Below are 57,671 nucleotides of genomic sequence, written 5' to 3' on the forward strand. Positions count from 1 at the left end.
CATGCAAGCAGAAGGCTCATTTCGACGATCAACTACGGAGGCGGGTGGTCGGTTCAGATCCGAGACTTGGATGGACGCCCCAGATAGCTGCCGTGCGGGAGGCATGCCGTCGCTCAGACCTCAGATCGCTTGATGAGCTCACTCACAGCCTCGGCAAGCGCACCAACGTCTTCGACTATCGTCTTGGAGAACTCTTTCGGGTCCGAGGCTTCGTCGACTTGGAAGTTCCGCGTGCGGGCAATTATGTCCTGCACCTGTAAGAGATGTCCCCTGAGTTCGCTCATGGGGTCAACTATAGAGCTCATCGCAGCTCCTGCACTGGGCCCGGCGGGGCCGGAAATCTCACGGCTCCGGTGTCGACGTAGCCGCACGGGACGCCCTTTTGCGCTGGTACTCGATATTGATCTCGCGAGGTTGTTCCCGGGAGAATTGACGTCACCGGCTCCACCGGCTCGACCCTAACGACGATATCCCTCGAGGCGATAGCCTCTCTCCGGCAATGCACGCAACAATTGTCGCAGGGCCAGATACGGCCCTTACGCAATTACGCCCGTCACCCAAACGCTATGAAAGCAGTCATCGGCGCGCTGCAGGTGTTCGCGGCCGCTCTCTAGTACATCGTCACCAGACTAACTAATTGAGTTGCACGGTCGTATTTAAGGGCAAGCAGGCGGCGCGTCAATCCGCCGGTAGGCTTTTCAAACTCGGCCGTTACAGCAAAGAGCGGCGTCCCATCGACCGCAAATCGGAGGTCATAGATGTAACTCTGCAATAACCTATTTTTCACAAGAGAGGCGAGTTCGTTCGGAGTTACATCTCGCAAACCAATGCTTGTCATCAGTCGAAGTTTGTTTTCTTCCCGAAGTAGATACTTGTCTAGCTTGTCGGGGTGAACGAAAACTTGAGAGGCCCGGAGGTCGATAAGTTCACCGGTGACTGCGGCAAGATTCAGGATGCGGTCGTCACCAGCCTGCGGCGCACTTGTCGCCTCAATCTTGTATGAAAAGAAACCAGTGAAGTAGGAGTCCATAAGACTCACCACTTCGTATCCATACTTAGGCAGAGCGAATCCTACTGGGTCGTCTTGGCCAACGAACGGGTCATCGGCACCATGGCTAAGGATGATCTTTGACCCGCATATGACCCACTGTGAGGCAAGTGTGTGCGCGAGAAAGTTGCGGACTGCCCCTGCAAAGGTGACGTCGATGTAGCCCACGTATCGCGGCTCATGCGAGAGTTCCTCGTGAAGGCTGGCAACGTCACTCTTCTTGAGATTGTTGAAGTAAACCGCATATTGGGTTTGCCAATTGATTGTTCGTGGGCGGTGACTGACAAGGGCAGCTTCAAGTGCCTCAACGGGCATAGTACCTCGCATGTCATGCAGATCGCCATGAAGCATACTCGTTCGCAAGTTCTTTCGAAGCACAGGCAAGTATTTATTGGCGAAGGCGACTGCATAGTTCCATGATTCATCGCCCCACCAGTCATAAAGGAAGACGGCCTGGATACCGTCATCAGTGGGCACTAGGGACGACTTTAAGTCCTCATAGCGAATGCCACGTGAACTAAGAAGCTCACGGATTAGTTTCGCTTCTGCCTGCATGGACTGTTGGAAGAGGCGCGGGTCCGACTTTGCGACTTTGAAAAAGATCCAGTGCATTAGCGCGTTGTCACGGGCATCGACTACATGGAATCCAAGCATAAGGCCCATGATAAAGCTTGCGGCGATGCCGAACACTGATCATGAGACTGTGTTGTTCGCCTTACGCCGACCCCATGGCATCCGCCCTCATGGTCTTATCTCGTGGACCTGTGGTCGGGTTCCGTCTGCCGTCCAGTCGCTATTCTCATACTTGGCTGCCAGCGATACGAAATACGACACAGCTGCACCTTTCGAAGAGCACGCTGGTAGCTTGGGCTCCCATCTGCCCCTTTGTATGTGCGACGGCGGCAACCTGACTCGCATGTCACATCCACCTTCCAAGGCTATGAGTGAAAAAACTACCCTCCGGTGTCAGTGGGAATGCCGATCAACCACCAGCATATAAATCCGACCGCGTCACTACCATGTCGATATCGTAATCGTCTTCGCTGGTCTTCCTTGCGGTTTTTCGTCGATCATTCCAAGTCAACATGTCGTTGAAACCTGAGCAAGGACCAAGGCATCCGTCACAGTTCAATGAAGCGTTCCGGGCCGCGGTGCGGATTCGTGGGTCATCGCCCAATGATCCTAAATCGATCGATTTCTCTATCATCCTCGCCAGCGGATATCGGGGGCGGGCGACAATGGAACCCTCCTCCAAAATCATGTTGCGGGCAATTGCGTTTGCGACACTCGGGTAAGCCTTTCCGACACGGTGCTCGCAATCAAACGACTCGCAAACGGAGCACTTCCCGTCATCGTCCCGCGAAACAACCTTGTCGTACACCTCACCTACGGTGTGGTCACAGTCTTCGACCATCTGCGCACAAATAGAGCATTCGAAGTCGCCGGTAAGACCCGCGGACATCCCTGCTCGCAAGTGTGAAATGTCGACAGAACAATCCGTCCAAAACTCGTCGTCATCGCGCAAGACTATAGGACAGCCGAACAAGCCACGTCTCATGAATGCCACCCGATGGATAGCCATATGGGCCACCTCCGCAAGCTCATGATCCTCGAGGTAGTTAAGTGCGGCTACGGCTGCAGATTCAGACCGCCGGATATTGGGCGCGACAACATCAAGCGTCTCCCGGTCAAGTGTGGCGCGAAAGGCTGACCACTCGGCCCGTTTCGTGCGCTGCACTTCTCGACGAAGAAAGTCGTCATCCGACACTAGAGGCAGGCGAAGCTCAGGCATCTCCACAATGCCTTCACCGAGGGCCGCCAGAGCTGCCGCGTATGACGCGTTGGCAATCCGGAGGGACTCTGTACCTTTTTGGTAGAGATACTTCTCGCGGAGTGGTCCCCCCGATGGTGGGACCGTCCCCCACTGCATTACTAGTGCTTTGAAGCTTCGCCCTTTATTCCCGGCCACTCTAAAGGTCCTCTCCTTTGTCCAGGGACGGCTGCCCAAAGCGTCTTAGAGCTTCGAGGACGTCGGCACCGCTGCCCTCCACTTGGATGTTCCGTGATGTGCTGGTCTCGGAGATAGAGACCTTGAGAGGTAACTCGCGTGCCTCTTGTTGAGTCCAGCCCTGGGCTTTTGCTCGGGTACTGATGAACTGTTCGACTGCGAACACTAGCCAGTCACTGGTAATTGTCAGGACCGCGAGGCCAAGTGCCCACATTTCCGGGTCGATGCTGAACTCGTGTAGGTACTTCCGTGTACCCGTGGGGGTTGCGAATTCCACCGGGAGGCCAGCAGCGCGTGCCTCCTTAGGCAGATACCGCACGATTTCCGTATAGCGCGGAGCGTCCTGCTCGTCTTCCTTGTCCACTGGTTTTCGCGTCGGAAGGACGTAGATCGTGTCCGGCTGTACATCCGCTGGAAGCGCGCCGGGTAGAGGAGTCCATCCACCTACGGTGATTAATGCTGTCATGCCCCGGAGCCTACCCGTTTCCGCCGACAACAAAATATCAAGCCCCTGTTCCTGCCCGAACAGATCCAAAAACGCTAGTCATAGGACGTAGGGCCCTGAATCTGGTTGGGTGCGGTTGGCACTGGTTGTCTAAACGTTTCCAGGCTTACTCCCGGACCAGGCATTTCTCTCCAACAGTAATGCGGCGCGGCATACCCTCGACGCGCGTGCCATCACCGAGAATCTATATGTGAAAATGCGCAGTCTGAGTATCAGGAATTTTAGAGGGATCCGCGAATGTGATTGGCACACCTCTGCGGATCTTGTTGCGTTGGTTGGTCCCGGTGATTCAACGAAAACGACGCTTATTGACGCGCTCGGGGCCGTTCTCTCACCGACATACACACTCCGCTTCACTGATGCCGACTTTTTCGGCGGGAACACCGACGAACCGATCCTTATCACTGCCGTAATCACCGCCCTGCCAGACTCTCTCATCCAAGAAAATCAGTTTGGCAAGGATCAGTCAGGTATTTGTCCGGACGGCAGCCTGCTCCATGATCCGGTAGCCGGAACGGATCCTTGTCTCGTAGTCCGATTGACCGTTGAAAAAGATCTTGAGCCGGTCTGGGAGGTTATACGTCCAGGCGTGGAGGAGACGCGAACTATAAGTGGCAACCAACGTCAACGGTTGGGATTCTTTCGCATCGATGACCAGGCGGACAACCATCTGCGGTGGACGCGCACTTCCGCGCTCAGCGGACTGACTGAGCAGCGCCAGGGCGCTGCCGTGATCCTAGATGCACACCGGCAGGCACGTGATGCCGTATTCGACGCACAACCGGAAGCCCTCACCGTGGCTGCCTCGCTGGCTCAGACTAACGCTCGGGAGGTAGGAAGCGCACCCTTTACTAAACTCCAGCCTGGACTGGAGCCCAGCTCAGCGTCCTCGACCCATGCTTTGATGCTTCACGACGGACAGATCCCCTTGACACAATTTGGGCTGGGCACGAGGCGATTGACAAGCTTCGGCATACAATCGGCCGCAGCAATTGGCGGATCTATCATTGCCATTGATGAGGTGGAGCATGGACTTGAGCCCCACCGACTCTCGCACTTGCTCAACACGCTCCGGCTGAAGGCCGAGGCCACATCGGTCCAAGTCATTATCACAACCCACTCGCCGATGGCCGTTGAGAGCCTCGGCGTCAAAGACCTCGCTGTCGTTCGATCCGTTGAAGGCATAACGACGGTCCTACCAGTTCCGTTCAAATTGGAGAACGCCCAAGGAGTTTTTCGTTCGGCACCATCGGCTTTACTCGCCCGCAAAATCGTTGTCGGCGAGGGGGCCACTGAGGTTGGCCTGCTTCGAGGGCTGTTCAGAGCATGGGACGCCGCTCGCCTTAACCAAGGACAAGCAAGCAGCGTGTCTCTGGGCGTGGCCGTCGTGGATGGCAAAGGAGGCACCAGCGCTCCAGACCGGGCGCACCTGTTCAAGTCCCTGGGATACCCCTCCATGGTTCTCATGGACGGCGACGACCCCCAGGCGGAACCCAATGTTGCGACCGCCGAGGCATCCGGAGTCTGTTTCGCCCGGTGGCAAGAAGGCAGAGCACTTGAAGACGAGCTGGCATATGGTCTCGATGCGGACGGATTGCGCGAGCTGGTGGCGCAAGCCGCGACGCACATGAGCGAGGAGGCGGTACGCTCGGCCGTCGCCGCAAAACTCTCCGTGAACAAGCTGGAAGGCATCGATCCTGATTTGTGGACCGAAGCGTGCGGAAAAACACCTGATGAAGTCCGCAACGCAGTCGGGCTCGCGGCGAAAGGGAAAAGCTCCTGGTTCAAGACCGTTGATGGCGGAGAGGCGCTGGCAGCGATCCTGATCACGCACTGGGAAAGCATCAAGGCAAAAACTCTCGGTACAACCCTTGAGCGAGTATCGCGCTTCGTCTACGGCGACACCCTAAATGACTGACGGGCACCCGCTTAGCACCTCCGCAGACCGAATTCTCGGGGCCCTGCCGGGTTCCATAACCCTGCCGGCCGGCGCGGGAAAAACCGAGCTCGTCGCCGCAGTTGTGTCCGCGGTTGCAGCTGGCGGAGGTCACGTTCTGGTTCTGACGCATACCCACGCCGGCGTCGATGCGCTCCGGCGGCGGATGGCCAAGTTCTCTGTTCCCAAAGGGCAAGTCAGCGTCCGCACGATTGACGCATGGTCCTTCGATCTCATCCAGCATTATCCAATGCTGGCAGGGCTAGCCGTGGCAGCGGACCCGGACTGGGCTCTGTCCCAGGAGTATCATAGGGCAGCCGCGCGGGCGGTCTCCAGCGAACCGGTCCAACGCATGCTGAGAGTGAGCTATGACGTCATAGTCGTCGACGAGTATCAGGACTGCCTTATCGACCAACACCATCTGGTCGTCGCGATCTCGGCCACTTTACCAACGCTGGTGTTGGGGGACCCACTGCAAGGGCTTTTCAACTTCGGGGGTCAGCAACCCGTCAAATGGCATAGAGATGTACTTAACCATTTTCCCGAGGTAAAACTTGAGGCCTATCCTTGGCGGTGGCACGCTCATAATCCAGAACTTGGACACTGGCTCCTTTCAATCCGGGACCCACTTTCCCGAGGCAACGCGATCAACCTAAGTGGTTCACCGGTCAAGTGGCTAGAGATGCCAAGCGATCAACGATTCAAGACAAAGGAACAAGCCAGGGCCTGCTTCCGGTCTCCGCAGGCTGGCACCACCGTCGCCCTGGGCCGCTTCCGCCACGACATCATTCGGCCCGCTTTGCTACTGAACGGATCGTATTCCGTCATGGAGGCCCTTGACTCACAGGTGACCGAGAAGTTCTGCCACTTGATCGACAACGGTAGCGCGCAGGAGATAGCCGCCGGTGCAATCGAGTTCGCAGTAAGCTGCGCGACTGGAGTGGCGGCACATCTGGATACCTCCAAGAGGCGCCAGCTGGCCGCGGGCAAGTCCATCCTCACACGAACGGCAGAGCGGCAGGTCGCCTACTCCGCCATCAACCAAATGCTCGCCCAGCCATCACCAACTTCCGTCCTTGCAGCCTTGGACGCAGTATTAGCTCTTCCGGATATCAACGTCTACTGCCGTGAAGCTTGGACGGAGGCTACTAATGCCCTTAAGTTTGCCGGATTGGACGCTACCCTGACCACCTCCCAGGCGCTCACCCAAGTCCGCAACGGCGTGAGAGCTCGTGGCCGACGCCCAGCCCGACGCGTACTGTCGCGGCCGCTTTTGGTGAAGGGACTCGAGTACGACCACGCGATTCTGCTTGATGCCGACCAGTACACGGCTCAAGAGTTGTACGTGGCCCTGACCCGCGGAGCCAAATCAATAACAGTCGTAAGCAAGAGTCCCGTGCTGAGCCCCGCAACTCCCTGACAAGCAATGTTTCGAGTCATTCCGTCACGCATCCGAACGCCTCACCCGAATAGAAGACACAGCGCACCTCGTGTATTGATTCGGCTACCGGGCTTTCGTGCGCATTCGTCGGAGCCTAACCTCAGCCTGACCAGCCAGCTTGCCGATAACGGCGCATATGTCGCGTCTTCGACCAGCACTTCTTCCTGAAGATCCCTAAATAACGGGATCCACGAGACTCGGACCCCTCGGTTGCCGACTTTGCATCGGAGGCCCGTTCGCACTTGGCCACCCATCACCGCCGGACCACTGTCCGTCGCCTGGAGCTTTCGCCGTGCCTTGAAGCTTCGACCCTTCACGAACATGTTGCGGCAACCATCGATCCCCATGAAATACCAGATGCGAATCCGCCGCTCAGCTTTCTGGATAACCCCACGCTGTCCAGGGCCCACAGCTGGCACCACGATCGTCGGATTCGAGGAGCCACCATTCCGAATCACGTGAGACAACAGACAAAGCAAGAGGAGACAGGACAATGAGCGCGTTGACTATTAAGGACCCCGCCGATCTACTCAGCTTCATCGGCCACACCCTCGGGTTCTGGCCACAGGAAAGCCTCGTCTGCATCACCCTCAACAAAGACAAAGTCGGCGCCACCCTCCGCATCGACCTACCCAAACAACGAGGCTACGCCGTCCGCTTCGCCCAAACTGTCGCCGCCTACCTCACCTCGGACGAACGAGCCACCGGAATCGTCTTTGCCCTCTACTCCACCGAGACTCCAGAGCCAGGCGAGGCAAGGCCGCACCGGGCCACCATCGCAGCCCTCACCGGAGTCCTCGCTCAAGAAGGCGTCACCATTCGGGACGGCATCTACGTCACGGATAGCACCTACTCCCCGTACGACACCCCACCCGGGCCGGACATCGCCGTACCCATCAGCAGCACCGAATACTCCCAAATTAACGCTGAATTCATCTACCGCGGTAGCACCATCGAACCTTCGAACCAAGTTTCCCTGCCGGCGGCAACTGACAAGGCAGAGCACGCGACCGCCGTCGAACGCCACATGCAAGCCGTCCTCAGCGCACCCCCTGCCGCAGCCCTCAAGGACGCGCACCGACTCTGGATAAGCATGCTGAACACCAAGAACTACCCAACCGACCAGGACGTCCTGAAGCTCATCGCGTACTACCAGTTCCCGCACATCCGCGATCGGCTCATGGCTGATATCCCCGACATCGACGAACCACACGACCACATCCTCTTCGCCCAAACCACTCAGGCTCCGAACTGGTCACGCATCGAATGGGCCAAACAACTCCTCACGCACGCCTACACCCTCACCGGCCCGGAGCACGCAGCACCCATCCTCACCACCATCGGCTACATCAACTGGTGGGAAGGCAGAGGATCCAAAGCACACCAATACCTCCAACTCGCCCTCGAAACCGACCCCGGCTACCGCTTCGCCAGGCTCACGGACCACATGCTCGGCGCCGGCATCATCGCAGGCTGGAACACCAACAAAAACACCGCCTACCGGAACAACCCGGATATTCTGTGACCCTGAAACGCATGCGCCAGGCCTGGTGTTCAGCCATTCCGCCCGCGAATCTAGGGGTAGATCACGGGCAGCAACAGTTTTACGGAACGTCGGTTATCGGCGTTCAAGTGTGCCGAGTGGAAGCAGTTGCGAGAAGTCGGAGATCGGCCCCCCTATGGCCCCCGGCCATCCAGGCGATGTCGGGTTTGCCCGGTGCGGATGTAGTCATACCCGTTCGCCCGGGTGGAGCGAAGGTCCTGCTCACCGGGACCGAAACGGCGGAACGGCGGAACGCGGCAGTTAAGTTGTGAGTGTGTCCTGCCTCGCGACTGGGTCATCCAGGACCGTGGAGTCCAACGCCCGCCGACGCGTGCCCGTCAGGACCACGGTATCGGCGCTGACCTCCGCGATCCCTCCATGTCCGGCGCGGGTTCCTTGAGACAGCCAAACGCCGCCGCCAATGGACGAATGCGGCAACGGGGCTGGCTTCTGGGGCACGTTACCCGTAACGACTACCGGGCTCATGCTGTCTCGATCCATTCGCGCAGGCGTTCGAGGCCTTCTTGGATGTCGGGTACTTCGATGCCTGAGTAGGCGAGCCGGATATACTGCCGTTCCTCGCCGGGGAGGCGGCGGCCGAAGTGCTCACGGGTGCAGAAGGACATGCCGGTCTTATAGAGGGCGTCGGAGGCGAAGTCGCCTACAGCCGTATAGCCTCTGCGCTGCATTGCCTCGGTGACGTCGGGGAACAGATAGAACGTCGACTGCGGTACGGCCACACTCATTCCGGGGATGGCGTTCACGAGTTCACACGCCGCGTCGCGGCGCGTCTGCAAAGTGGTGAGCATCTGTTGCACAGAATCCTGGGGGCCACGGAGCGCTTCGATGCCGGCCCACTGCACATAGTGGGTGGTGCACGACTCGTCGTTCGTATTGAGGGTGCTGAGCACTTGGGCTATCTCACGCGGGACGACGGCGCAGCCGAGGCGTGAGCCGGTCATGGCGAACTTCTTGCTGAACGTGTAGAGGATGACCGTACGCTCAGCCATGCCGGGAATCGATGTGATGGAGCTTGAAACGCCCTCATAGCGGGTCTCAAAGTAGGCCTCGTCGGAGAGCACCCACAGGTCGTGTTCGATCGCGAGCTGTGCGATGGCCTCGCGCTCAGCGGCCGTTGACTCGGCAGAGATGGGGTTCTGCAGATCGTTGTAGATGATGGCGACCGTGTTCGGGGTGATCGAGGAGCGGATCTGCTCGAGGTCGATCGCAAAGCCCGTGCTCGTGGGCACATAGCCGTACGGCAGGGCGGTTCCGCTGAGGTATTCGATCTGCGATTCATAGATCGGGAAGCCGGGGGTGGGGTAGAGCACCTCCTGGCCGGGGTTCATCACGGCCTGCAGGAACTTGGTGATCACGGGCTTGCCGCCGGTCATCACCACCACGTTCTCCGGGGAAAAACTGATGCCGCGTCGCGAACCGATATCGTCCGCCAGGGCTTCACGGAGCTGCGGAATTCCGGGGCCAGGGCAGTAGCCGGTGTACCCGTCGGCGATCGCCCGGTTCATCGCCTCCACGATGTTCGAGGCGGTCGGGATATTGATGTCACCCAAGTGGAACGGGTACACCAGGTTCCCCTTGGCCTTCCAAGCGGCAGCGGCCTGCGCGACGCTGAAAGCCCTTTCAGTGCCCAGGCGCTCGAGCCTGTGTGCGAGTTTCTGCATGCTTATTCCTTCTCTCGTATGAGTTGATGTGACGGCTTTCCAGCCGCATTGGGCGAGGCTGTGCGGCTGCGGGATTTCGTCGACGTTGATGCGCACCATCGCCTCACCCCTTACGTTCTCAGTTGATAGCCCTTAGGCAACCAGACACTGATGTTGTCATCATCGAAAACCGCTAGCCTGCCCAAGCCCCGTTCCAGCCATACCCAGAAGACCGTGGCATCGTCGGTTGCTTCATCGACTTCTCCGGCCAGTATTGGCCCATTATCCAGCTGGACCAGAACAAGGCGTCCTTCCTCAAGGCGCCGCCATTCCATGGGCGGAAGCTCCTCGCCTTTCTCATACGCGAACGGGGCCAGGAGCGCCAACTTCGTCGTGTCAGTCATTTCCGCACTTTCATTGCGCCGCGAGTCAGGGACGCCATGAACTGGCTCCATTACCAGTCCGAACGGTCCGCTCGTAAAGAGACCCGAACTCAGTGGTGTACTTCTCCCACCGGTCTGCCACCGGAAGTGGCGCTAAGGACTCACTCAGAAGGATGCAACTTCGGTCAACCCAAAGGTGTTTGATCACGGGCCGACGGGAGGTTGAAGTGTTAGTTGGCGATCCGACCGCCATCGACGTGGATGACGTATTGGACGCCGATGAATTGGCGGGGTCAGCAAGGACCAGACCCCCGCAACAGCATGATCGATGTCGTCGTCATGGTGGCGACCACGGTCATGTCCTGCCGCAGCGTTTCCAAGAAAAATGTGAGAACCCCCCGATCAGGCTTGCTGCGCGATACCCTCTTCGACTGAACCGTGCAGCGCAGACTCAACATATCCCCCGGCCGCACCGGTTCAAGGAACCTTAATTCCTCGATGCCCGCGCCTCCCAGACCGGCGCGCTCATTGTAGAAGTTTCCGATGAATAGTCGCATGGTCAATCCCGCAGTCAACCATCCTGACGCGATAAGACCGCCAAATGGTCCGTTAGCGGCAGCAACTGGATCGACGTGGATGAACTGCGGGTCGTAACGTTCAGCGAAGGAGATGATTTCCTGTTCAGTAACTTCTTCCACGCCGAATTCGTATGCCGTCCCGACGGTATAGTCCTCGAAATATCGATTCCTATGTGGAACCTCAAACAACGTTTTATTGGGCACTCTTCACTCCATCCCTCTAGATCTCTCACGCACCCTGTGGTGCCGTCAAGTCAGACTGACGGAAGGGTGACCGAACGCTGTCGGCCAGATCGCGGACATTCAAGGTTTCTTCGCGGCCGGTGTCCAGCGTGATCAAGTCTCGTCACGAGGCTGCAAGCGGTTCGTCAAAATCAGGGTCGTGAACGCGAGAACCAGGTCGTATTCATGAGATGACTGAGACAAGCAACCTGCTTCCCGATCGGCGACAAGTCCGACTGCTGACGCAGTGAATCTGCCTCAGCACTCGATATGAGCGAAATAAGCCCCGTATGGAGAGACGCTAACCTAGAAGCGTTAGGCCACGCGCCTGTACCAATTCCGAATTGTGGCTTTCGTCACTAGAGTATTTCCATCTCCGCCATTTGGTCTTTCGTCAAGCCAGGGGCTGCCGGTCGCGGGACACGACCCTATGCTTTACGAGCAGGAACGGTGAAATCGGTAGAAATGTTGGGTCTACGAAAGGCCGATGAGCAGAACGTTGGATTCAGGTCCGGGTGTTGAACGGCGCGTTAGGATGTGAACCGGTTCCCATCGAATGTCCTGTCACGACGACGCGGGGGTGGCCATCTTTCGGGGTGTGGTGGCGATAACGGCGCCTAGTTGTACTGCCCAGGGAGGTTGGTTAGCCCGCTGACGGGTAGGTTGTTCCCGGATGCGAACAAATGGTGTCAGGAGGGCGTTTTCTGTGGCGATCTCCGCATAACTGAGTAGCTTGACGAACTTCGGCCACACCATGCAGCCAGCGTGGTCAGGATGGTCGGGGTCAGCGAGGGCGAGCTCCGGCAATGCCCTCCCGGCAGGCTGCCCCATCCGGGATCGTGTTGGAATACGTCGCCAGTAGATGGGGACAGCCCATCAAGAACTGCACAGCCTGTGCGGAAAGGTCCGTACTCAATACAGAACCTCTCCGCAACACTCCCTGATCTTGAAAATGCAGGACCCGAGCTGATTTAGCGTTATGGCCCTTGGTCGGTGCCCGTCGAACCGCACCGGCCGCATTCCCGCACGTTGTGTCCCGGGATCCTGGCAGGGAGAGCCGGAGCCCCGCTGACAGCGGCCCATCCGCCTTGCCAATACCGGGGCTCGGCATCCGTTTCTCCTCCCCCGGGGCAGAGCCCAGATCCGCCGCAGGCCTGGAAATCTTCACTCCCGCGATGGTCCTCCTAGCAATAGGCCAAGGATCCATCGGGCCGGACTGGAAGCTGCCGCTCCCAATGGACATAGTCATCAGTGCCCAGTGCAGCTTCATCGATTTCGATTCCCCAGCCGGGACGGTCAGGGCGCAGTTCGAGGTGCCCGTCAACTGGGAGGTAGGGATCTGGGCACCAGGTGGTTTCTTCGAGTTTGTATTCCAGGATGGAGAAGTTGCTACAGGCTGCGGCGAAGTGGAGGTTGTGGGCGACTGCGAGCGGGCCCATGGGGTTGTGGGGTGCCACGGTGGTGAAGTGCGCTTCGGCGATAGTGGCGATTCTCCGCATCTGCGATATTCCACCGACAACGCAGATGTCCGGCTGAATGATGTCCGCTCCCGCGCCCGTGAGCAGGCTCAGGAACTCGTTTGCTGAGTAGAGGCTCTCGCCCGTGGCGAGGGGGATCTGAAGTTCGGCGCGGAGCCTGTGCCACGCGGGGAAGTATTCGGGCCGAATGGGCTCTTCGAAGAAGAGAGGTTGGTATGGCGCGAGGGCATTGCCGAGTTGGATTGCCTGGTAAGGCTCGAAAATCTTGGCGTGGGCATCAAAGGCGAAATCCCATGCTTCGGAGCAGGCTTCCCTTACACCGGCGAAGTAGTCAGCCGTTTCCCTAACTATCAGCCCCCAGCGTCGGCCGTGCAGGTCTCCGCGGAAGGGGCTCAGTTTGAAAGCTGTAAAGCCGTATTGTTCGTTGAGTTCTTGTGTGATGTCCCGGCAGTGGGCGGGTTCGGGGGCTGAGTAGACGCCGGCGTAGACGGAGATGCGGTCACGCACTGATCCGCCGAGCAGGGCGTAGACCGGAACGCCGAGGGCTTTCGCCGCGATGTCCCACAGGGCATGGTCCACGGCGGAGATTGCGGCCAGGCCGATGGCTCCTTGTGGGAACCGGGCTTTGCGGATGAGTTTTTGTGTCACGTACTCCACGCGCCGGGGATCATCGCCCTTGACCTGCTCAAATAGGTAGTCCAGGACCGGCACCAAGGCCCAGTCGGGGCCGTGGTTGTACGCCTCGCCCCATCCGGAAATCCCTTCATCGGTGTCTATCCGCAGGAGCAGTCGTGGGCGGTTTCCGACCCGCTGCATGAAGGTCTTGAAGCCGGTGATTTTCATGCGACCACTGCCGTTTCCGAGGGACGACGCTGTGCGGGGAGGAGGTTGTGCGTGGTGGCCCAGTCGGCGAGGATGCCGGCGATTTCGTTTCTTTCGGAATCGTTCACTTCGCGGCTCGGTGGCCGGATGGACCGGTCACACAGACCCAGCTGCGCGAGGGCTTCCTTGACCACGCTGACATTGTTGGCGGACCGGTGCTCGGCCCGCAGTTCCTCAAATCTGGATATCCTGGCCAGCAACGAACCAGCTAATGCATAGTCCCCATCGCGCAGGGCGTCACGAAGGGCAAGTGACAGCTCCGGGTTTACATTGACGAGTCCCGAGGTGAATCCTGCCGCCCCGTGTGCGGCGTAGGACAGAGCATAGGGTTCAGCCAAGCCGGCAACCCAGACGAAACGGTTAGCGCCTGCAAGATCCCGAATTCTTGCGAACTGCGTAGGGTCCGGTACTGCGTATTTGATCCCGATGATGTTCGGGCATCGATCGGACAACTCCACCAGCATGGACGCAGTCACCCACTCATTGCGTATATAGAGGACGAAGCCCATATCGGGGACAGCTGAGGCAATCTGGGCATGGTATTCAACCCAGCCTGCAGTGGAGATGTGTGGGTGCGTGGGCTGGTGGATCATGGCCATCGGGATGCCCATCCCCCTGCCGAGCCGTGCGTCTGTCGTGGCTGTCTGAATGTCATGCCCGATGCCCAGGAGCAGGAAAGCGTCATCACCCGTCGCGTCGGCCGACGCCTGAATAAGGGCATGGCGTTCCGCCGTTGTCAGAGCGTAGAACTCACTTGTATTCCCGTTCGGGGTGATGGTCGTGACACCGCTGTCGATCAGCCGACGCAGGAGCATCTTGAACGTTGAGATGTCCAGGGCCCCATCCTTGTAAGGCGTCACAGGGATGGCAATGACGTCGGCCAGTGCTGTCCGGAGTTTGGTGAAAGTCATGATCGCCCCTTGGTAATCTGTGCGACAGCGCGGGCGGCGAAGCTGTTGATGTGGTTGAGGACGAGTTCGGCGGCCACACCGCCGTCTCCGCTCCGTGCCGCTGCGAGGATTTCCGCGTGCTCGGCTGCCTCTTCCTCCCAGGAGTGCTGCTTAATCCAGGCGTTCGCCGAAATGAGGGCCGTCTGTTCCCGGAGCCCATCGAGCATCTGAGTCAGAACAGTATTGCCGCAGTTGGAGTAGAGAAGTTGATGGAAATCCCTGTTGGCCAGGCTTCGCTCAGCTTCGTCTGCTGCTCCGGCCGCACGGTCAAGCGCCGCCTGTGCCCGGTCCACGTCGAAACCCCTCCCGACCGTTCGTGCAACAGCGACGGGCTCCAAAAGGGAACGAACGTCGAAGACGCTCCTGGCCATCTCCTCATCGACTACACGGACAGTAGCGCCCTTATATTCGCTCATCGTCACCAGACCGGCGCCAGCCAACGTTTTCAAGGCCTCCCTGACCGGCGTCTTCGATATTCCAAACCGGCGCGCCAGCTCAGTCTCAACCAGAGCCTGCCCAGCGGGTAGCTCACCGGTCAGGATCGAGCGCCGGAGTGCCTCCACAACGAGGTGCGTCCGCGACGATGCCGGCAATAGAGCGCCAGAAACGACTTCCATACTCACAATAAATTCCTTTCGACAAAATAATCATATCAGGAAGATCGTATGTAGTATACGATGTATGAGTAGCGGCACATTGAGGCCTGCTCTTCGACAACATTCCATCGAGAGGAACGCAATGATGCGTAAGAACAAGGGGCCATCGCTCGCCAAGACCCGTAGCTCTGGGCCTGCCCTGGCAGTGGCATTCCTGCTCGCGGGCGTACTGGGACTGACGGCTTGCGGTTCCGGCAGCGGCGCGGAGAAGTCGGCAGAGGACAGTGGTCCTGTCACGCTCGAACTTTGGGATACCGATACCCGCCCCGAGCGCACCGAAAACCTCAAAAAACTGATCAGCATGTTCGAGGAGAAGAATCCGTCCATCAAGGTCAATTACCTTGGCCTGCCGACGGACTCCTACATGCAGAAGATCAGCACCGCCATCGCCACGAAGGCGACACCGGACATCATTACCCCTAAGGCATCCGACATCTCTGCGCTGGTGGCACAGAAGGCACTGGCACCGCTGGACGAGAAGTTCCAAAGTGGCGGATGGAACGACAAGATCTCCCCGGCAATGACGCAGTCCTCCAAAGCTGCAGCGCCAGACGGAAAGCTGTACCTGACCCCGGCCACGAGCTTGGCGGACGTCATCTACTACCGCTCAGACTTCTACAAGAACGCCGGATTGTCCGCCCCCACCTCCTGGGACGACTTCTATGGCGCAGCGGACAAAATGACCGACAAGTCCGCCGGCAAATTCGGCTACACCTTGCGCGGCGGCAACGGCTTCTTCTCCCAGTTCGTAGAGATGGTCTATCCGCAAGCGGGTGTCGACAAATTCTTCCGGGAAGACGGAACCTCCACCCTTGACGATCCCGCAGTCATCGCCGCTGCGCAGGACTACGTTGACCTGTACGGCAAGGACACCGCTGAGAGTGACCTGACCGCTGACTTCAAAACGATGGTCGCCCAATTCGGTGCCGGCGGAGCTGCCATGCTCAGCCACAGCATCGGCTCCTACCCCACCCACGTCACAGCCCTGGGAGCGGACAAAGTCGCAGCTGTTGCGCCCTTCCCTTCCAAGTCCGGCAAGTCCGTCCTGACGGGACGGATGACCACAGGATTCGCGATGTTCGAGGCCAGCAAACACAAGGAAGCCGCCTGGAAATTCCTCGAGTACACCATGAGCACTGAAGGCAACAGCTTCTGGGCCCAGAAATCCGGATACCTCCCCGGAAACCTCGAAGTCGCCAAGGAAGCATGGGTAACCGACAACCCCGCGATGCAGACGTCCATTAAGGCCGTCGAAAATAAAGACGCCGTTGTCCTTGAACAGCCCTTCTACCTGCCGGAGTTCAACTCGATCACCACCACGGAGATGCTTCCTGAATGGCAGCGCGTGCTTCAGGGGCAGCTCTCAGTCAAGGACTTCCTAACCCAATCGGCCATGAAGCTGACGAAGGCCCAACAGAAGTACATGAAGAAGTGACGCCATGACTGTCATAACCCCCAACCGGCCTGGACGTCTGACCCGACCAAAAGCGAACGCTCGGCTGCGACGCTTCTACCCCTACTTCCTGATCGGCCCAGCAGCGATCTTGACACTGGTGTTCCTCGTGTACCCGGTCGGCAGCGTCTTCTATTACAGCCTCCAGAACTCGAACGTCACCCAGCCGTGGAACGACGGCTTCGCTGGTATGGACAACTTCGTGGCCTTGAGCCAAGATCCCCTCTTCTGGCGAAGCCTGATCTTCACCCTCCAGTGGGTGGCGGTAGAGGTCGGACTACAGTTCATTTTTGGTCTGGCGTTGGCGCTCCTTATCAACAAGACCTTCGTAGGACGAGCCATTGCACGTTCATTGGTCTTCTCACCCTGGGCTGTTTCCGGCATCCTCACCACCACCATCTGGATACTGATCTACAACCCCTCCACCGGGGTCGGCCGCTACCTCGCAGACATCGGAATCGGGGAATACGGCGTCTCCCTCCTCTCAGGCAGCGGGACAACGTTTTGGGCTGTCGTGCTCGCCGAAATGTGGAAAGGGATCCCCTTCTTCGCCATTCTGATTCTGGCCGACCTCCAATCCGTGTCCTTGGAACTCTACGAATCGGCTGAAGTCGACGGGGCAGGCACCTGGAGGAAATTTCTCTCCATCACCTGGCCCCATATCCGGCAGGCAGTGGTCGTCGCAGGTTTACTTCGGGCTGTGTGGGAGTTCAACAACGTTGACCTGCTGTATACGCTGACTGGTGGTGGCCCCGCAGGAGCTACCACAACTCTGCCCCTCTATGTCGCGCAGACGGCTATCCATGACCGCGACTTCGGCTACGGTTCTGCACTCACGGTGGTGGCCTTCCTGATCCTGACCTTCTTTTCGCTGGTCTATCTGCGTATTACCAAGTCCAAAGAGGATGACAAATGACCTCCTTGCTTCCCCAAACTGCACCGCCCCGCCTCCAGGCGGGTGACCACGGCGCCTACCGGCCACTGAGCCCCCTGAAGAAGCGCGCCCGGCGCATCGACCGGATCCTGACCTACGTGCCGCTGGCGTTGTTCCTCATCTTCACGCTCGTACCGTTCTATTGGATGCTGCTTTTCGCATTCCGGCCTACAGGATCAACGTCCCTGGTCCCGTGGCCAATCACGTTCGAACACTTCGAGACGGTATGGAACGGGTCCGGGTTCGGGATCTACTTCAAGAACAGCCTCTTCGTTGCCGTCATGAGCCTGCTGACCTCCACCGTCGTCGCCCTCCTAGGCGGCTACGCGCTTGCCCGATTCAAGTTCCGCGGCAAAACATTCTTCCTGGTAGCCATGCTCTGCACCCAGTTCGTACCGGGGGCGATGATGCTCATCCCACTCTTCGAGATCTTCAACGGGGTCGGGCTCACCAACAGCCTCTGGAGCCTCATCATCTCGGACACCGTCTTCCACCTTCCACTGTCCCTGATCCTGATGTCAGGATTCATTAGGAACGTCCCCGTGGAACTGGAAGAAGCTGCCTGGGTAGACGGCTGCACCCGCATCCAGGCCTTCCGGCTGGTCGTCTTGCCCCTCCTGAAACCCGGAATCGTTGCTGTTGGTTCCTTCGCCTTCATCAGCGCCTGGAACAACTTCCTCTTCGCGATCATGTTCATCAGCAGCCAAGACCAATTCACCGTCCCCGTCGGCCTCAGCTACCTTTTGGGCGAATTCGGCGCCGACTTCGGAGCCCTTGCCGCAGGCGGCGTCATCGCCATCATCCCCGTAGTGCTCCTCTTCGCCTACGTCCAGAAATTCCTGGTCCAGGGACTGAGCGCCGGAGCAGTCAAGGGGTAAACGGCAGCGGCAACCGCCGCTGCCGTTTACCCGGCACCTCCCCCTGGCCGCCACCAACCTCCGAGGAACCACCGTGACCCTTACAGGACATTCACTTATCGCCGGACAGCCCGTTGCGGGTGCCGGCAAGACCACAAACGGTCTCAATCCCGCCACGAACGAGCCGCTGGAACCGGCATACATGCTGCTCACGGAAGACCAGCTGAAGACCGCCACGGCCGCTGCGAAGGAGGCCTTCCCGTCCTTCAGCAGCCTGGTCCCGGAGGCCCACGCGTCCTTCCTCGAAGCTATCGCGGACAATATCGAGGCCATCGGTGACGAACTCATCACCCGCGCCTGCCAGGAAACCGGGCTCCCGGCGGCCCGCCTGCAGGGCGAGCGGACCCGCACCACCGGGCAGCTCCGACTCTTCGCCGGTCTGGTCCGGCAAGGCGACTTCCGCGGCGTGCGCATCGACCCCGCCCTCCCAGACCGAGCCCCGCTGCCCCGCGTCGACATCCGTCAGCGCCAGATCCCTCTGGGTCCCGTGGCCGTGTTCGGTGCCAGCAACTTTCCGCTCGCGTTCTCCACCGCAGGCGGTGATACAGCCTCCGCACTCGCCGCCGGCTGCCCTGTGGTCTTCAAAGCCCACAACGCCCATCCCGGCACCAGTGAACTCGTAGGCCATGCGGTCACTAAAGCCGTCAGGGACGCAGGGCTGCACCCGGGCGTGTTCTCCCTGATCTACGGTCCCGGCGCCAGCATCGGCCAGGCCCTCGCGGCCGACCCCGCCATCAAGGCCGTCGGCTTCACCGGCTCCCAATCGGCCGGCATCGCCCTGATGAAGACAGCGGCTGCACGCCCCGAACCCATCCCGGTCTACGCCGAAATGTCCTCCCTTAACCCCGTCTTCGTCTTCCAAGGCACCCTCGAGGGATCCGCTGAAGACATCGACGCCCTCGCCCGGCGATACGTCGCGTCCGTCACCGACAGCTCCGGGCAGCTCTGCACCTCCCCCGGTCTGCTCTTCGCCCCCGCAGGCGAGGCCGGAGACAAACTCGCCGCCGCCGTCGGCCGCGCCGTTTCCGCGTGCGCGGGGCAAACCATGCTGACCGAAGGGATCTCCAACTCTTGGAACACCGGAACCGCAAACCTCAGCTCCGCCGCCGGCGTCGAACTGATCGGCCAAGGCACACCCGGCAACACCAAGAACGCCCCGGCACCCGCCATCTTCGGCACCGGCGTGGACCAGTTCGCCAGCAACCACGTCCTGCACAAGGAAATCTTCGGCGCCGCCTCACTCGTAATCCGCTACAACAGCATCGATGACCTGCTCCAGGCCGCCGCCCGGATTGAAGGCCAGCTCACCGCCTCGCTGCAGCTGACCGAAGAGGACTATCCGACGGCGGCACGCCTCCTGCCCGTCCTTGAACAGAAGGTGGGCCGCATCATTGTGAACGGCTGGCCCACCGGCGTCGAAGTAGGCCACGCGATGGTCCACGGCGGTCCCTTCCCCGCCACGTCCGATACCCGCACCACCTCCGTGGGAACCCTCGCCATCAACCGGTTCCTCCGCCCCGTCGCCTACCAAGACCTGCCCCAGGAACTCCTCCCTCAACCCCTCCGTGACACCAACCCCTGGCATCTCAACCGCCGCATCGACGGTGAAGTTGTGCCCGCCGTAGAAAGGGAAGAGGCAGTCGGCGCGACGAAACACTACTAGGCGACCCGCAGATCAACGTAAGAAGACGCGGCGAAAGATTGTCAGCGTGGACGACACCCCAAACCGGAGCCCTATGCGAACGAGTGTTCACCGATATCCCGGTGCAGGTCGTCTTCGAGTGGTACTCACCGCGGGTTCGGGCCATTTCGCGGGCCTCTGTCAACGGCTCCGCTCCCGGATTTACGGGAAAGATGAGCAGCAACGGTGTCCCCTACGGCGGGTTCCTCCTTACCGATATCATTACGCTTCTCAGCGTCGGGTTGGGCGCAGCATTCCCGTCCCAGGCTTCAAAACCGTGCTGGAGATCTCGGCTCTGGGCATCATCGGCGGATAGGCCACCATCATGCTCTGCCAGATGAAGCTGCAGGCATAGGCAAAACAAGGGAAAATCGAACGGCTCGGGTTCAGGCTCTTCGGCGCCCCCTCCACCTCACAACTGACCCTCGTATTCCTGCTCTTCGTTCTGGTGTGCATGGGTTTCTCGGACGCGGGACGCTTGCGTCTTCGAGGGTGAAGGGCGACCTGGGAAGAATGTCGTCGTTCTCGCCGTCACTCGAGTAGATGAACACCGATCCCGTGCTCTTCCATCAAATGGCGGGAGGGGTACGGGGTCGCTTTTCGTCCAGGAGCAGGTTCTGGTCAGGCTTTCTCGATGGTCATGGTGAAGGGATCACCGCCAGCGGCGATCAGGTCCAGGCCTGTGGTGATGGTGCCCAGGTGAACGATGCCCGGCTCCGGGATTGAGAGATCCCCGGTGTCGGCGTAGAAGAAGACGATGTCCTGGCTCGGGGCCCAGTAGGCGATCTGGCCGACGGTGTACGCCCCGATGGGGTCGGTGACGTTCGCGAGGGCCACGGGCAAGGGGCCCATCTTCTCGCGCTCGAAGAGGTCTCCCAGAGTGAGCGTGAGTGGGAGCGCGCTGAGGAGTTCGCGGCCAGCGGGTGAGTCGATGATCTCGCCCGTCGCTTCGCCGTTGGGGAGGGTGATGCGGATGTTCATGGTGGCACTCCTTTGTCGGTGTTTGTTGATGTCGGCGAAGTTATCGTCGCCTGAGCATTTGCTGTGATGGAGCGCGCCTGTGGTTTTTGGGCGTCGTCAAGCGGGTTACTGCCATTCGGCGCTCATGCCGGCGGGGAATCGGGAGCCGAAGCCACCGCTGGGGAGGATCTCCTTCACGCGGTTGAGATCTGCCGGAGTGAGGGTGAGGTCTGCGGCGCCGACGTTCTCCTGGACGCGAGTGGCGCTGCGGGTGCCGGGGATCGGGACGATGTGCTCGCCCTGCGCAAGCAGCCAGGCAAGTGCCAGCTGCGCAACTGTCGCGCCCTTGGAGGCGGCCAGTTCGCTCAGCTGGCGGGTGGCGTCGAGGTTCTTCTCGAAGTTGCCGGGCTGCCAACGGGCTGCACTATGGCGCATATCGCTCTGGTCGTACTCGGCTCCCGGTTTCGCGGTGCCGGTGAGGAAACCGCGTCCTAAGGGGGAGTATGGCACGAAGCCGATACCGAGCTCGTCAAGGACCGGGAACAGGACCTCGACTTCGCGATCGAAGAGGGAGTACTCGGTCTGCAGGACCGAGACCGGCTGCACCGCGTGGGCGCGGCGCATCGTGTCGGGGCCGGCTTCGCTCAGGCCGAAGTACTTAACCTTGCCGGCGTCGATGAACTCCTTCACGGCACCGGCGACCTCCTCGATGGGGACGTTGGGGTCGGGGCGGTGCTGGTAGAGGACGTCGATGTGATCCATGCCGAGGTAGCGGAGGCTGTTCTCGACGACTTCGCGGAGATGCTCGGGGCGGCTGTCGAGACCAAATTCGGGTGTGAAGCCGAACTTGGTCGCGATGACCACGTCGTCGCGGAAGCTCTTGACGGCACGGCCGACGATCTTCTCGTTCTCACCCCAGCCATACATCTCGGCAGTGTCGAAGAACGTGACGCCGAGCTCGTACGCTTTCTGGATCGCCGCGATGCCCTCGTGCTCCTCGCCAGGTCCGTAGAACGAGGAGATTCCCATCGAGCCGTAGCCGAGCGCGGAGGTCGTGAGGCCTTGCTGGCCGAGTGTGCGTGTCTTCATGGTGTGTCTTTCTTCTCGTAGTGATGCATAGCGCGACCACATCGCTGGGGGCGCCGTATTGGCAGTCTAGGTCTGAAACGTCAGATCCTGACAGATTATTCCCTGGTAGTTGGTTTCGGCGGATAGTGGAGAGTGTTGGAAAAGCCGGTGCTACGCGGGGTGTTTGTGGCGCCGGGTTCTGCTGTCGTGACCCATGAGGTTCAGGTTTAGACATGGGCTCCATGGGGTGCGATCCGCTCGATCTGCGCGAGGTCGTCCGGTGTCAGGATGAGCTCGGAGGCAACCGAGTTTTCGGTCACGCGCTCGGGGTTCCGTGAGCCGGGGATGGGGACAATGTAGGGCTTAAGGGTGAGCAACCAAGCGAGAGACAGCTGCGACAAGGTCACTCCCCGCTCGTCCGCGAGAACCTGCAGCTCGTCGGCGATCGCGAGATTCGCTTCGAAGTTGCCAGGCGCCCACCAGGGGTTGTTGCGGCGGAAGTCACCGGCCGGGTATCCCTCGAGGGGCTTTACGGCGCCGGTGAGAAACCCTCTGGCCAGGGGGCGGTAGGCGATCAGGCCGATCCCGAGCTCCTCAAGCACTTCGAACAGCGCCTCGGACTGTCGGTCGAAGATCGAGTAAGAGGTTTGCACGACGCTGATCGGATGGACGGCGTGGGCCTTCCGGATGTTCTCGGCGCTGGTGTTGGACAGGCCCAAGTACTTGACCTTCCCGGCGTCCACGAACTGCGCCATCAGCCCCACAACGTCCTCGATGGGAACTGCCGGGTCGTGGATGTGCTGGTAGAGCACGTCGATGGTATCGACGCCGAGGCGTCCGAGGCTATTGTCCACAACGTCCCGCACGTGGTCCAGGCGCGAGTTCGGGGTGAACGCCGGCGTGAAGCCGAATTTAGTCGCGATCGTCACCTCGTCACGGATCGGGGCGAGGGCCTGGCCGAGCACCCGCTCACCCTTGCCCCAACCGTAGAGCTCGGCGGTATCGAAATGCGTGACGCCAGCTTCGTGAGCGCGGCGTATCGCCGAAATCGATGCGGTGTCGTAATCCGCGCCGTTCCCGAGGGCAGTATCCATCGAGCCTTAGCCAATGGCAGAGGTGGCCAGTCCTTGCTGGCCGAGCGTGCGTCTCTTCATGTGAATCCCTTTCGCCAAGTAGATAAGTCATATCATGCCATATATGTCAGAATCTGACACGCATGTCAGATGTAGGATGTTCGTATGAGCCAACAAGATGCCCCACGCGGAGGACTCCGCGCCGTTACTCGCGACGTGGTCAGGCAACGACTTTCCGATGTGGCAATCGACCTTTTCGCGGAGCGTGGTTTTGAGGGGGTTACCGTCGAGCAGGTCGCGGCCGCGGCGGGTGTGTCCACGAGGAGTGTGCACCGGTACTTCCCGGCGAAAGAGGACATGGTTGTTGGTACCCTCACCGATTACGGGGAGCGCGTGGCTGAAGCGTTCGCGGCGCGCACGACTGACGAGCGCGCTATCAAGTCGCTGCATGCCGCGTACTCCACGATGCTCGGCACCCGCGCGCAGACCGATCGTGACAAGATCGCGATCCGGCTGCTTTCCAGCACACCCTCACTCCGTGCGCGCAACTTCGAGAAGCACCTGCAGTGGGCCGAGCTCCTGACCCCCGTTGTCGCTCACAGGCTCAACGGTGACCACGCTCTCATCCGAGCGAAGGTCATCGTCCAGGCCAGTCTCTGCGCCTTCGATGTTGCCCTGGCAACCTGGGCCGAGACCGACGAGATGCAGGGCCTCCAGGAGATCCTCAGCACCACCTTTGGGGCGCTCGAGTCCTAAACATCAGCCCTGCAACTCGCCGCAGGGTGTGCCACTTCGATCCCATGCCAGATTGGGCTGAGTGCCGGGACCCCGCCCCATGCAGAGCATCTTGGAGACAAGGTGTTCGACGGCGACTGGCGCACCATTGATGTCTGCTACCGCCGGATCGAGAGGTTCTTGAGGAACCTTGAGGGTACGTACCTCGGCGATGAGGACGCGGTGATCCATTCCGCCCGGATCCAAAGCACACCAATACCTCGAACTCGCCCTCGAAACCGACCCCGGCTACCGCTTCGCCATGACTCCGTGGCGTTCCAGAGCCAGATTTACAAATATCGCTCATCGGCGTTCGAGTCCATGACGCCGCTGGACGAGTGGTTCGTTATCCGACCCAACGCTTTCCGCCGTATTTGGGGTTCAGCCAAGTTTGGACCCAAAAGGCAGTTTGTAGGAGAAGGAACGCCAGAAGCCCGACGTTTCACTTCAGCCGCTCCGCAACGTCGAGTTCGCACCTGGTTCGACGAGTTCACCCTATGGAAACAACACTCCGCAGCCCGTGACATCTGCGATCACGGCATCAGAGTGCTGCCTATGGACTCTGGAAATCCCAACTCACAAATGTCGCGACGCATTCGAAACGCTCAGCGGCTGCACCGCGACACGCGGGTAGTGGACCGGGTGTTTAACCGAAAAAATGAGTGGTCACAATCCATATCAAAGGTTTCCTTGACAGAGCCTCCTTACGGCCCTAGATTTATTGCAACCGATCTCAGCAACCGATCTCACTGCTAATTTCGTCAATGCAACCGATCTCAAAGGAGAGACTCGATGATTTACCATCTCCTGCCCGACCGTCGGCCGCCCCTAGTCAGTCGGCATCGTTTGAGCACGGCATGCTTTCGCATCAGCAACCCAGTCCACAGGAGAAATTCATGATCAACAAGCGATGGGGCTTGGCGCTCGTCACAGCCGTTGTAGCCGGCCTTACCCTTAGCGGCTGCTCCCCCTCACCTTCGGAACCGCAAGGGCCCGTGACGCTCAGCTACTGGGATTTCCTCGACCCCAGCCAAGCTAATCCGCGCTCCAAAGCCTTAAAGGAAAACATTGCCAACTTCGAAGCGGCGAACCCGGACATCAAGATTAACCTCTCTGTTGTTTCACTGGGCGATATGTTGAACAGACTGCCGCAAGCAGCGGCAGCTGGTCAGGCTCCAGACGTTTTCAAGATGTACACCCCAATCGTTCCTCAGATGGCATCTGCCGGCGTTTACTCCCCGCTGCCTGACGCGGCCTCCAAGGTCACTGACTGGCTGCGGCCAACCGACACTCTTGCCGGCCCGGACGGCAAGCAGGTCGCCGTGCCCTATGAATACCGGACCTGCGCCCTTTACTACAACCAGAAGATCCTTTCCCAGATCGGTGCGACCATTCCCACCACTTACGATCAGGTCGTCGACGTTGCTCGAAAGGCTGCCGCGGCCGGTTTCACCGGCTTTGGAACCGGCTTCTCGGACACCGACAACTCAGCGATTATCAGCACCTTCTTTAACTGCTTCATGTCCCAGGTCGATCAAGAAATGTGGAACAAAGACGGGCAAGCAGATTTCGCTACATCCAAGGGCGAGGAGTTTGGTAACTTCCTGGCCAAGCTCAGGGATGCAAAGGCCTTGGGAAGCAATGTCGTTTCGGATACGTACGGCACCGTGGCTGACGGGATGGCAAGCGGTACGGTGGCCATGGCAGTTATGGGCACGGAACGGGTAGTTTCGTTTGCCTCGCAAAACCCGGACCTCAAGTGGACAGCCTTGCCGAAAGCCAGCACCGGAGACACCACGGGCACCACCATCGGGTGGACCTTGGGCATAGGCAATGGCAGCAAACACACGGAGGCCGCTTGGAAGTTCATCGAGTACATGACCGGTCCGGAAGCCGGTGCTCTCATGGCGACGGGTGGTGAGGTACCCACGCGTGCCGCCACCTACCAGCAACCGTTCTTCTCCTCGCCTGAGGCAAAGACCGTCAATGACATCTCCGCCTACGTCAAGAGCAACAGTGAACCACGCACTTATGCCAATACATGGACCGCGCTTGCCACTGGTCTTTCCCAAGCCGGGCAGAAACTGACCCTTAACGGTTCGTCGGGCAGCGACTTTATCCATTCCGCGCAGGATGCGGCCAACAAGAAATAGCCGCCCGATATCCGGGGAGCCTGAGACATCAGGCTCCCCTCGGAAGGGACAGATAATGTCAACAAAAAGCTCGCCCCGCATCTCACGCCGTCCCGTTGCTTCCCCCTTAGGCACCCAAACCGTTCGCCGGGCGCGTAGGGATCGAATGGTATGGCTCTACGTCGTCCCTGTCACCGCTGTGTTCCTCTTTGTCTTCGTGGGGCCGCTCATCTACACAGCATGGACAGCTCTCCACGAGACCACTTATTACCAGATCGGAAAATTCTCGGGTCTTAATTCCTTTGTCCGGCTCTTCTCGGACTCCGACCTCCCCAGTCGCATCGGGACAACCTTGGTGTTCTCCCTCGGTGCCTTGGTCATCGCTTTGCCGGCAGGGCTTCTGTCCGCGATCGTGCTAAACAACCTCCATCGCTTCAAGCGCTCCGTCCGGAGCCTCTTCCTGCTGCCCTGGCTGATGTCGCAGGCCACTGCAGGAACAATCTGGCTGTGGTTCCTCAACCCCAACTATGGTCCGGCTTCTGCCATCACTAAATCCCTTGGGTTCGGTCCCACCGATGTTTTCTCATCACCGACCAGCGCCCTGGTTGCAGTGACCCTGATGACCGCCTGGTGGTCCTACCCGCAAGCCATGCTCCTCTTTCTGGGTGCCCTACAAACGATTCCGGAGGAACTCCGTGAAAGCCTGAAGGTGGACGGCGGCGGAGCTTGGCACGGGTTTGTGAACATCACGCTCCCTTATCTACGCAACACCATCGTCTCCGTCGTGGTCGTTCTTCTCATGCTCTATGTACAGATGGTCACGATCATTCTTGTCACCACAAGAGGAGGCCCGATCGGTTCCACGGAGACGCTGTCCATGCGGGTATACAACCAGATGTTCGACAAGTTCGATCTCTCTGGAGCCTCAGCAACGGCTCTCCTGCTTTTTGCCGTCAACATCGTCCTGACACTCGTCGCCATTCGCTTCCGACGGAAGGAAAGCCTGTGAGCACCACAACCTCGAGCCGCCAGCGCCGCCTCGGCGCCTTCATCCGAGGGGTTCCGGCCTGGGCTTTCGTCATCCTGTCCGCCGCGGTGGTACTTCCGCCTGTTGCATGGATCGTGTCCACATCGCTGAAAACCGCCCAGGACACCCTCGAGTTCCCGCCGCGGTGGATACCGGACCCGATCTCTTCCGAGGGCTTTGTCGGCCTGTTGACCTCGACCAACATCCGCTTCTTCGCGAACTCGCTCATCTACGCTGGCGGCTCCATCGTGCTTGCTCTGGTCATTTGCATCCCCGCAGCGTACGTGGCCACGAGGCACCGGAGCCGTCGCATGGAAACTCTGATGACAGGTATCCTGGTCCTGTCCATGGTCCCGGCGATCGTGGTCTTTATCGCGCTGTACTCCATGTTCGTCAAGACCGCATTGATCAACACTTATCCGATGATGATCATCGTCTACACGGCCATCATTTGTGGACAAACCATCCTGTTTCTACGCAATTTCATCGAGAACATACCCGTCGAAATCGAGGAAGCGGCCGCAATCGATGGCTGCTCGCGACTGCAGATCTTATGGCGCATCATCCTTCCGCTCATCCGGCCTGGTATCGCTGCCGTGGCCATCTTCATCTTCGTCTTCGTCTGGAACGACTTCCTGGTCGGTACCGTCCTCGCCACCACAGAGGACATGAAGACCGTTCAGAACGGCATTGTGCGATACATAACCACCGGGTTCGGTAGCTTCTGGGGACTCTTCGCCGCATTCATCGTCGTTGCTTTCATCCCCGTTCTCTCAATCTTCCTGGCGTTCCAGCGCTGGTTTGTTGCCGGCATGACGTCCGGCGGAGTCAAGGGGTAGCTCAGGCAACCGTTAAGCCGCACCGTTCGGCCATACAGTAGGCAGGCCCCGTGACCGTTTCCAACGGCTCACGGGGCCTGCTTTGTTGTTGTTGATGATGGCTGGTGCGGAAACGGAGGGGTGTCTCTTCCCTTTGCTTGACGGTTGAATTGGCGGGTGCGAAACCACACGAGGAACCAGGCACCACAGGCTGGCGCCGAGTCAAACATGTTGCTTCATCTACTCTGAGTGCATAATTCCTAACCAGTGACTTACGAGGCCTGGCTTGGACGCCAGTCGGGCGACTGAATCAGCTCTACACGATTTCCGTCTGGATCAAGGAGGTAAACCAACCACCCGCCTGCAATGGGGCCTGAGGTCGGGGCAATAGGTTCTGATACCGCGCTGTAACCAAGCGCTGTCATCTTGGCGTATACCTGTCGCACGTCAATATCTGTAAAGGCCAGGTGAGCCGTGCCCGGCTGCGCCTCTGAAGGATTGACGGCCGGCAGTAGCGGCTCGGCATGGGCGAGTTCCAGCCGAAAGGATCCGTCGCTGGTAGCGAGAAGCATGGCTCTGACCTTAACGTCGGGACGGCCGTAGAGTTCTCCGATGTATGGTCCCGACGTCCACGCATCCACACGTGTTAGTCCGAGGCCATCCACGTAGAAACGCTCGCTGCGCTCCATATCCGTTACGTGCAGGGCCGTGTGATGATGTCGCATTATGTTTGTCTCCTTGGCAGATGAGGGACTTGTCTCTGATTGCTGAATTGCCTTCAGGATGATGGGAACAGCATTGAAGCGTTGGTGTTGGTTTGAGTGAGGTGATGGCTCGGCGGCACAGGCGGTCAATGAGAAGAAGCCCCTGTCGGGTGTGCTTCAGGTTCCTATTCCCAAATGTGCTCCGCCCGCCACGTCGAGAGAGACTCCCGTGATGTAGCGGTTGTCGGGATCGGAGAGGAACAGGATGGCGCGGGCAACTTCATCGGGCTCGGCGAAGCGACGCATCGGCACTTGCGCTGCGCGCTTCGCGCGGTTGGCGGCCGCGTCCGGGCCGGAGTCTCGGGCAAATTGCGCCCACATGGGTGTGTTCACCGGTCCTGGTGCGATCGCGTTCACGGAGATGCCGTCGGGTCCGAGCAATTCCGCAAAGGACCACATGATGTGGAGGACCGCGAGCTTGCTCGCGTTATAGGGCAGGTAGTTGAGGCGTGCTTCTTTGGCCGCAACGGAAGACAGGACCACGATCGCGCCGGCTGTGCCTGTCTCGAGCATGGACTTCGCCGTCTCGCGGACCATCGTGAAAGTCGCTGTCGTATTGATTCTCAGGATGGAGTCGAACTCTTCAGTGGTTGTGTCCATTATATCCGGGGTGGGGCCGAGCACTCCGGCCGCGTGAACGAGGACATCTACGCGGCCGTACTTGGCCTGGATGTCCTGTATGACCGCAGCGCATTGTTCTTGCGCGGTGATGTCCAAGGGGTAAAACGCCTCCAGGGACTGATCCTCTTTGGGGGCACGGTCAGCGCCGATGACCATGGCTCCAGCGGCTGTGAGTGCGCTGACAGCAGCGTCGCCGATTCCTCCGCTGGACCCGGTTACCAGAACCACCTGGTCTTTGAGGCTCATGGGTTCCCTCCGCTCTGGGCGCGGCTCGACTGCCGTGCTTCTGTGGTCGGAAAGTGAGGTGCTTGCTTCATGTTCATTTCCTTACTCGATATTGCACGGTTGGTCCGGTCGTCCTTCGTTCCGCTCTGATGCTGCTAATGGGCTATCCTCTCCTCGGCGCCGATGCGGCTGCCCCTCGCCGGACTGCATCGGCGATTTCCGTGGCACGGAGCGCTTGGGAGAATGTAACGGCAGGCGTTTCACCCACGCAGAACCTCAGCGCGGCTTCTGCCTGGCGGAGGAAGAGATCGGAGGGGTCGAAAGTCTTCTCATGCTGGCCGCCACCACGCTCCCACACGCGGAGAGAATCGTTGGACCACAACAACCGCCCGGCGGTGGTGAGAACATCGATGGTGAGGCTCCAGTCGCCCTGGTTGAGGCCTTGGGGCTCCTGCCAAGGGGACCAGTAGCTCTGCAAGGTGAAGACGACTCCGGACGGGAATTCGAGCGTTGAAAGCACGTGTTCCGATACCGGAGATCCGTACAGGCTGCTGCTGGCTTTGGCGGTCAAGACTTTCGGGTCACCGTCGAACCACGAAGAAACCAGTTCAATGGCGTGAATTCCGTTGACGACTGCAACGCCACCCTCTTTCGGATCAGCACGCCACGAATCGACGTTCTGCTTATGGGCAACCGATCGAACGCTAACGGCGATCACTTCGTTGTCTCGGACCCATTGGGAGACGAGTGGAGCAATCGGATGCTGGTGGAGTGTGTACCCCACCATGAGCCGTTCGTTCACTCCCGAAGCGGCGCCAATAATGGCAGCACCTTCCGCATCCGCCGCCACCGGCTTTTCCGTCAGCACCCGGAATCCCCTGTTAAGCAGGTCTGCACAGATGGCCGGTTGCAGTGTGGTGGGTAAGGCAATGACGACCAAGTCCAGCTGATCAGAAGGGAGCTCATGGGTGCTGGGCAGCAAATGCGCACCAAGCTCCTGGGCCAGGGCGAACGCCCGCTCGTCCTTCTCCACGAGATGGATGACATTGGCGCCCGCCTGAGCGAATGCCCGTGCATGCCTGGATCCGGCCCAGCCGGCCGCTCCCACCACCGCCACGCGCGGGGCCTGTTCCGCCGTCATCATGAGACAGGCCCCGCGAAGACCATGCCGGCGGAAGCGTTACTCATGTAATCTCTCCTTTGAGTTCGTTTCAAGAAGCCAATGGGATCGGTTTGATGAACCATCGGCATATCTTGGTGTCTTAAGAACGGGGTCTCAGGGACCTTACGTTTGTCTTGGAAACGGGCGTTGGAACCGCCAATGATCCTCAAGCATGCGTGGCTTGTTGACCATAATGGCCCCTGCTACAAGCACTAGGAGCCAAGCACCGAGCATGCCGAACGAGGGAAGCCAGCCGTCCCCTGGACGGTGCAGGAGTGCGAAAAAGAATGGGCCTACGCTCGCCAGTGCGTAGCCGGTTCCTTGGGCGAACGCCGATAAACTTCCTGAGCCGGATTGCGTTCGTGTTCTCTTATTTATCATGGTGAAGGCAAAGGAATACGCGCCTTGGCCCAGCCCGGCCATGACGACCCAAACCCACGCCGAGGCTGGTGGAGCGAAGATGATGCCTCCGTAACCGACAGCGAAGGCAACGACAAAGAGGATTGCCAGAGGTAGTGGGCGGGGCATTTTCATGACGGCGAGGGGCACCATTAGTGCGACCGGTAAGGCGAGGATTGAATAGAGCGCCAGCATGGATCCAGCAGCTTCCTGTCCCATCCCTCTGTCAATGAGAACCGCGGGAAGCCACGTGAGCGCCGCGAAGGTGTTGCTGGAGCAACCAGCAAAGATCAGCGCAGCGCCCCAGCCGATTGCTGATCTCCAAGGTTGGACCGGGTTCGCAGGGGGCGTAGGCCTATCGTTGGCTGGTGAGGCCCGGGGGCGGGTCACGTTCCGTTTGGCTGCAAGAAGAATCAGCCAAGGGACCGCAGCAAGCGCACTGAGGACAGCCCAAATACCTGTGGAAAACCGCCAGCCATAAAGAGTTGCCAAAGGTATGGCAAATTGGGCGGCCACGGCCGTGCTGACACCCAAGAGAGTGACATGGAGCACTGCGAGAATCCCAATTTTGTCGGGAAAGTACTCTATCAACAGGGGCGGAGCCACGACATTGGCCAAGCCAATCCCGAGCATGGCGATGCAGGTGAACACCAGGAATGCCAGCACGTTCCATCCCATTGCGCGGCCGACCTGACCAAACGTTGTCAGCAGGACCGCAACCAGTAACAGGTGTTCCAGCTGGATACGCCGCAGAAGCGGCAGCGCAAAGAAACCCATTGCTGCGAAGCTGGAAGTCGGCAGCATCCCAAGAATCCCTGTGGTCACCGCGTCGAAGGGAAGGTCCGTGCTTATCTGGCCAAGGAGCGGGGACACTGCCGAGACCGCTTCTCTCGCGCTGAAGGCAACCAGCAGGATGCCTGCAAGCGCCGTGAGACGCCCGCGCAACGGCCTTCTCCCGGCTCCGTTGACTCGTAGTTCACGCTTAGGCAGGCGACGTAGAGCCATGCTGGCACCTCCCTATATCCGACAGGCTGGCTCAGGTCACCAGTTCCTAAGACCCCGCTTCAGACACCTGTGCAACTTGGGCAAACTCGGACGGTTCAGCTTGCGTTGACTGCGTGGCTAGCCCATTCGCGCCCGGTTTGCTCCTCGGTGGGCAGACCGGCCGCGGCGAGGATCTGGTCCAGAAGGCGCTGGGTGTGAACAGCTTCGCGGCCCGAGGTAAGCGGCTGTGCCCTGTCAGCAACCCGGTCAAGGAAGTGGTGAACGGCAGCCGAGAATCCGAGGGTGTCTGTCGCAGTAGCCCAGCCGTAGGCTTCGGCGCTCAGTTCCCGCGATGTCGTCACGCCGTCGATGGTGGTGGAAACTGTTTCGGGGGCCCTGACTTCGACGGTCTTCCCGTCGCCGTAGGCGTCCAGTTTCTCGTTCCATGCCCCTGCTGTGCGGGCCGCCATGAGGACGCCGGTGTTCCCGGTGCTGAAGCGGATGGTCGCTGCAAGTCCGTCTTCTTCCCAGGGATCTTCACCCGCGGCGTGAGCTGCTACATGTTCGGGTTCGCCCCCGCAGTACCAGCGCAGGAGATCGACCATATGAATGGCGTTCTCGAACGTTGCACGGTATTCGGATCCTGGGCGGTTCTTCTGGGCGACGCAGAATGTAGCCCCTTTGTCCCCAAAGGCTTCCCGGCCAGCCGTGTAGACGGGCGCATAGCGCCGGTTGAAGTCAACCATCAGAATCCGTCCCCGCTCGTCGGCGAGCTCTGCCAGACGTTCCGCTTCCTTGGTCGCCGGGGCGAGCGGTTTCTCGCAGAACACGTCCACGTCGCGTTTAAGGCAGAGCTCGACGGCGTGGGCGTGCTCGGAACGTGGGGTCAGCACGAAGACTGCATCCAGTTCCTGCGAGGCCAGCATCTCCTCCACCGTCTTGTAGGCTGCATTGAAGCCCCAGCGCCGGACCAGGCCGCTTGGATCTTCGCGTCGGGAAACCAGGGCAGCCAACTCGACGTCGTCCCGCTGTACGAGGGTGGGCAGTTGGGCAATCGTGGCGATGTTGCCGGCGCCGACAACTCCGACGCGGAGGCGGTTGGTGTTCATTAGGCTTTCCTTACTTCAGCGAGATCAGTGAGCATCGAGCGCAGGACAGAGGCGGATTCCCGGAATCCGTCCTCCGGCACGGGGAGATCTTGCGGGTGCCAACGGTATTCAAGCTCAATGCTCAGTACGTCGTCGTAACCGTGCCGTAGCAACGAAGCGAGGATTGGGGACCACGGAACAACGCCGCTTCCGACGACTCGCGAACGGACTGCCCGTTCCGAGGCGTTGACACGGGCAGTTTCCGACGCGCGGAAGGCCGCGGTGGGGTCAGTGAAGATGAGGTCTTTCACGTGGACGTGACCGATCAGGTCGCCTTGAACAGCGAAGGCTTCCTCGTAGTTTTCGTCGTGCGTGAAGGTCAGATTCGCTTGGTCATAGAGCACGCGAATGGCCGGATGGGCAATTTCCCGGACCAAGGAAGCGGTGTCCGCTGCCGTCTGAGTCATAGTGCCGAAGTGGTTCTCCACGCACAGGCGAACGCCGGCCTGAGCTGCTTCGGGCGCAAGAGCCTCCAGCGCCCTACGCAGTTGTCCCCATCGCGCCGCGTGGTCGGTATCCCCCGGGTGCCAGGAGCCGGCGTAGACACGGACCCGATCAGCGCCGAGCAAGTGTGCGGTATCTATGGCTCCACGGAATTCATCGACTGCTGCGCGCCATTCCGCCTCGTCCAGGGAGTTGATGGCGGTGGTGTAAGGCGTCAGACCTACGATAGGGAGCCCTGCGTTTTCTGCCGCTTTCAGTGCCTCCATCGCGGCACGACGGTCACCTAGGGGCAATCCGGATTTGTAGTCATTTTGGTAGATGACTTCGGCGGCATCGAGACCTGCGGCTCGGAAGAGATCAATTGCTTGGGGAACCGTGTGGTCCGGGGTGCCTAGTGTGTGACCGGCTAGCCGCATGGTTTATGTCCTTTCTGGAGTGGGTGGAGTTGCTGTCCAGTCCGCGGGACCGACCAGCCGGGGCGGGGCTGCGACGCGTGATCGATCCACGATTTCCATCAGCAATCCCCAGGGGGTAATGAAGTAGGTCCAGCGGTTGCCTGCTACGCGGGGGCTGTCGCCGGCGACTTCCTTGCGCTCACCGAGCACGCGTACCCCGGGTGTTGCTTGCAGCACGGCGATGGCTTCGTCGACGTCGTCGACGACGAAGCACAGGTGGTGGCCGCCGGCGTCGCAGTGCCTTGGCGGCGTATCGCGCCGCTCAGCGCTGCTCCACTCGAAAAGCTCGATGTTGAGGTTCGGGGGCAGGCGCAGCATGGCGAGCGTGAGCTTCGCATCTGACGGGACTTCGAAATTTGTCGGCATGAATTCTTCGTCGGGTCCGCGTTCGGAGCGGTAGAGCTCTTCAGCTCCGAGGACTTCGACGAAGAACCGGATGCCGTCCTCAAGGTTTGGCACGGTCAGGCCGACGTGGTCTGTGTGCTGGAGCCCTGGCAGGCGTCGGAGCGTCGGCTTCTGTCCCCCGCTCATTTGCGCGGTCCGGAAGTGGAGCCGCGGACCAGAAGCTGAGGTTCGAGGACGATATGGTCCACGGAGCCGTCAATGTTCTGTTTCTCGGCCAGTTCGATGGCAATATCTCCCATGTCGGCGATCGGCTGGCGAACCGTGGTTAGAGGAGGGTTGAACCGGGCGCCGAGAGCGAGACCATCGAACCCGATGACCGACACATCCTCGGGTACGCGCACGCCACGTTGGCCGAGCGCCGAAATCACGGCAAAGGCCACCATGTCGTTGGCTGCAATAATTGCCGTTGGCGGATTATCCATCTGCAGAAAATGCTCGGCGCCGCGCGTGCCCGCATCAAGATCTGAACCGCTGTCCAGCACAATCGGCGTGCCACCACTTAGGGCCGTCAGTTGAAGATAGGCGTCCATCCGGTCCTGGGCGGTGTGCGTCCCGGCGATGCCGGATACATAACCGATCGAGGTATGCCCAAGGCCGCGCAGGTGGTCCAGTGCGATCGTGATTCCCTGGCGGCTGTCGACGGTGACGGTGGGAACAGAGGCATCACCTTCCACTCTGTCGATCACCACAACCTTGTGGCCGAAAGCGAAGCGCTTCATAGCCTCGCTATCTACCTTCGTTGAGGGTGCCACAATCCCGAAGGGCGCGTACATCGCCTGCATCGCAGTGAAGTACCCGTCGGTCTTGGCCGGGTCCCCGTTGGTGACGCAGAGGAGCAGCTGGTAGCCGCGATCGTCAGCTGCCTGTGTCATCGCCTTGGCAAGTTCCGCGAAGAAAGGGTTCGTGATGTCAGGGACGATCAGCGGGATAAAGGTGCTTGTCTTGCGCCGAAGCGCCTGCGCGAGTGGACTCATCGTGTAGCCGAGCCCCTCGGCGACCCGGAGGATATGCTCGCGTGTTTCACTCTTCACCGCCTCGGGGCGTGAGAACGCCCGGGAGACAGTTGACCGATGGACACCGGCAGCTTTGGCAACGACGTCGATACTCAAGTCAGGCATGTTTTCTTCCTCCGTGCTGGTCGTCATAGGCCTGCCAAATGGGGCGCATAACGTTTTCGAGCTGGGCCAGAGAAGTCAGGCCCCGGAATCCATCTTCCAGCGTCCGGGCAACACTCCGCACAAACGGATCGTAAAGCGGGTCACTATCCACATTGATCTTGTCCACCTCCGTGGTGCCGTCCAGTGCCGTGAAAGTAGCTGTGCCATCCGAATCAACAGTGGCGAATCCTGCCTCACCGGCCGAGGTAAAGCTGCAGTAGCGCTTAAGCGGCGAACCCGGGAAAGCGTACCCAACCTCCACAATGGCTTCGCGTCCCTCCGGCGTTGTGATGATGAGGCTCGCATGATCCTCGACAGCCTGGTTGTGAAGAACCGACGAGAGCCTGGAGTCCACATGTGCGGCTGACTCATCGCTGCCCCGGAGGAATAGATCGACAAAATGTGGAGCCAGGTTGGCCAAACAACCCCCACCAGCCTTGACCGGGTCCAGCATCCAAGGATTGGCGTTGGCGAGATACCGGGCCGGAGGGCCAGCAATGAAGGAGGCTCGCTGGTACGTGGCACGCCCCGCCTTGGCAAGCCATTTTTCTGTGGGCCCGCCCCGCTGGACCAGGGGCACAGTTGCAGGAACGCCTGCCGCCTCCGCGGCCTGACGCACGGCAGATAGCTCGCCGAGGGAGGTTCCTAACGGCTTTTCGACGACGAACGGGATACCGCGCTCGATCAGGGCGAAACACTTCTCGGCCATTCCGTCATGGGGACCAAATACATAGGCAAGCCCGACGTCGGGGAGATCTACCAGCTTGCGCCAGTCGGCTTCAACCGGGGCCCCCCAGCCTTCGGCCAGCTCCTTTACCTGCACCCGCGATACGTCGTCGTCGCCGACTCCGATCACCTCGTGCTCTTCGCCAATGGCCTCCGCGCAGAGCGGAACATGCCAATGGGAAGCACCCAGAATGATTGTGCGTACGTGAGTCAACCGCAATACCCCCTTGTATGAGATCGGTTGCTGAGATCGGTTGCAATAACACTATGGATGGTGGGAGAGTTTGTCAACGACATCAAAACACCACCCAGTGCCGGGCGACTCAAAAGTTGGAGATGCCCGGCCGAAGAGAGGCCAGCATGTATAAGAAACTTCGCACCCTGCAAACCATCGACGAGTCAGGTGCCGTCCTCATCGTGCGGCTGGAGAACGCCGAACTTGCAGAGCGCGTTGCCGAAGCCGCCATCGAAGGAGGGTTCCGGGCGCTCGAGATCACTCTTTCAATTCCAGGCGCCGTAGACGTGATCCGTCGGCTCGCCGCTAAACACGGGTCCTCCGGCGTGGCTATCGGCGCTGGAACAGTGTTGGACGAGCACTCAGCGTACGAATGCATCCGGGCCGGCGCTCAGTTCCTTGTCAGTCCTCAGCTGAACCCCGCGATGATCCGTACGGCGAACCGTTACCAGATAGCAACCATCAGCGGAGCCTTTACACCGACCGAACTCGTCGAGTCCGCGGAGGCCGGCGCCGACATACTCAAGCTCTTCCCGACCGAGGCCGGAGGAGTCGCCTACGCTAAATCCGTGCTGGCTCCGCTGGCGCATCTGCCGATCATGCCGGCAGGTGGAGTAACCCTCGAAAACGTCGGCGAATGGTTCGCCGCTGGCGTAGCAGGGGTCGGCGTGGGCAGCTACGTAACCAAAGCATGGCAACCGGACGGCGACTTTACCCGCGTTACCGAAGCAGCCCGGGCTTTCCTCGCAGCGGTAGCCGAGGCCCGCAAGTAATGTCGCCCCACGTCTTCATTGTTATTGGACCGGCAGGCTCAGGGAAAACAACCGTTGCCCAACGAACAGCACAACAGCACGATGCCGCGTACCTGGACAAGGACCGGGTCAGTGGCCGTTTCGTCGAATTCGCGCTGACTGCCACCGGGCATGATCCCAGCGACCGCGAGTCCAACGACTACTATCGCGCCAATCTGCTGCCCCTCGAGTACGAGACCCTGATGGACGTGGCGGGAATAAACCTGCGTCTCGGCCGATCAGTGGTCCTTGACGCACCCTTTGGGGCCTATTTCAACGACCCGGACTACATTACGCGTGCTGCTAAAGACTTCCAATGGCCCTCCCCCGCAATCACAGTGATACGGATCCGCGTGCCGCAAGACGTCCTGCGTTCGCGGCTCACCCGCCGCGGCCTTGAGCGCGACCAGTGGAAACTTACCCACTGGGATGATTACTGGTCGGTGTACGGCCGCCTGGAGTGCGCTTGGTCCGGAGTGGATTTCCAGGAATTCGACAACGAGGCGCCCCTCTCGGTCGATTGAACCGACGTGGCGTCCTGCCATATCGGCACGAACAAGGCACATTCAGATAAGACGTTGACAAGCATCACATCTCATCCGTATTGTTGCCTGCAACCGATCTCAGCAACCGATCTCATTCAGTAAATCTGACGAGTCTGGAACGCTTCGTCTCCACTTCCAGTCGGACAGCGCCTAGACGTTGATCCGGCTGTAGGCCCTGGCAGTCGACTAAGTTATCGGGCAGTTCAGCAAGGGGGCCAGGCCCCGAGATGCCCGGGCATACCCATACCCCCTCCGCAACAAACGTGAAAATATGGAGAGTTCAATGAAGACCTCAAAAGAAGCCGTAGTTAGTCCCGGCGCTTCGGAGCTTCCCGAAGCGGCAAAGACACCCCGACGCACCCTCAATCTGGTGGCGGGAACGATCGGCCATTTCGTTGAGTGGTACGACTGGTACATTTACGGCCTGCTCGCGGCGGTGTTCTCGTCACAGATATTTCCCAGCGATTCCGCATTCGCCTCCCTTGTCGCAGCACTGCTCACCTACGCCATCGGGTTTGTTGTCCGCCCACTCAGCGGAATAATCATCTCGCCACTGGCCGACCGTTTCGGCCGCAGGCTGATCCTGACGCTGTCCATCGCCGGGATGGCGCTCGGCTCGCTCATCATCGGCCTCACGCCGTCATTTGCGACCATCGGCTATGCAGCGCCCGTACTCTTCCTGATTGCACGCATCATCCAGGGCATTTCGGCCGGTAGCGAGGGGCAAAGCGCCATCGCCTTCATGGTTGAACACGCCCCCGCCAACCGGAGGGGCCTGTTCGGCTCGTTCACCAACATGGCGAGCGGCTTCGCAACCTTGGCCGCGACCGGCGCTGCGGCATTGGTGACATCATCCTTTTCTCCGGCGGACCTCGCCGCCTGGGGCTGGCGTATCCCGTTCGTTATTGGCGGCATCCTCGGCATCGTCGGCCTCGTCTTGCGTGCCCGCTCTGAAGAAACCCCTGAGTTTGAGGCAGGCGCCCTCGTCGATCAAAAGTCCGGCGCGGCCCGCCTGATGGACCTGCTTCGCGAGCACCCGAAAGCGCTGCTGCAGGCCGCAGCGCTTTCTGCCCCGGCTGTGGCCTACTACACCTGGGCCACGTTCCTTCCCACCTACGCCAAGCTGACCACGGGCCGGGACCTGGCCTCCACCCTTGCCGGGAGCGTTATCGGGCTAGTCTTGCTCGTTATCATCGTGCCGGTCTGCGGCGCGCTCTCTGATCGACTCGGCCGTCGGAAGATCTTCCCAATCATCGGGGCCATCGGCATGATCGTGCTCTTCTACCCCATGCTCCTCCTGCTGAACCAGCCCGGCTTCGGTGTTTACGTTCTTGTGTCGGCGTCCGGATGGGTGGTCCTCGGTATCTGGCAGTCGGTCTATCCAACCATCCAGGCAGAACTGTTCCCGGCATCCGTCCGGGTATCGGGTATCGGTTTCGCACACCAGATCGTTATTGCCGTCTTCGGTGGCACCGCGCCCCTGATCGCCGCTGCATTTGTCGCCGCCGGGCAGCCGATGCTTGTCGCGGTGTACATGATCGCTATTGTCGCCCTCAGCCTCATCGTCTACTTCACGCTCCCGGAGACCGGAGCCCGAGGTAACCGCGACACCGTGGCACTTGCTGACCCTGAAGTACTCGAAGGCGAACACTTGGTCTCGAGCTCTTCGATGGGCACCTACGAAGCCAATCGCTCCTAGTAGGCGCCCATGCTCCCTCAGGAAGGTCGTGGCGGCTCGATCAGGCCACAAGGGGAATCTCTTCCCAGGTTCTGGTTAGCCGCCCCGCTCGCCGGGGTGCGATCCCTGCACACATTAAATTCATTGCGTTATGAACGAAAAACAATTTCTCCATAGGCGCGGAATAGAGAGGATTTTTTCACGTGAATCACATGATCATTAATACATTTTCCTATCTGTGGTCTTCCACAGCAATTGATGCAATAGCCGAACTGGTCGATCATGGATATAAAACTTTTGAAGTTCCGGTAAGCTCTCCTCACTGCTGGCCTGATGAAATCTCCAGCACCGAGCGCGTGGCAACACATACGAGACTCACTGAATACGGCGCCAAAATCAGGTCACTCAATGCCGGCGGGTACGACATCAACCTGGCCAGCCCTGGCGCTAACATGCGTCGCAAAAGCATCGAGCACATCAAGTCAGTAATCGACTTGGCTGCAGCATGGGATGTTACCGATGTTGTGATCTCCCCCGGCACACGACGCCCGATGATCTCACCATCACTCGACATGGTCCACGGCTGGATGCACGAAAGCTTGGAGAATCTGATTCCACTGGCCAAACAGGCCGGCACACGACTGCTTTTCGAAAACACCCCCTACTGCTTCACCCCCACTATCCAGGACCTGGCCGGCGTCGTAAGCACTATCAACGATGATTCAGTCAAAATCGTCTACGACGTCGCCAACGCCGCCTACATAGGAGAAGATCCTGTAGAAAGCCTGCTATCCCACCATGAATCAATTGGCCTGGTGCATATTTCCGATACAGGTACGGAAACCTGGGGCCACGATCCAATAGGCACCGGAGTGATCGACTGGACGGGACTAGGCGATGCCGTTAGGCAAACATGCGGAGTCAGCAACGTCGTTCTTGAAATCATTCGCGAAGAGGACCCGGTCCAAGAATTCAATAAGGCAATGCAGGACCTTGAAAACCATGGCTGGGAACTGGGAAACTAGCCCGAAGTCTGGGATCACGGCCCGGTAGCCGTAGACCTAAAGAAAACTAATGTAAATACTTCACACTGCGAATCGATTATCAGAGCCAATGAACCTGGTAGATCCTGAAGCTTATGGATTTTTTCATCAGCATTTTCTCGCATGTGAACTAATAATAAAGGAGTATGGGCCATGAAAGCCTTAGTTACTGGCGGAAGTAGCGGCATAGGAGCAGCGACGTGCTTGAGAATCGCAGAGGCGGCTCTGGCTCGTGGCGTGCACCCGATGATCGCAGTCGCGGGACATGAATCAAACGGTAACCAGCAGCAAGTCGTTCATTCAATACAGTCAATGGGCGGCACCGCCATCGCGCTAACTGGCAACCTTGGTGACCCGGAGGTGCCAGGCAAATTGGTAGAAGCCGCGGTATCCGAGTTTGGCGGGCTGGACGCACTGGTAGCTAACGCTGGAATTGCAAACCCTGGCGCCATCTGTGACGTGTCACTTGAAGACTGGGACGAGATGTTCTCCGTCAACCTTCGCGGCCCGTGGCTCCTGGCCAAAGCAAGCTACCCCCATTTAAGGCAGAGCCGCGGCTCCGCCTGCTTCACTTCTTCCCAATCCGGTCAGGTACCACACGCAGGATCAGGTGCTTACAGCCCCAGCAAAGCTGCGCTGACGATGCTGGCCCAAACGCTCGCCTTGGAATGGGCACCAGAAGGAATTCGCGTCAACGTAGTCTCCCCGGGAATGACCCACACGCCGATGACCGAAAAAATGTACGCCGACCCCCAAATCAAAAAGGCTAGGGAGAACATCATCCCGTTGGCAAGAATCGGAGAGCCCACGGACATTGCCAACGTTATCGAATTCCTCGTAAGCCCCTTGGCGGGCTACGTCACCGGGCAGGACATCTGTGTCGATGGCGGCTTCACTAAGTCTATTCTCAGCCATATTCCTGGTCGGCCCAGCTCAAAATCGTAACACCCGTTCCGTAGCCCCAGGTGTATCGTTCTTGGTCTCTTAGGTGCATCACGTCCCGGGCCGCGCGGGCACTGGTGGATTTGTAGGCTATACAGATTCGGACGGCCAAGGCGCACAGACGGTAAACCAGATCCTCATTCCCAGACATCAATTCACGAGGAGGTTACCTTGAATATGGCAAAGAGTGTTCTGGACGGCACGGAATGGACCGCCAAAGAATTTGCCGGACTCCTACCAGACAAACGGAACGTGGCCCGGCAGGAATTGGCGTGCCTGTCCTGTGACGGCCCAGCCGTATTTCGAGCAGGACAGAAACGTCGGCCGTCATTCGCTGCCCGACACCGAAACGGCTGCCGGTTGGTCTCGAAAACATGGAGCGCTTTCGAATACCTGGCAGGATCAGGACGCCACGAATGGCCTGCATCAAACCGGGCAAGGACTTTATCGCGTTCGGCTTTGGCGAGGTCGTAAACCCGAACGAGTCCCTGAAAACCGGAGGCCACTGCCGACATTAAGGTGGACGACTGGAACCACACGCGTGACATCGGTCAGTGGGAGCAGTGCGGCTACCCGTACATCAAGGACCGCAATGCCGACATGATCATCACCGGCGGGTACAACGTCCACTGCTCTGAAGTCGAGGCCGAGATCCAGAAAATTCCCGGCGTCGCTTAGGTCGCAGTCATCGGCGTACCCGACGAGGACTGTGGCGAAGCCGTCTGGAGGCCACGGCTCAGGCAACCACGCGCCGTCGAGCTTTCCGTCCTGGAATAGTTCAGGGACTGCGCGTTTTCGGTCGGGTTGATGTTGACGTCGCCGCCGCCATCAACGGCGGCTTTGAAGCCCTGATCGCTCGACCAGGCGCCGAGAGCATCGTCCTGGGTCCCGCACAGTTGGGTGTGCTCAGCACTTTGCCTTCGAGGTCGCCCGCCGAGTTGATCCTGGTTTGACCACCAATTGGGCTCCGCCCGAGGCTGCACCGGCGATGATGCTGATGGATTCGCCGTTGATCTTGACGAGAGACTTGATGGCCGGGTTGGTGCCAATGTAGGTGGCGGCATTCAGTGCTCGGCCGCAGGGGTCGTGGTCGGTGCCGGGGCGTCTGGGCAGCCTGCTCGTTCTGCGAAACAACAGAAGCCACGGCGGCATCTGCACCAAACAAGAGGACCAAGCCTGCAGCCACTCCGATCTCGAGGGTGCGGCGGCGCTTGGGCTTGGGCGCGGTCTCACTAAAAAGGGTTCGAACGTTTCGATCCGACTCCGGCAGGAATACCGGCCCCACGGTAACAATCAGATATCCGAACACGCCGACGTCGTACCACTCCATGATCGTTCCAACGATGGACCCCGTGACTGCACGTCTAAGCAGAGAGGCATCAACCACAGTCGACTTGTCATCAGTCCCGGACCCCGCAACGTCCTCAAGGGAAGAGACGTTACTCCGTAACGAGTGAGATGCCTGTGGCATTTGAGTACTGTCAAGGTCTTAGTGCATAGTTGCGAGCTTCCTGCGTCGCGACGGTTGGTGATCGTGACGGATTTCCAAGTCGCGGGCCACCTCGCACAGTAAGCGTTCCCAGAGGCGAAATGAGAAGTGTAAATCGGGACGCGCAGACCCCGGAGTGGTAGCAGCCGCCGCCGAACTTCTCGAGCACCGACAGCACGGCATTGACTTGCCCGCCACTACACAGCCTGCCGTGTCCGGAACCGTCCCTCCAGACCGTAAAGGAGAAGAACCCGCAGCAAGCTATAGCCAGCATGCGCTCCCCGGTGGGCAACAAGGATTGACAAGCCCTGGTTCAAGTAGATGGTCTTAAGGATGCCGTGAGTGACGAAAGCGAGGTCTTCCCAATGGCATTCCAGTTCCATAAGAGCTCTTCCCTAAGCTGATCGCGTGTCGGGCATGCAGCTCAGCGGAGGGCTTGTCCATCAGGTGAATGTCCGCGGCTGTATACATGCATTACCGAATAAGCCCGTCCCTGCTGCTTCCAGGGAACACCAGGCTCCAGCTCCCCTGAGTAAACGATTAGGGGGGCCACACCAGACCTTCCAAGGAGCACAGGAACGATCTCCCAGAAGTCAACCCAGCTATACCGCACGGTTACCGGTGACTACTAGCCGGACCCGGAAACGTGCGCCTGCACCAAACCAAGTTGTTTCGCTCGCCCATTTGTTGCCGATAACTGACGCGGGCTTGCGCGAGAGTCCGGGTCCAGAAGGTTATGCCGCGGCTGAGACTGCACTGCCGTGAGGTGGCAGGCCAATTGAGGCACGCTGGGACGCCGAAACTCCGCGTAGTACGGACGGACCAGGAGGGCAGGACCCTTCTTCGCTAGCGGCAGTCTTTCGAACGCAGCAGTGAGAGCGGCTTCCACGCGAAGAAGAAGCATCGGCTCCAACAGAATGAGACTTAGGAGTGGTCCGGCATCTTTTTCACGACCCCAGACGTAAAGCAAACGCGGGAACCTTGAAAGTCATCTCAGGTCCAACCATACTGTGAGAGCGCACTAGTCCTCACAGCAATTCTGTGCTTGTGTCCATAGAGCAGGCGTCAAGCGGTTTGTACGCTTTCCTCATATGCTTGTCGACCAGCACACAAGATGGGGTTCAAAGATGAAGCACATCACTGCACTGCCTTGGGAGCGCGCTGCTCTCGCAGGAGCAACCGGCTCCCACTGTCCTGCCACGGGACTTTGGAGTCCAGAAGGAGAACCGCAAGTGGTTCGGTCCTTCTCGGAAGGTCACGTCTTCCCTGCATTCAATGGCATGGCTATCTTCTGGCGTCCCGCGGACGAGACACCCTAGGCGGCGGGAGCCCCAGTGCGGGACTGCAAGCACTGGGGTGCAATACGGTTTTGGCAACATGCTCCTTGATCCGGGTGGTATACGGCTATACCAGAGCAAAAGGTCAACGACTTCCCTTCAACAGTCTTCGAGAATTTCCGGGACCCCGAGATATGCGTCGCGTCTTCCCCGTCTGGCCCCTTTCCCTCGCCCGGGATAGAGGGCAGCCAAATCGCTACGCTGCGTCGGAATGTCCCTGAGGCAGACCACCGCACTCTTGAGTACACGAAGGGGCGCCCCCGGACTCGTGCTTTTTCTTCTGGTTTGGGAACATCACCGCGGCCTCAACAGAACAGCAAGCGTCATTTGTCCTACATTTGGCTCTTTAGTAGTGTTGGCGATATGACGCGTCTCCCTGCGAAAATCACCCTTGCCGAACAAGCGGCAGAGGAGCTCCGCCGGCAAATTGCCGCCGGCGACTTCAAAGTGGGTGACCTCATTCCGACCGAGACGGAACTTTCACGAGATCTCGGCGTAAGCCGTAACACTGTCCGAGAGGCCACTCGATCTCTCGTCCACGCCGGCATGCTCCGCGCGGGGGCCGGATACGGTACCGTCGTCGTGGCAACCAGCGACCTCGTACCCGCTCTGTCTCGGCGCGTGGCACAGAACCGCGCGGTTGATGTGGCTGAGGTTCGAGCGCTGCTTGAGCGAGAGGCAGCTCGACTGGCGGCGGTCCGCGCGACGGATGCAGATCGTTCCAAGCTTCGCGACGCACTGGACGCCCGAACTGAGGCTTGCGACGCATCACAATATGTGGCTGCAGACCTGAAATTTCACCGAGCCTTGCTTCAAGCATCCGGAAACGCACTATTGGCTGAGCTGAGCCAGGGTACCGGCGGAAATGAGGAAGCTCTGGTTCAGTGGCACTCGCTAGACGCCGACGTCATAACTCTTCGCAGCGAGGCACTCCGAGAGCTGGACGAACTACATCACAAACTCGTCGACGCCATTGAGAGGCACGACGCCGATCTTGCTGCCGACATGGCGGATCAGCTGGTCCGGCTCGCCCACACAACCGTGCAGCCGCCACTCTCTACAAACCGACTTCAGGAAGAACGATGACTCTGTCGAACAAGACAATGGTGAGTTTGCCGGACAAGACAATGATGCGCCCGGCCCTCGTAGTGATCGGACTGTTGCTGGTCGCCAGCAATCTTAGGGCTGGAATCACAACAATCGGCCCCGTCCTTGATCAGATTCGCAACGATTACGGCCTAACAAGTGCCCTTGCGTCCGGACTGGTCAGCCTGCCGCTGCTCGCCTTTGCCGCGGTTTCGGCCTCAATTCCCCGGCTGACCCGCCGTCTCGGGTTGGAGCGTACTCTTGGTGTGGGATTGGCAATTCTTGCATGTGGGCTTGTACTGCGCTCCCTCCCAGGTCTGGGATTGCTTTGGAGCGGAACAGCACTTATCGGCATCTCCATCGCAACGCTCAACGTAGCACTGCCTGCACTGGTAAAGAGGGATTTTCCGCGGCATATAGGACAGATCACCGGCGCGTATTCCGCGGTGCAGTCCGTATTCGCAGCAGCGGCAGCGGGCATCGCCATCTACCTGTCCTCACTCACCGCCGCTGGGTGGCGACTGCCGCTAGGAATCTGGGCAGTACTGGCGTTGATTGCAATCGGTGTTCTTGCCCCCCAATTCCGCCGGCGCTCTGTCGATCCCCAAGGCGATAGCCGCATCGATGAAACGGACCCACAACCTGCAACGGGCCAGCGGTCCCCTTGGTCGTCCGCTCTAGGGTGGCAGGTCACCGCCTTCATGGGGCTGCAATCTTTCGGATTCTTCGTGTTCATCACCTGGCTTCCATCCATCGAGGCCTCAGCTGGAACTTCAGCTGCTACTGCCGGCATGCACCAGCTTTTCCTAAACGCGGCCGGCATCGCCGGAAGCCTGCTGTGCTCAGCCCTGATCCCTCGTCTGCGGGACCAACGCATACTGGCCGTGGGTGCGGCATCCGTCTTCGTCATAGCAAGCCTGGGCCTGCTGGCGCTACCCCAGCTAGGTGGAATATGGGCCACCGTCGCCGGTATCGCTGGCGGTGCCACCATTGTACTTTCGTTGTCCTTCCTCGGCCTACGGGCCCACAATCACACCCAGGCGGCCTCCTTGTCCGGTATGGCCCAGTGCATCGGCTACCTTCTTGCCGCCATCGGTCCGGTAGCCGTGGGAGCTCTACACGACGCTACTGGCTCATGGACTCCTGCACTTATTCTGCTGATCTCGGTGTTTGCGGCATTGATGTTCGTGGGATTTCTGGCAGGTCGCCACCGTGTAATCACCTAAAGAGCGTTCCGGACCGAATCACCGATGTCGATGTCGAAACCGAACCGTCCACTCGACGGTAGTAGACATTTTGAACCTGACTTGGCCCGCCCGAAGTATCAAACCGCGACTTCGTCCACGGCTCCCGGCGTGATTGAAAACACAACATGTGTGCGCATCGTAAGAATTGTCGGACTACTGCAGGCAGGGTTCGTAATGCTTCAAGAGCGTTCCTTCCTGCTAAGTTTTCCTCGCTAATGGCTATTAGGGGTGTCCGCTTCCTTCGACCTGGGACACCTACGATCGGGGGCGGGCACGAATCCACAAACAAGATATGGATAAAGGCTTACTGAAGAAGCTTTAGGCAGGAGGAGCGGATCACCGCCGAGCGGTCGAATCTCCGTTCCCATCTGGCCGATGGCTCCTCCGGAGGAGCCATCCGCAGTTCCACACCCACAAGGGGTGCAAGTAAACCCAGGCGCGGGCAAAGTTCCCGGATAAGGGTCCGGAGCTGGGCCGGTCGGACGGGTTTGGTCAGATAGGCCGGCTTCCAGCAGCAAGGACCTCAAAACGCAACGGCCGGCCGTGCGATCATCGACACCCCGTTTGGTGTCATCTTGGCCCAAGACCGCTCCATCGCTGATGCCGCGTTCGACATGCTCGGCCAAGCCTCCAGCAGTAGCAACCAGAAGATCGAGCTCATGGTGGCCAGCGGCCTGGCCAGGGCCGTGAACCTTACGCATAACCATAGCTACCGGTTTCACCCGCCTCAGCCGCGCCCGCGAGGGCAGAACGACGATTCATCCTAGTGTTAGGGCCCGAAAGGGGTGCAGCGCCGAGATTCTCTGTTGCTAACCTCGAGGGGCCGGGTGGAGAGCCGCATCAATCCCCGCTCTACTTGTCCAAGAGGACCTGCATGATCTTCATCGCCGCTTCCTGGCTGCAACGATTTTGGGCCATGATGGCTCCGGCGGCCAGATCAATGGTGGCCCGGGTTTCCAGGGTGGCCAGGAGGTTCTTTTCCGTCTCAGCCAACTGGTTAAGGCGCTTCCCCACGCGGACCGACTTGGACGCGCGAGTGGAGTAGGCCTGGCCCGAGTCGACATCCATCTCGGTTAAACCATGGGGCCTGGTGGAGTACAGGTTCAGGCAGACTTCTCCCTCCCCTTCCAATGACAACGGCACGGAGAGGCTTGACCGCACTCCCTCCTGTACCGCAGTCATTCCTTACAAATGGACGGGCCCTGCAAAATCTCCAGGCCCCGATCGGAGGCGGAATGCAGGGTTTGCTCTTCTTCAGAGCCGATGCATGCTCGAGATTACGGAGGTCACCCCCCCCGTAACAAAGAGATACCTCTCCAGCGGTAATGCGGCGACATTGGGCTTCTCGGGACGACGCCTGAGCGCAACAAAGAGACCACAATCGTCATCTTCGTCGCACTGGCAGGCGAGGCAGAACCGTGAGAAAAGAATGGTGTCGCAGAATTGCTTACTTTTACTTAATAGTCAGATTTACTACCCCCGGTTGAGAAGTATTGATCGAAGTTTCAAGAAATTCGCACGTAAATTCCGATTCCCGTTAGCTTTTGAGGACCCAGTTAATTGTGACCGGGATATCCATCAAAAGCTTTTGGGTGCTTCGCGCAGGAATGCCTTGTCATGCACCCGGACAGAGAGACGCCCGCATGACAGCCCAGCAACTCACCCATGAAGACACCGCAATCCACGAACACCCCCGCATCCAGGGCTACATTCGCGAGCTCACCCGACGTGCGAAAGGCATCGAGATCCGCGAGCCCGGCACCGGGACCACCCGCTACAGCCACGACGCAGCCACCGCTAAAGCCGCAGCCGCCAGCGGAAAGCCGGGACCCGCCGTCGTGCTTCCCGCGACGGCGGCTGAGGTTCAGGCAGCGGTAAAACTGGCCGCCGAACTGGGCGTGACCGTGGTGCCGCGCGGGGCTGGGACCGGCCTGTCGGGCGGTGCCACCGCCCACGCAGACCAGGTTGTTATTTCCACCGAGAAACTCACCCGCATCATCGAGGTTTCCGCGTTGGACGAAGTGGCGGTGGTAGAACCCGGCGTTATCAATGCAGATCTGAATAAGCACCTGAAACCATTCGGACTTTTTTATGCCCCGGATCCAGCAAGTTTCGACATTTCCTCCATCGGCGGCAATATCGCCACCAACGCAGGCGGGCTGAGATGCGCCAAATATGGGGTGACGCGCGAATCGGTCCTGTCGCTCGACGTCGTCCTGCCCGACGGCAGCCTCATCACAGTTGGCCACCGCTCCATCAAAGGCGTTACCGGACTGGATCTGACCTCGTTGTTCGTCGGCTCCGAGGGAATTCTCGGCATCGTCACAAAAGCGACGGTCCGGTTGCGTCCTATCCCGATCGCCCGCAAAACGGTCAGCGCGTTCTTCAACAGCACGTCAGAGGGCGCCGAGGGTCTCGCAGCCATCACGCTCTCACCGGTACGCCCGGCCGCCATCGAATTCTTCGACACCCCCAGCCTGGCCAACATCGACGCTCACTCCGGAACCGCGTTGCGGGAACGGGGCGCCGCGTTGATCCTCATCGAAATCGACGGCTATGGCATCGGCGACCAGGCCGCCGACCTCGCCACAGCACTCACCGCTGCCGGCGGCCGTGTCACGGTGGAGTCCGACGACGACGGCGTGCGGCTCTGGGAACTGCGCCGCAGCGGCCGCGGCCTCCCGCAGGACAAGTGGTACATAGGCGAGGACATCGCAGTGCCCAAGTCCCAACTGCCCCAGGTGTACGCGGCCTTCCCTGCCTTGGAAGCCCGCTTCGGTGTCTCCATCTCGGCGGTATCGCACGCCGGCGACGGTAACCTGCATCCGTTGATCACCAAAGACAAAACGCCCGACGACGGCGCGAACCCGCCAGCCTCCCTCCTGGACGCTGCCACTGAACTCGTGAAGGTTGCGCTTTCCCTTGGCGGGACGGTCACGGGAGAACACGGCGTGGGAACCATCAAGCGCGAATGGGCAGCCTTGGAACTTTCAGAGCGTAGCCGAGAGGTGCAGCACGCCATCAAGGCTGCCATCGACCCCCAGCAACTTCTCAATCCCGGCAAAGCCATCTAGCCGCCCTGCCCGCAGCACTACCCCAACACAATCCCATTACGCATCAGGAGCATCCCCATGAATACCTTCAACACCCCCGGGTTCCGCAGACGGGCCTTCCTCGCCGGCCTCGGCGCGCTGTCCACCTCTGCTCTCGTCACGGCCTGCGGCGGTACAACCGCCAGCACAGGTGCCGGTTCCACCACACCCGTGGATGGCGGCAATGTCACCTTCCTCATCCAGGGTTATGACACCGGTTGGGTTTCCAGTAAGACGTCCATTTCCAGCTACGAGGGCAACCTGTGGGGCCAGATCACGGACAAGCTGGTGTACGTCAATGAAAAGGGCGAGCTCAGCCCTTGGGTTGCCGAAAGCTGGGAAGAACTCAACGGCGCCAAGGACTTCACCATCCACCTGAAGCAGGGCGTGACGTTCTCCGACGGCACGCCGCTGGACGCAGCAGCCGTCGTCGCCAACCTCACCGCTTGGGCGAAGGGCGATTCCACCCGCGGCGTCAGCAAGGTGGGCCTGTTCCCGTCCACCAACTTCGTCTCTGCCGAAGCCACTGACCCAGCCACAGTCAAGGTTTCGTTCTCCTCCCCCGCACTCGGCTTCATCGCCACACTGGGGTATCACGGCTGCATCCTGCTCTCACCAAAGACGCTCGCACTCCCTGTCGAGGCGCAGGCGGACCTCAGCCAGGAAATCGGCAGCGGCCCGTTCGTGGTCAAGTCCTGGAAGCAGGGCGACAGCTACGTTCTGGAAAAACGCAAGGACTACAACTGGGGCCCGGCAGCGCTCGGACACACCGGTCCGGCACGCCTGGACACCATCACGTACAAAGTCATCAAGGACACCTCGGTCCGGACATCGACGGTAGTTTCCGGTCAGGCTGACGTTGCCTTCAACGTGGAGCCGCAGGAAATCGAGTCACTCAAGGCGCAAGGCTTCACAGTGGGCACGCCGCGCTACCTGGGCTTCGTCGACGGTTTCCAGGTCAACACCCAGGCCTTCCCCACCAACGACCCCGCCGTCCGCAAGGCCATCCAGCACGGTATTGACCGCGAAGAGATCCTCAAGACCGTCTACACCAGTGATTGGAATGCCGCTACAACGTTCATCCAGGGCAACGTGCCGGAGGCCGGCGAGTTCAGCGAATCCTTCAAGTTCGACGCTGATAAGGCCAACAAGGTCCTCGACGAAGCCGGCTGGGCATCCGGCTCGGATGGTTACCGTTCCAAGGACGGCAAGACTCTCGAGTTCACCCTGACGCCCAACCCGTACGTGCCGTCCACCAAGGCCGAGGATGAGCTCATCGCGCAGCAGCTCAAAAAGGTGGGTATTAAGGTCAACCTCAAGGTGGTGCACGTCGCCGGCTACGCGGCCGTGCAGGCCAGCAAGCCGCCGCTGTTCCAAACCTCGCGCAGCTTCGTCGACGTCGGAACGGTCGCCGGAGTCCTGACCAGCCAGAATAAGGGTGAGGACTGGTTCGGTCTCGGAACCAGCGACCAGAAGCTGAACGACCTTTCCACCGCGATCGCCACGGCTTCGGACCGTGCCTCCCGCGAAAGAGTTGCGGACGAGCTGCAGCAATACGTCCTTGAGCAGGGCTACTTCATCCCTCTCAACCAGCTGGTCCAGCGCCTGTACCTCATCAGCCCCAAGATCAAGGACGTCCAGTACAACGGGCTGGCGTACGCGAACTTCTACACCGCCTGGATTTCGCAGTGACAGGAGACTACCGGCGCTTTGCTTTGACGCGCGCAGGCCAGGCGATCGTCGTCGTGCTTCTCGCGTATGTGTTCACGTTCCTGATCATCAGCGTCCTCCCGGGCGATGCCATCACCAATACGCTCAGGGACCCGCAGCACGGACTGAGCGAGGAAGAGATCCAACGGATTGTTGCCTTCTACGGCCTGGACCAGCCGGTGGTCGTCCAACTACTGCTGTCCTTGGGGCGCTTCCTAACGGGAGAGCTGGGATTCTCGCTGCAGTCCAACCTCCCGGTGTCCCAACTGGTGGGTGACGCCCTGCCTTCAACGCTGACGCTGGCAACAACTGCCCTGTTGATCGCCATCATTTTGGCCGTGGCTATTGCCTACGGCGCGCAGTATCTGCCCGGCAAGTGGGCTGCAATCGTCCGGTCCATACCGTCGTTCTTCTTGTCGGTGCCCAACTTCGTGATCGGCCTGGTTCTGATCGAGTTCTTCGCCTTCCGGCTGCACTCGTTTACCACCACCGATCCGAACAGTCCGGTGGCCACGTTGTTCGCGGCGATCACCCTGGCCATCCCGGTCTCAGCGCCCCTGGCCGAAGTCCTGATCGCCAGCCTGGACCATGAATCCCGGCAGGAGTATGCGGTGGTTGCGCGCTCACGCGGGTTGACTGAGGCAAGGCTGTTCGCCAAGCACCTGGTGAAGCCTTCGGCCCTGCCGTCGGTGGCCATGGTGGCGCTCATCGTGGGAGAACTGCTGGGCGGTTCGGTGATTACTGAGACCATCTTCGGCCGGGACGGGATCGGCACCGTGGTCCAAAAGGCAGTAACCGGTGAGGACCAGCCAGTCCTTCAAGCAATCGTTTCCCTGTCAGCCGTGATCTTTGTTGCCGTGAACCTGGTGGCTGATCTTGCCTCGCCCCTACTGGATCCACGCGTCAAACTCCGGGAGAGCAAACTCAAGGAGAAGGTGTGACTGCCATCCTCAGCAACACGCAGCTTCGCGACGTCGGATCGGCACCTAGGAAACTCACCGCCGGCCTGCCGCCGGCAACCGTCCTCCTGTCCTTCGCAGTGATCCTCGTGGTCATCCTGTGGTCACTGATCCCGGGCCTCTTCACCTCCCTCAGCCCCGTCACAGGCGATACCGCAAGCAAGTTGGCGGCACCAAGCGCCGCCCACTGGTTCGGAACTGACTACCTTGGCCGCGACCAGTACGCCCGGGTGGTTTACGGAACCGCGTCGTCGGTGACAAGTGCCCTGGTGGCTGTGCTCATCGGGCTCGTGATCGGCAGCATCATTGGCCTCGCCAGTGGGTTCCGTGGCGGCTGGGTGGATGCTGTCCTGGGCCGTTTCGTTGACGTCCTGCTGGCCATTCCCGGCTTCCTCCTAGCCGTGGTCATCGTCAGCTCGCTGGGTTTCCAGACCATCAACGCGGCCATCGCCACCGGAGTGTCCGCCGTCGCCGTCTTTGCCAGGCTGATGCGGGCAGAAGTGATGCGGGTCCACAGTGCCACCTTCGTTGAAGCGTCCTACCTCGAGGGCGGAAACCGTCTGCACGCACTGCTGGGACATGTCCTCCCCAACGCCTACCGGTCAGTGCTGGTCCTGGCGGTGCTGCAGTTCGGCACGTCCATCCTGATCATCGCCTCCCTGGCCTTCCTCGGCTACGGCGATCCACCCCCTGCCTCGGACTGGGGACTCCTGGTCGCCTCGGGCAAAACGTACGTCACGGCGCCATGGCTCGTGTACGCACCCGCTTTGGTCATCGTGGCCACCGTCCTGTCCGTGAACCGCATCAGCCGCTGGCTGCGAAACGCCAAGTGAAAATTCGAAAGGACACCGACGTGTCAGCTGACCTATTAACAGTGGAAAGCTTGTCGATCGCCTACGGTCCCACCGCCGTCGTCCATGACGTCTCGTTTTCGGTGGCCAAAGGCGAGAGCCTGGCGCTGATCGGCGAATCCGGTTCTGGCAAGTCGACCATCGCCAAAGCCGTCCTGCGGTTGCTTCCCCACGGCGAAGCGACGGCGGCGGGCCGGGTGGCATTGAACGGTCGCGATATTCTGGCCCTGCCCGAAAAGCAGTTCCGTTCCCTCCGAGGCCGGGAACTCGGGTTTATCCCACAGGATCCGGCGTCTGCGCTCAACCCGGTCCGGACCATCGGCGCCCAGGCACAGGAAGCCGCGGCGCTGCTCGGCGAAACCGATCCGTCCGTTCGCCGTGGCAGGATCCTGGACGTGCTGGAGCAAGTGGGACTGCCCGATCCCGTGCGGGTGTACGACTCCTACCCCCACCAGCTCTCCGGCGGCATGCTCCAACGCGTGCTGATCGCGCTCACCGTACTCCCCCGGCCATCGCTGATCGTGGCCGACGAACCCACCTCCGCCTTGGACGTCACAGTGCAAAAACTGATCCTGGACATGCTCACCGAGCTCCGCCGGGACTTGGACATCAGCCTGCTGCTGATCACGCACGACCTCGCCATCGCGGCCGAACGCGCCGATCAGCTGGTGGTGCTGAAGGACGGCACAGTGCAGGAAAGCGGCCCATCCCGGGACGTCTTCGCCGTACCGCGAACGGATTACGCCCGCAGCCTCCAGGCGGACGTGCCTGCTCTTCATCCGGACAGGTACCGGGACCAGCGCACTGCCTTTCGGCCAGTGGACCCAGTGCACGACGGCGACTCCCGCACCGGGGATGTTTCCTCACCATCAGCGGGCCTCCAGATTGATGTTCGAGAGGTGACCAAGCGCTTCTCGGCCGGCGGGAAGGACGTCCTTGCCTGCGACGGCGTGTCCTTCTCCGTGGAACGCGGACGGACGCACGCCCTCGTTGGCGAGTCCGGTTCCGGCAAGACCACTGCCGTGCGGTTGCTGCTTGGCCTTGAACAGCCCGACGGTGGGCAGATCGCGGTAGCCGGCCAATCGACGTCGGGCAGGTCCCGTGCCGAAGTGCGCGACATCCGCAGGCACCTTCAGCTCGTGTACCAAAACCCTTTCACGTCGCTGGACCCGACCTGGCGGGTCAGCAGAATCATTCGCGAACCGTTGGACCAGTTCGGTGTGGGGACCAAGCCCGAGCGTGCCCAGCGCGTTCGCGAGGCGCTGGAGGCTGTGGGTTTACCTTCCGATGTGGCCTCCAGGCGACCTGCGCACCTGTCCGGTGGCCAGCGCCAGCGGGTTGCGATCGCTCGGGCGCTGGTGGTGAGGCCCGACGTCGTAGTTCTGGATGAGCCGACATCCGCGCTGGACGTGAGTGTGCAGGCTGGGATCCTGGAGCTGCTGTCCAAACTCCAACGCGAACTGGGCCTGACGTATCTGTTCGTCTCGCACGATCTGGCGCTGGTGAGGCAGGTGGCTGACACCGTTTCTGTCCTGCGGAAGGGGCAGGTGGTGGAAGACGGAGCGGTGGAAGACATCTTCTCGCGACCGCAACACCCCTATACCCGTGCACTCCTTGACTCGATACCTCTAGCCACTCCCGCAGCGGCACTTGACCGGATTGCCACGGAAGACAAACTACTAGCGAAATCCACAGCATGACCACCCAGACCCTGACTACCGCCCGGCGCCCCGCACTGATCGAGGCCTTCACCGCACCGAAGGGATTCGGTGACCAGACGCTGCGGGACCGCAGAGCAGACGCGATCGAACTCCTGGGCGGCATCCCTGATCCCAGCGTGCTCCCCACAGAGGCGCTGGCCGCCGCTACCTCCCGACTGTTGGCGAAGCCCGGCGTCCCTGCACTCCAATACTCGCGAACGGAAGGTATCTCCCCACTACGTGAATGGATCGCCGAACGAGAAGGCGTACAAGTGGACCGGATCCTTATCACCAACGGCGGCTTCCACGGACTCTCCCTGGCCATCCAATCCGTAGTGGAACGCGGGGACCTGGTGGCGGTGGACAACCCGATCTTCCCGCTGTTCCTGCGGGGGCTTCAGTTGTCCGATGCGCGGACCCTGCCGATCTTCGTGGGACCGCAGGGTCTCGACGTCGATCACCTCTCGGACCAGTTGCGCGCTGGTGCCCGTCCCTCCGCGCTCTACACGGTGCCGGACTTCCACAATCCTTCCCAAGGCACGCTTCCCGGACAGGCACGCCAGGAGCTGGTCCGGCTGGCGGAGCACTACGGTTTCGTGATCCTGGCCGACAACCCGTACCGCGAACTCCGTTTTTCCGGCGAGGAGGAGAGCGTAGAGGAATTCAATACCTCTGACCACGTCCTCCACATCAACACGTTCACCAAGACCCTAGGGCCGGGGCTGCGTCTGGGCTGGACCGTGGCACCCGAGCGGCTCTCCCGTGATCTCGTCGCCCTGCGGAGCAGGCAGGACTCGCACAGCTCCACGCTGGTCCAGGCGATCGTCGGAGAACTGGTAACGTCCGATCCCGGGATCTTTGACGCGACACTGAACCGCGCCCGTGCGCTGTACAAGGACCGGGCGGAAACACTTGTCAATGCTCTTCATCGCGAGGCGCCAGGCGCTTTCGAGACCGTCCTTCCCGACGGCGGGCTCTTCCTCTGGCCCAAACTGTCAGACTCCTCAGTGGACCCAGACCAGCTCGCGACCGATGCCAGCGCCGAGGGTGTGGAATACCAGCGAGGTTCGTTCTTCCCTTCAGGACCGGGGACCGACGCTGAGCGACACCTACGCCTGGCCTACGGTGACGTTCCATCCGCGAAACTTGAGGAAGCGGCAGCACGGCTGGGACGTGCACTGAAAAGGCAGCGGAAGTAGACGCGCGCACTCGGGAGCGATTGGGCGTTGCCTAACCGTAGTAAGAGTGCCGCATCCTTCCTATGGTCAGGCTTTAGCGGTTAGGGAGGGGCCTCGGTCTCCCCCAACAGAATCTGGGCAATTCCGTCGTGGATCCGGAGTTCAAGGGCTCCGGATCTTGCGCATGGTATGCAGCAGGGCGGCAGCCTCAGCTTCCCGGTAGCTCTGGCTGGCTTCTTCACCCTGGTGAAACACTGCGTTGAAGAACAAGCCGTCCCCTATATAGCGGATGGCCAAAGCCAGCTCCGGGCCGACTTCCGCTGCAAGAATCTCCAGCCACTGCTCGTGGACGTACATCAGCCTTCCCTGGATCTCGCTCCGCGCCACCTGCGAAAGCCGATTCACGGCCACAAATGCTCTATCCAGCGGCGAGTTGCTCCAGAAAGATGTCTGGAGAAAGTATGCGACCGGCCCGTCGGGCGCTGCTCTCATGGCGTCGAAATCCTCCGATACCAACTCATCAAACCTTCCGAGCTGTGCCGAAACCAATGCTTCCCTGTTTGGGAAGTAGTGAAGTAGCCCGCCCTTCGAAACGCCTGCGAACCTCGCAACGGCGTCCACAGTGGCTGCGCGCTCCCCTGACTCTATGAGAATGGACTCAAATGGATTCAGCACTCTTTCAGGGATTGAGGCTCTTTCAGCCATATCGGTCCTGAGATGGACCTGCTGGCTTGGCCTGAAGCCTTGGTTCATGATGAGCGACCTCCCGTATCGGCGGATTCAACGGCGACCGCGTGTCTTGCCCAAAGCAACGCCCGCTCCATCGTTTTGGAATGACGACCGGTTTGATTGAGCATCCGCATTCATATGCGGCAGTGGCCGAGGCAGCGGACGCTGCCACAACAGGACCAGGTACCCCTAAAAGTACTTTCCCTCGGACGCCGGAGCGCTGGTCCGATCCGTCGGATCAGCGCAATCTGGCCAAATCGTCCCATCACTCCATCTATCCACAGGTGCGACGGCGCAAGTCTCTACGGACAGGGTCAAAACATAGGTCGATCTAGCCCTTTCCACCGTGAGCGGCCCGGAGCGGGGGCAGTTGTACGGTGTCCCTCTGCGCTTCATCGTCCTCGCCCTCATCTCAACTAGTGTTGCGATCCGCTGTCTTCA

Annotated in this window: 52 protein-coding genes and 2 pseudogenes; 26 read left to right on the top strand and 28 right to left on the bottom strand. The window is 60.1% G+C overall.

The window, feature by feature from the left end; all coding sequences use genetic code 11:
* Window positions 1-113: 113 nt before the first annotated feature.
* From J7I86_RS05880 to J7I86_RS05895, 4 genes are all read right to left on the bottom strand, one after another.
* A complete protein-coding gene (locus J7I86_RS05880) occupies window positions 114-305 on the bottom strand; it encodes a hypothetical protein (protein ID WP_214817204.1) in 192 nt (63 codons plus the stop codon).
* Window positions 306-610: 305 nt separating this feature from the next.
* Window positions 611-1,738, bottom strand: a complete 1,128-nt coding sequence (locus tag J7I86_RS05885; protein ID WP_214817207.1) for a hypothetical protein — start codon at window positions 1,736-1,738, stop codon at window positions 611-613.
* Window positions 1,739-2,030: 292 nt separating this feature from the next.
* Window positions 2,031-2,840, bottom strand: a complete 810-nt coding sequence (locus J7I86_RS05890; RefSeq protein WP_214817210.1) for a hypothetical protein — start codon at window positions 2,838-2,840, stop codon at window positions 2,031-2,033.
* Window positions 2,841-3,018: 178 nt separating this feature from the next.
* The gene (locus J7I86_RS05895; protein WP_214817213.1) at window positions 3,019-3,522 is read right to left on the bottom strand and encodes a hypothetical protein; all 504 of its coding nucleotides are present in this window, start codon (window positions 3,520-3,522) and stop codon (window positions 3,019-3,021) included.
* Between the two features lie 235 nt (window positions 3,523-3,757).
* On the opposite strand from J7I86_RS05895, the gene J7I86_RS05900 reads away from it, so the two are divergent.
* From J7I86_RS05900 to J7I86_RS05910, 3 genes are all read left to right on the top strand, one after another.
* Window positions 3,758-5,479 carry an ATP-dependent endonuclease gene (locus tag J7I86_RS05900; protein WP_286179424.1) on the top strand — a complete coding sequence of 574 codons (1,722 nt, stop codon included), beginning with the start codon at window positions 3,758-3,760 and terminating at the stop codon, window positions 5,477-5,479.
* The gene (locus J7I86_RS05905) at window positions 5,472-6,917 is read left to right on the top strand and encodes a UvrD-helicase domain-containing protein (protein WP_214817219.1); all 1,446 of its coding nucleotides are present in this window, start codon (window positions 5,472-5,474) and stop codon (window positions 6,915-6,917) included. Before J7I86_RS05900 ends, J7I86_RS05905 begins: the two co-directional genes overlap by 8 nt.
* Window positions 6,918-7,431: 514 nt before the next feature.
* A complete protein-coding gene (locus J7I86_RS05910) occupies window positions 7,432-8,463 on the top strand; it encodes a DUF4192 domain-containing protein (RefSeq protein WP_214817222.1) in 1,032 nt (343 codons plus the stop codon).
* 279 nt (window positions 8,464-8,742) lie between these two features.
* Here the strand turns inward: J7I86_RS05910 and J7I86_RS05915 are convergent, their stop codons facing one another.
* From J7I86_RS05915 to J7I86_RS05945, 7 genes are all read right to left on the bottom strand, one after another.
* Entirely contained in the window at window positions 8,743-8,967 is a 225-nt protein-coding gene (locus J7I86_RS05915) for a hypothetical protein (RefSeq protein ID WP_214817236.1), read from the bottom strand.
* Window positions 8,964-10,163: a pyridoxal phosphate-dependent aminotransferase gene (locus J7I86_RS05920; RefSeq protein ID WP_214817251.1), complete on the bottom strand. Its 1,200-nt coding sequence runs from the start codon at window positions 10,161-10,163 to the stop codon at window positions 8,964-8,966. Before J7I86_RS05920 ends, J7I86_RS05915 begins: the two co-directional genes overlap by 4 nt.
* Before the next feature lie 110 nt (window positions 10,164-10,273).
* The gene (locus J7I86_RS05925) at window positions 10,274-10,546 is read right to left on the bottom strand and encodes a hypothetical protein (protein WP_214817254.1); all 273 of its coding nucleotides are present in this window, start codon (window positions 10,544-10,546) and stop codon (window positions 10,274-10,276) included.
* Between the two features lie 272 nt (window positions 10,547-10,818).
* Window positions 10,819-11,307: a MaoC family dehydratase gene (locus J7I86_RS05930; protein WP_214817256.1), complete on the bottom strand. Its 489-nt coding sequence runs from the start codon at window positions 11,305-11,307 to the stop codon at window positions 10,819-10,821.
* Between the two features lie 1,202 nt (window positions 11,308-12,509).
* Entirely contained in the window at window positions 12,510-13,646 is a 1,137-nt protein-coding gene (locus J7I86_RS05935; RefSeq protein WP_214817260.1) for a mandelate racemase/muconate lactonizing enzyme family protein, read from the bottom strand.
* A complete protein-coding gene (locus tag J7I86_RS05940; RefSeq protein ID WP_214817263.1) occupies window positions 13,643-14,596 on the bottom strand; it encodes a dihydrodipicolinate synthase family protein in 954 nt (317 codons plus the stop codon). The genes J7I86_RS05935 and J7I86_RS05940 overlap by 4 nt, the downstream gene beginning before the upstream one ends.
* Complete coding sequence (locus tag J7I86_RS05945) at window positions 14,593-15,252, bottom strand: GntR family transcriptional regulator (RefSeq protein WP_286179426.1); 660 nt, start codon at window positions 15,250-15,252, stop codon at window positions 14,593-14,595. Before J7I86_RS05945 ends, J7I86_RS05940 begins: the two co-directional genes overlap by 4 nt.
* Before the next feature lie 121 nt (window positions 15,253-15,373).
* Here J7I86_RS05945 and J7I86_RS05950 point away from each other — a divergent pair, with 121 nt between their 5' ends.
* From J7I86_RS05950 to J7I86_RS05965, 4 genes are all read left to right on the top strand, one after another.
* A complete protein-coding gene (locus tag J7I86_RS05950) occupies window positions 15,374-16,726 on the top strand; it encodes an ABC transporter substrate-binding protein (RefSeq protein WP_214817269.1) in 1,353 nt (450 codons plus the stop codon).
* Between the two features lie 4 nt (window positions 16,727-16,730).
* Window positions 16,731-17,660, top strand: coding sequence for a carbohydrate ABC transporter permease (locus tag J7I86_RS05955; RefSeq protein ID WP_214817272.1), 930 nt, complete (start codon window positions 16,731-16,733; stop codon window positions 17,658-17,660).
* On the top strand, window positions 17,657-18,556 hold the full coding sequence (locus J7I86_RS05960; protein WP_214817275.1) for a carbohydrate ABC transporter permease: 900 nt from the start codon (window positions 17,657-17,659) through the stop codon (window positions 18,554-18,556). Before J7I86_RS05955 ends, J7I86_RS05960 begins: the two co-directional genes overlap by 4 nt.
* Window positions 18,557-18,629: 73 nt before the next feature.
* A complete protein-coding gene (locus tag J7I86_RS05965; protein WP_214817278.1) occupies window positions 18,630-20,258 on the top strand; it encodes an aldehyde dehydrogenase (NADP(+)) in 1,629 nt (542 codons plus the stop codon).
* A gap of 639 nt (window positions 20,259-20,897) precedes the next feature.
* On the opposite strand, the gene J7I86_RS05970 is transcribed toward J7I86_RS05965, so the two are convergent.
* From J7I86_RS05970 to J7I86_RS05980, 3 genes are all read right to left on the bottom strand, one after another.
* On the bottom strand, window positions 20,898-21,257 hold the full coding sequence (locus J7I86_RS05970; RefSeq protein WP_214817281.1) for a cyclophilin-like fold protein: 360 nt from the start codon (window positions 21,255-21,257) through the stop codon (window positions 20,898-20,900).
* 105 nt (window positions 21,258-21,362) lie between these two features.
* The gene (locus tag J7I86_RS05975) at window positions 21,363-22,325 is read right to left on the bottom strand and encodes an aldo/keto reductase (RefSeq protein WP_214817301.1); all 963 of its coding nucleotides are present in this window, start codon (window positions 22,323-22,325) and stop codon (window positions 21,363-21,365) included.
* Window positions 22,326-22,531: 206 nt separating this feature from the next.
* On the bottom strand, window positions 22,532-23,398 hold the full coding sequence (locus J7I86_RS05980) for an aldo/keto reductase (protein WP_214817315.1): 867 nt from the start codon (window positions 23,396-23,398) through the stop codon (window positions 22,532-22,534).
* Window positions 23,399-23,542: 144 nt separating this feature from the next.
* Here J7I86_RS05980 and J7I86_RS05985 point away from each other — a divergent pair, with 144 nt between their 5' ends.
* The 4 genes from J7I86_RS05985 (at window position 23,543) to J7I86_RS06000 (ending at window position 28,149) form a co-directional block, all read left to right on the top strand.
* Entirely contained in the window at window positions 23,543-24,133 is a 591-nt protein-coding gene (locus J7I86_RS05985) for a TetR family transcriptional regulator (RefSeq protein WP_214817317.1), read from the top strand.
* Window positions 24,134-25,047: 914 nt separating this feature from the next.
* On the top strand, window positions 25,048-26,304 hold the full coding sequence (locus J7I86_RS05990) for an ABC transporter substrate-binding protein (protein ID WP_286179417.1): 1,257 nt from the start codon (window positions 25,048-25,050) through the stop codon (window positions 26,302-26,304).
* A 55-nt stretch (window positions 26,305-26,359) separates the two neighbouring features.
* Window positions 26,360-27,292, top strand: a complete 933-nt coding sequence (locus tag J7I86_RS05995; protein ID WP_286179418.1) for a carbohydrate ABC transporter permease — start codon at window positions 26,360-26,362, stop codon at window positions 27,290-27,292.
* Window positions 27,289-28,149, top strand: a complete 861-nt coding sequence (locus J7I86_RS06000) for a carbohydrate ABC transporter permease (protein WP_214817337.1) — start codon at window positions 27,289-27,291, stop codon at window positions 28,147-28,149. The genes J7I86_RS05995 and J7I86_RS06000 overlap by 4 nt, the downstream gene beginning before the upstream one ends.
* Window positions 28,150-28,400: 251 nt before the next feature.
* Here J7I86_RS06000 and J7I86_RS06005 read toward each other — a convergent pair whose 3' ends face one another.
* From J7I86_RS06005 to J7I86_RS06045, 9 genes are all read right to left on the bottom strand, one after another.
* Complete coding sequence (locus tag J7I86_RS06005; protein WP_214817340.1) at window positions 28,401-28,853, bottom strand: VOC family protein; 453 nt, start codon at window positions 28,851-28,853, stop codon at window positions 28,401-28,403.
* A 156-nt stretch (window positions 28,854-29,009) separates the two neighbouring features.
* Complete coding sequence (locus J7I86_RS06010) at window positions 29,010-29,759, bottom strand: SDR family NAD(P)-dependent oxidoreductase (protein ID WP_214817355.1); 750 nt, start codon at window positions 29,757-29,759, stop codon at window positions 29,010-29,012.
* Between the two features lie 142 nt (window positions 29,760-29,901).
* Window positions 29,902-30,882 carry a Gfo/Idh/MocA family protein gene (locus J7I86_RS06015; RefSeq protein ID WP_214817358.1) on the bottom strand — a complete coding sequence of 327 codons (981 nt, stop codon included), beginning with the start codon at window positions 30,880-30,882 and terminating at the stop codon, window positions 29,902-29,904.
* 141 nt (window positions 30,883-31,023) lie between these two features.
* The gene (locus tag J7I86_RS06020) at window positions 31,024-32,304 is read right to left on the bottom strand and encodes a CynX/NimT family MFS transporter (RefSeq protein WP_286179419.1); all 1,281 of its coding nucleotides are present in this window, start codon (window positions 32,302-32,304) and stop codon (window positions 31,024-31,026) included.
* Window positions 32,305-32,399: 95 nt separating this feature from the next.
* Window positions 32,400-33,392 (bottom strand): Gfo/Idh/MocA family protein, encoded by a 993-nt coding sequence (locus J7I86_RS06025; protein ID WP_214817360.1) that lies wholly within the window; start codon window positions 33,390-33,392, stop codon window positions 32,400-32,402.
* The gene (locus tag J7I86_RS06030) at window positions 33,392-34,291 is read right to left on the bottom strand and encodes a sugar phosphate isomerase/epimerase (RefSeq protein WP_214817363.1); all 900 of its coding nucleotides are present in this window, start codon (window positions 34,289-34,291) and stop codon (window positions 33,392-33,394) included. The genes J7I86_RS06025 and J7I86_RS06030 overlap by 1 nt, the downstream gene beginning before the upstream one ends.
* Before the next feature lie 3 nt (window positions 34,292-34,294).
* Window positions 34,295-34,861, bottom strand: a complete 567-nt coding sequence (locus J7I86_RS06035; RefSeq protein ID WP_214817381.1) for a VOC family protein — start codon at window positions 34,859-34,861, stop codon at window positions 34,295-34,297.
* Entirely contained in the window at window positions 34,858-35,880 is a 1,023-nt protein-coding gene (locus J7I86_RS06040; RefSeq protein WP_286179420.1) for a LacI family DNA-binding transcriptional regulator, read from the bottom strand. Before J7I86_RS06040 ends, J7I86_RS06035 begins: the two co-directional genes overlap by 4 nt.
* The gene (locus J7I86_RS06045) at window positions 35,846-36,832 is read right to left on the bottom strand and encodes a Gfo/Idh/MocA family protein (RefSeq protein ID WP_214817398.1); all 987 of its coding nucleotides are present in this window, start codon (window positions 36,830-36,832) and stop codon (window positions 35,846-35,848) included. Before J7I86_RS06045 ends, J7I86_RS06040 begins: the two co-directional genes overlap by 35 nt.
* 146 nt (window positions 36,833-36,978) lie before the next feature.
* Here J7I86_RS06045 and J7I86_RS06050 point away from each other — a divergent pair, with 146 nt between their 5' ends.
* From J7I86_RS06050 to J7I86_RS06075, 6 genes are all read left to right on the top strand, one after another.
* Window positions 36,979-37,626: a bifunctional 4-hydroxy-2-oxoglutarate aldolase/2-dehydro-3-deoxy-phosphogluconate aldolase gene (locus J7I86_RS06050; RefSeq protein ID WP_214817401.1), complete on the top strand. Its 648-nt coding sequence runs from the start codon at window positions 36,979-36,981 to the stop codon at window positions 37,624-37,626.
* Window positions 37,626-38,168, top strand: coding sequence for an ATP-binding protein (locus J7I86_RS06055; RefSeq protein ID WP_214817404.1), 543 nt, complete (start codon window positions 37,626-37,628; stop codon window positions 38,166-38,168). Before J7I86_RS06050 ends, J7I86_RS06055 begins: the two co-directional genes overlap by 1 nt.
* Before the next feature lie 304 nt (window positions 38,169-38,472).
* Window positions 38,473-39,888, top strand: a complete 1,416-nt coding sequence (locus J7I86_RS06060; protein ID WP_214817407.1) for an MFS transporter — start codon at window positions 38,473-38,475, stop codon at window positions 39,886-39,888.
* 191 nt (window positions 39,889-40,079) lie between these two features.
* Window positions 40,080-40,892 (top strand): sugar phosphate isomerase/epimerase, encoded by an 813-nt coding sequence (locus J7I86_RS06065; protein WP_286179429.1) that lies wholly within the window; start codon window positions 40,080-40,082, stop codon window positions 40,890-40,892.
* Window positions 40,893-41,063: 171 nt separating this feature from the next.
* The gene (locus J7I86_RS06070; protein ID WP_214817413.1) at window positions 41,064-41,855 is read left to right on the top strand and encodes an SDR family NAD(P)-dependent oxidoreductase; all 792 of its coding nucleotides are present in this window, start codon (window positions 41,064-41,066) and stop codon (window positions 41,853-41,855) included.
* A 516-nt stretch (window positions 41,856-42,371) separates the two neighbouring features.
* A complete protein-coding gene (locus J7I86_RS06075; protein WP_214817416.1) occupies window positions 42,372-42,530 on the top strand; it encodes a hypothetical protein in 159 nt (52 codons plus the stop codon).
* Window positions 42,531-42,581: 51 nt separating this feature from the next.
* On the opposite strand, the pseudogene J7I86_RS22650 reads toward J7I86_RS06075, so the two are convergent.
* The 3 genes and pseudogenes from J7I86_RS22650 to J7I86_RS06080 form a co-directional block, all read right to left on the bottom strand.
* Window positions 42,582-43,044, bottom strand: a pseudogene (locus tag J7I86_RS22650) (sulfonate ABC transporter substrate-binding protein); the annotation flags it as partial.
* Window positions 43,045-43,086: 42 nt separating this feature from the next.
* A pseudogene (locus tag J7I86_RS22655) lies at window positions 43,087-43,239 on the bottom strand (MFS transporter); the annotation flags it as partial.
* A gap of 299 nt (window positions 43,240-43,538) precedes the next feature.
* Complete coding sequence (locus tag J7I86_RS06080) at window positions 43,539-43,724, bottom strand: hypothetical protein (RefSeq protein ID WP_214817419.1); 186 nt, start codon at window positions 43,722-43,724, stop codon at window positions 43,539-43,541.
* A gap of 1,317 nt (window positions 43,725-45,041) precedes the next feature.
* On the opposite strand from J7I86_RS06080, the gene J7I86_RS06085 reads away from it, so the two are divergent.
* The 3 genes from J7I86_RS06085 to J7I86_RS06095 all read left to right on the top strand — a co-directional run bounded on the left by J7I86_RS06085 (window position 45,042) and on the right by J7I86_RS06095 (window position 47,778).
* Window positions 45,042-45,764: a FadR/GntR family transcriptional regulator gene (locus tag J7I86_RS06085; RefSeq protein WP_214817439.1), complete on the top strand. Its 723-nt coding sequence runs from the start codon at window positions 45,042-45,044 to the stop codon at window positions 45,762-45,764.
* The gene (locus J7I86_RS06090; RefSeq protein WP_214817442.1) at window positions 45,761-46,990 is read left to right on the top strand and encodes an MFS transporter; all 1,230 of its coding nucleotides are present in this window, start codon (window positions 45,761-45,763) and stop codon (window positions 46,988-46,990) included. Before J7I86_RS06085 ends, J7I86_RS06090 begins: the two co-directional genes overlap by 4 nt.
* A 596-nt stretch (window positions 46,991-47,586) precedes the next feature.
* Window positions 47,587-47,778 carry a hypothetical protein gene (locus J7I86_RS06095; RefSeq protein ID WP_214817444.1) on the top strand — a complete coding sequence of 64 codons (192 nt, stop codon included), beginning with the start codon at window positions 47,587-47,589 and terminating at the stop codon, window positions 47,776-47,778.
* An 85-nt stretch (window positions 47,779-47,863) separates the two neighbouring features.
* On the opposite strand, the gene J7I86_RS06100 is transcribed toward J7I86_RS06095, so the two are convergent.
* Window positions 47,864-48,193, bottom strand: coding sequence for an ANTAR domain-containing protein (locus J7I86_RS06100; RefSeq protein ID WP_214817446.1), 330 nt, complete (start codon window positions 48,191-48,193; stop codon window positions 47,864-47,866).
* 461 nt (window positions 48,194-48,654) lie between these two features.
* On the opposite strand from J7I86_RS06100, the gene J7I86_RS06105 reads away from it, so the two are divergent.
* The 6 genes from J7I86_RS06105 to J7I86_RS06130 are packed head-to-tail and all read left to right on the top strand — an operon-like array spanning window position 48,655 to window position 56,522.
* Window positions 48,655-50,085, top strand: coding sequence for an FAD-binding oxidoreductase (locus J7I86_RS06105; RefSeq protein ID WP_214817460.1), 1,431 nt, complete (start codon window positions 48,655-48,657; stop codon window positions 50,083-50,085).
* A gap of 57 nt (window positions 50,086-50,142) precedes the next feature.
* Entirely contained in the window at window positions 50,143-51,795 is a 1,653-nt protein-coding gene (locus tag J7I86_RS06110) for an ABC transporter substrate-binding protein (protein ID WP_214817462.1), read from the top strand.
* Window positions 51,792-52,754, top strand: a complete 963-nt coding sequence (locus J7I86_RS06115; protein ID WP_214817465.1) for an ABC transporter permease — start codon at window positions 51,792-51,794, stop codon at window positions 52,752-52,754. Before J7I86_RS06110 ends, J7I86_RS06115 begins: the two co-directional genes overlap by 4 nt.
* Complete coding sequence (locus tag J7I86_RS06120; RefSeq protein ID WP_214817468.1) at window positions 52,751-53,605, top strand: ABC transporter permease; 855 nt, start codon at window positions 52,751-52,753, stop codon at window positions 53,603-53,605. The genes J7I86_RS06115 and J7I86_RS06120 overlap by 4 nt, the downstream gene beginning before the upstream one ends.
* 20 nt (window positions 53,606-53,625) lie before the next feature.
* Complete coding sequence (locus J7I86_RS06125; protein WP_309476673.1) at window positions 53,626-55,323, top strand: ABC transporter ATP-binding protein; 1,698 nt, start codon at window positions 53,626-53,628, stop codon at window positions 55,321-55,323.
* On the top strand, window positions 55,320-56,522 hold the full coding sequence (locus tag J7I86_RS06130; RefSeq protein ID WP_214817475.1) for a PLP-dependent aminotransferase family protein: 1,203 nt from the start codon (window positions 55,320-55,322) through the stop codon (window positions 56,520-56,522). The genes J7I86_RS06125 and J7I86_RS06130 overlap by 4 nt, the downstream gene beginning before the upstream one ends.
* 141 nt (window positions 56,523-56,663) lie before the next feature.
* Here J7I86_RS06130 and J7I86_RS06135 read toward each other — a convergent pair whose 3' ends face one another.
* A complete protein-coding gene (locus J7I86_RS06135; protein ID WP_214817478.1) occupies window positions 56,664-57,206 on the bottom strand; it encodes a TetR/AcrR family transcriptional regulator in 543 nt (180 codons plus the stop codon).
* Window positions 57,207-57,671 lie beyond the last annotated feature (465 nt).

This window comes from Arthrobacter sp. ISL-95 (assembly GCF_018613695.1).
Taxonomy (GTDB): domain Bacteria; phylum Actinomycetota; class Actinomycetes; order Actinomycetales; family Micrococcaceae; genus Arthrobacter.

Coding starts and splice junctions, on each gene's coding strand:
- J7I86_RS05960 (WP_214817275.1), top strand. CDS start 17,657: ATGACCTCCTTGCTTCCCCAAACTGCACCGCCCCGCCTCCAGGCGGGT.
- J7I86_RS05975 (WP_214817301.1), bottom strand. CDS start 22,325: ATGAAGACACGCACACTCGGCCAGCAAGGCCTCACGACCTCCGCGCTC.
- J7I86_RS06055 (WP_214817404.1), top strand. CDS start 37,626: ATGTCGCCCCACGTCTTCATTGTTATTGGACCGGCAGGCTCAGGGAAA.
- J7I86_RS05920 (WP_214817251.1), bottom strand. CDS start 10,163: ATGCAGAAACTCGCACACAGGCTCGAGCGCCTGGGCACTGAAAGGGCT.
- J7I86_RS05895 (WP_214817213.1), bottom strand. CDS start 3,522: ATGACAGCATTAATCACCGTAGGTGGATGGACTCCTCTACCCGGCGCG.
- J7I86_RS05970 (WP_214817281.1), bottom strand. CDS start 21,257: ATGAACATCCGCATCACCCTCCCCAACGGCGAAGCGACGGGCGAGATC.
- J7I86_RS06035 (WP_214817381.1), bottom strand. CDS start 34,861: ATGAGCGGGGGACAGAAGCCGACGCTCCGACGCCTGCCAGGGCTCCAG.
- J7I86_RS05950 (WP_214817269.1), top strand. CDS start 15,374: ATGATGCGTAAGAACAAGGGGCCATCGCTCGCCAAGACCCGTAGCTCT.
- J7I86_RS06015 (WP_214817358.1), bottom strand. CDS start 30,882: ATGATGACGGCGGAACAGGCCCCGCGCGTGGCGGTGGTGGGAGCGGCC.
- J7I86_RS06070 (WP_214817413.1), top strand. CDS start 41,064: ATGAAAGCCTTAGTTACTGGCGGAAGTAGCGGCATAGGAGCAGCGACG.
- J7I86_RS06065 (WP_286179429.1), top strand. CDS start 40,080: ATGATCATTAATACATTTTCCTATCTGTGGTCTTCCACAGCAATTGAT.
- J7I86_RS06025 (WP_214817360.1), bottom strand. CDS start 33,392: ATGAACACCAACCGCCTCCGCGTCGGAGTTGTCGGCGCCGGCAACATC.
- J7I86_RS05945 (WP_286179426.1), bottom strand. CDS start 15,252: ATGGAAGTCGTTTCTGGCGCTCTATTGCCGGCATCGTCGCGGACGCAC.
- J7I86_RS06030 (WP_214817363.1), bottom strand. CDS start 34,291: ATGCGGCTAGCCGGTCACACACTAGGCACCCCGGACCACACGGTTCCC.
- J7I86_RS05980 (WP_214817315.1), bottom strand. CDS start 23,398: ATGGATACTGCCCTCGGGAACGGCGCGGATTACGACACCGCATCGATT.
- J7I86_RS05955 (WP_214817272.1), top strand. CDS start 16,731: ATGACTGTCATAACCCCCAACCGGCCTGGACGTCTGACCCGACCAAAA.
- J7I86_RS06080 (WP_214817419.1), bottom strand. CDS start 43,724: ATGGAACTGGAATGCCATTGGGAAGACCTCGCTTTCGTCACTCACGGC.
- J7I86_RS06110 (WP_214817462.1), top strand. CDS start 50,143: ATGAATACCTTCAACACCCCCGGGTTCCGCAGACGGGCCTTCCTCGCC.
- J7I86_RS06050 (WP_214817401.1), top strand. CDS start 36,979: ATGTATAAGAAACTTCGCACCCTGCAAACCATCGACGAGTCAGGTGCC.
- J7I86_RS06060 (WP_214817407.1), top strand. CDS start 38,473: ATGAAGACCTCAAAAGAAGCCGTAGTTAGTCCCGGCGCTTCGGAGCTT.
- J7I86_RS06020 (WP_286179419.1), bottom strand. CDS start 32,304: ATGGCTCTACGTCGCCTGCCTAAGCGTGAACTACGAGTCAACGGAGCC.
- J7I86_RS05925 (WP_214817254.1), bottom strand. CDS start 10,546: ATGACTGACACGACGAAGTTGGCGCTCCTGGCCCCGTTCGCGTATGAG.
- J7I86_RS06130 (WP_214817475.1), top strand. CDS start 55,320: ATGACCACCCAGACCCTGACTACCGCCCGGCGCCCCGCACTGATCGAG.
- J7I86_RS05880 (WP_214817204.1), bottom strand. CDS start 305: ATGAGCTCTATAGTTGACCCCATGAGCGAACTCAGGGGACATCTCTTA.
- J7I86_RS05940 (WP_214817263.1), bottom strand. CDS start 14,596: ATGACTTTCACCAAACTCCGGACAGCACTGGCCGACGTCATTGCCATC.
- J7I86_RS06105 (WP_214817460.1), top strand. CDS start 48,655: ATGACAGCCCAGCAACTCACCCATGAAGACACCGCAATCCACGAACAC.
- J7I86_RS05990 (WP_286179417.1), top strand. CDS start 25,048: ATGATCAACAAGCGATGGGGCTTGGCGCTCGTCACAGCCGTTGTAGCC.
- J7I86_RS05985 (WP_214817317.1), top strand. CDS start 23,543: ATGAGCCAACAAGATGCCCCACGCGGAGGACTCCGCGCCGTTACTCGC.
- J7I86_RS06100 (WP_214817446.1), bottom strand. CDS start 48,193: ATGACTGCGGTACAGGAGGGAGTGCGGTCAAGCCTCTCCGTGCCGTTG.
- J7I86_RS05890 (WP_214817210.1), bottom strand. CDS start 2,840: ATGCCTGAGCTTCGCCTGCCTCTAGTGTCGGATGACGACTTTCTTCGT.
- J7I86_RS06085 (WP_214817439.1), top strand. CDS start 45,042: ATGACGCGTCTCCCTGCGAAAATCACCCTTGCCGAACAAGCGGCAGAG.
- J7I86_RS05915 (WP_214817236.1), bottom strand. CDS start 8,967: ATGAGCCCGGTAGTCGTTACGGGTAACGTGCCCCAGAAGCCAGCCCCG.
- J7I86_RS05910 (WP_214817222.1), top strand. CDS start 7,432: ATGAGCGCGTTGACTATTAAGGACCCCGCCGATCTACTCAGCTTCATC.
- J7I86_RS05935 (WP_214817260.1), bottom strand. CDS start 13,646: ATGAAAATCACCGGCTTCAAGACCTTCATGCAGCGGGTCGGAAACCGC.
- J7I86_RS06005 (WP_214817340.1), bottom strand. CDS start 28,853: ATGCGACATCATCACACGGCCCTGCACGTAACGGATATGGAGCGCAGC.
- J7I86_RS06135 (WP_214817478.1), bottom strand. CDS start 57,206: ATGGCTGAAAGAGCCTCAATCCCTGAAAGAGTGCTGAATCCATTTGAG.
- J7I86_RS06010 (WP_214817355.1), bottom strand. CDS start 29,759: ATGAGCCTCAAAGACCAGGTGGTTCTGGTAACCGGGTCCAGCGGAGGA.
- J7I86_RS05900 (WP_286179424.1), top strand. CDS start 3,758: ATGCGCAGTCTGAGTATCAGGAATTTTAGAGGGATCCGCGAATGTGAT.
- J7I86_RS06090 (WP_214817442.1), top strand. CDS start 45,761: ATGACTCTGTCGAACAAGACAATGGTGAGTTTGCCGGACAAGACAATG.
- J7I86_RS05995 (WP_286179418.1), top strand. CDS start 26,360: ATGTCAACAAAAAGCTCGCCCCGCATCTCACGCCGTCCCGTTGCTTCC.
- J7I86_RS05905 (WP_214817219.1), top strand. CDS start 5,472: ATGACTGACGGGCACCCGCTTAGCACCTCCGCAGACCGAATTCTCGGG.
- J7I86_RS06040 (WP_286179420.1), bottom strand. CDS start 35,880: ATGACGACCAGCACGGAGGAAGAAAACATGCCTGACTTGAGTATCGAC.